Source organism: Haloglomus halophilum, assembly GCF_024298885.1.
Classification (GTDB): domain Archaea; phylum Halobacteriota; class Halobacteria; order Halobacteriales; family Haloarculaceae; genus Haloglomus; species Haloglomus halophilum.
The window spans coordinates 1-56,559 of the sequence record NZ_CP101167.1; the positions used below are offsets into that span (position 1 = coordinate 1).

At 55.6% G+C, this 56,559-nt stretch carries 56 protein-coding genes and 6 pseudogenes (1 of these 62 only partly in view); 22 read left to right on the forward strand and 40 right to left on the reverse strand.

Annotation, left to right across the window (positions count from 1 at the left end):
- The first annotated feature begins 227 nt into the window (after positions 1–227).
- Together NL114_RS20385 and NL114_RS20390 are read left to right on the forward strand one after the other, a co-directional pair.
- Positions 228–1,139: a ParA family protein gene (locus NL114_RS20385; RefSeq protein WP_165896079.1), complete on the forward strand. Its 912-nt coding sequence runs from the start codon at positions 228–230 to the stop codon at positions 1,137–1,139.
- Between the two features lie 14 nt (positions 1,140–1,153).
- Positions 1,154–1,594, forward strand: coding sequence for a DUF8160 family protein (locus NL114_RS20390; RefSeq protein ID WP_193569536.1), 441 nt, complete (start codon positions 1,154–1,156; stop codon positions 1,592–1,594).
- 330 nt (positions 1,595–1,924) lie between these two features.
- On the opposite strand, the pseudogene NL114_RS20395 reads toward NL114_RS20390, so the two are convergent.
- Positions 1,925–2,376, reverse strand: a pseudogene (locus tag NL114_RS20395) (transposase); the annotation flags it as partial.
- Positions 2,377–2,450: 74 nt separating this feature from the next.
- Here NL114_RS20395 and NL114_RS20400 point away from each other — a divergent pair.
- Positions 2,451–3,320: a universal stress protein gene (locus NL114_RS20400; RefSeq protein ID WP_049987553.1), complete on the forward strand. Its 870-nt coding sequence runs from the start codon at positions 2,451–2,453 to the stop codon at positions 3,318–3,320.
- A 238-nt stretch (positions 3,321–3,558) separates the two neighbouring features.
- Here NL114_RS20400 and NL114_RS20405 read toward each other — a convergent pair whose 3' ends face one another.
- Together NL114_RS20405 and NL114_RS20410 are read right to left on the reverse strand one after the other, a co-directional pair.
- Complete coding sequence (locus NL114_RS20405; RefSeq protein WP_081927538.1) at positions 3,559–4,155, reverse strand: YqaA family protein; 597 nt, start codon at positions 4,153–4,155, stop codon at positions 3,559–3,561.
- Between the two features lie 4 nt (positions 4,156–4,159).
- A complete protein-coding gene (locus tag NL114_RS20410) occupies positions 4,160–5,488 on the reverse strand; it encodes a hemolysin family protein (protein ID WP_231554321.1) in 1,329 nt (442 codons plus the stop codon).
- A gap of 221 nt (positions 5,489–5,709) precedes the next feature.
- Between NL114_RS20410 and NL114_RS20415 the strand changes: the two genes are divergently transcribed.
- A complete protein-coding gene (locus tag NL114_RS20415) occupies positions 5,710–6,774 on the forward strand; it encodes a CNNM domain-containing protein (protein WP_049987555.1) in 1,065 nt (354 codons plus the stop codon).
- 47 nt (positions 6,775–6,821) lie between these two features.
- On the opposite strand, the gene NL114_RS20420 is transcribed toward NL114_RS20415, so the two are convergent.
- Together NL114_RS20420 and NL114_RS21705 are read right to left on the reverse strand one after the other, a co-directional pair.
- On the reverse strand, positions 6,822–7,109 hold the full coding sequence (locus tag NL114_RS20420) for an amphi-Trp domain-containing protein (protein ID WP_049987556.1): 288 nt from the start codon (positions 7,107–7,109) through the stop codon (positions 6,822–6,824).
- A 66-nt stretch (positions 7,110–7,175) separates the two neighbouring features.
- Positions 7,176–7,310, reverse strand: a pseudogene (locus NL114_RS21705) (DUF7567 family protein); the annotation flags it as partial.
- A 99-nt stretch (positions 7,311–7,409) separates the two neighbouring features.
- Between NL114_RS21705 and NL114_RS20425 the strand changes: the two are divergent.
- Both NL114_RS20425 and NL114_RS20430 read left to right on the forward strand, forming a co-directional pair.
- A complete protein-coding gene (locus NL114_RS20425; protein ID WP_165896137.1) occupies positions 7,410–8,270 on the forward strand; it encodes a M48 family metallopeptidase in 861 nt (286 codons plus the stop codon).
- On the forward strand, positions 8,271–8,507 hold the full coding sequence (locus tag NL114_RS20430; RefSeq protein WP_049987701.1) for a DUF6199 family natural product biosynthesis protein: 237 nt from the start codon (positions 8,271–8,273) through the stop codon (positions 8,505–8,507). It abuts the gene before it with no gap.
- 805 nt (positions 8,508–9,312) lie between these two features.
- On the opposite strand, the gene NL114_RS20435 is transcribed toward NL114_RS20430, so the two are convergent.
- Positions 9,313–10,332 (reverse strand): hypothetical protein, encoded by a 1,020-nt coding sequence (locus NL114_RS20435; RefSeq protein ID WP_248898244.1) that lies wholly within the window; start codon positions 10,330–10,332, stop codon positions 9,313–9,315.
- 274 nt (positions 10,333–10,606) lie between these two features.
- On the opposite strand from NL114_RS20435, the gene NL114_RS20440 reads away from it, so the two are divergent.
- The gene (locus tag NL114_RS20440) at positions 10,607–11,233 is read left to right on the forward strand and encodes a DUF502 domain-containing protein (RefSeq protein ID WP_248898243.1); all 627 of its coding nucleotides are present in this window, start codon (positions 10,607–10,609) and stop codon (positions 11,231–11,233) included.
- 63 nt (positions 11,234–11,296) lie between these two features.
- On the opposite strand, the gene NL114_RS20445 is transcribed toward NL114_RS20440, so the two are convergent.
- Positions 11,297–11,599, reverse strand: a complete 303-nt coding sequence (locus tag NL114_RS20445; protein WP_165896083.1) for a DUF7521 family protein — start codon at positions 11,597–11,599, stop codon at positions 11,297–11,299.
- 2 nt (positions 11,600–11,601) lie between these two features.
- Complete coding sequence (locus NL114_RS20450) at positions 11,602–12,000, reverse strand: ArsR/SmtB family transcription factor (protein WP_254824810.1); 399 nt, start codon at positions 11,998–12,000, stop codon at positions 11,602–11,604.
- A gap of 496 nt (positions 12,001–12,496) precedes the next feature.
- On the opposite strand from NL114_RS20450, the gene NL114_RS21825 reads away from it, so the two are divergent.
- On the forward strand, positions 12,497–12,799 hold the full coding sequence (locus NL114_RS21825) for a DUF7577 domain-containing protein (protein ID WP_423751866.1): 303 nt from the start codon (positions 12,497–12,499) through the stop codon (positions 12,797–12,799).
- Between the two features lie 117 nt (positions 12,800–12,916).
- A complete protein-coding gene (locus NL114_RS20455; protein ID WP_254824811.1) occupies positions 12,917–14,101 on the forward strand; it encodes a tubulin/FtsZ family protein in 1,185 nt (394 codons plus the stop codon).
- A 430-nt stretch (positions 14,102–14,531) separates the two neighbouring features.
- Here NL114_RS20455 and NL114_RS21830 read toward each other — a convergent pair whose 3' ends face one another.
- A complete protein-coding gene (locus NL114_RS21830; protein ID WP_156105783.1) occupies positions 14,532–14,726 on the reverse strand; it encodes a hypothetical protein in 195 nt (64 codons plus the stop codon).
- A 1,135-nt stretch (positions 14,727–15,861) separates the two neighbouring features.
- Between NL114_RS21830 and NL114_RS20465 the strand changes: the two genes are divergently transcribed.
- Positions 15,862–17,268: a Cdc6/Cdc18 family protein gene (locus tag NL114_RS20465; RefSeq protein WP_049987880.1), complete on the forward strand. Its 1,407-nt coding sequence runs from the start codon at positions 15,862–15,864 to the stop codon at positions 17,266–17,268.
- A gap of 264 nt (positions 17,269–17,532) precedes the next feature.
- Here NL114_RS20465 and NL114_RS20470 read toward each other — a convergent pair whose 3' ends face one another.
- A complete protein-coding gene (locus NL114_RS20470; RefSeq protein WP_254824812.1) occupies positions 17,533–17,859 on the reverse strand; it encodes a DUF6788 family protein in 327 nt (108 codons plus the stop codon).
- Positions 17,860–17,997: 138 nt separating this feature from the next.
- Here NL114_RS20470 and NL114_RS20475 point away from each other — a divergent pair, with 138 nt between their 5' ends.
- Positions 17,998–18,921 carry a helix-turn-helix transcriptional regulator gene (locus tag NL114_RS20475; RefSeq protein WP_254824813.1) on the forward strand — a complete coding sequence of 308 codons (924 nt, stop codon included), beginning with the start codon at positions 17,998–18,000 and terminating at the stop codon, positions 18,919–18,921.
- A 37-nt stretch (positions 18,922–18,958) separates the two neighbouring features.
- Here NL114_RS20475 and NL114_RS20480 read toward each other — a convergent pair whose 3' ends face one another.
- From NL114_RS20480 to NL114_RS20490, 3 genes are all read right to left on the reverse strand, one after another.
- Positions 18,959–19,393, reverse strand: coding sequence for a PIN domain-containing protein (locus NL114_RS20480; protein WP_165896086.1), 435 nt, complete (start codon positions 19,391–19,393; stop codon positions 18,959–18,961).
- Complete coding sequence (locus tag NL114_RS20485) at positions 19,394–19,645, reverse strand: AbrB/MazE/SpoVT family DNA-binding domain-containing protein (protein WP_165896087.1); 252 nt, start codon at positions 19,643–19,645, stop codon at positions 19,394–19,396. It lies immediately after the preceding gene.
- 91 nt (positions 19,646–19,736) lie between these two features.
- Positions 19,737–20,558 (reverse strand): hypothetical protein, encoded by an 822-nt coding sequence (locus NL114_RS20490; RefSeq protein WP_165896088.1) that lies wholly within the window; start codon positions 20,556–20,558, stop codon positions 19,737–19,739.
- Between the two features lie 227 nt (positions 20,559–20,785).
- Between NL114_RS20490 and NL114_RS20495 the strand changes: the two genes are divergently transcribed.
- Entirely contained in the window at positions 20,786–21,457 is a 672-nt protein-coding gene (locus tag NL114_RS20495; protein ID WP_165896138.1) for a helix-turn-helix domain-containing protein, read from the forward strand.
- Entirely contained in the window at positions 21,454–22,149 is a 696-nt protein-coding gene (locus tag NL114_RS20500) for a nucleotidyltransferase domain-containing protein (protein WP_165896089.1), read from the forward strand. Before NL114_RS20495 ends, NL114_RS20500 begins: the two co-directional genes overlap by 4 nt.
- A 122-nt stretch (positions 22,150–22,271) precedes the next feature.
- Here NL114_RS20500 and NL114_RS20505 read toward each other — a convergent pair whose 3' ends face one another.
- The 10 genes from NL114_RS20505 to NL114_RS20550 form a co-directional block, all read right to left on the reverse strand.
- Positions 22,272–23,201 (reverse strand): ArdC-like ssDNA-binding domain-containing protein, encoded by a 930-nt coding sequence (locus NL114_RS20505; protein ID WP_254824814.1) that lies wholly within the window; start codon positions 23,199–23,201, stop codon positions 22,272–22,274.
- A gap of 411 nt (positions 23,202–23,612) precedes the next feature.
- Positions 23,613–23,960: a DUF8013 domain-containing protein gene (locus NL114_RS20510; RefSeq protein WP_254824815.1), complete on the reverse strand. Its 348-nt coding sequence runs from the start codon at positions 23,958–23,960 to the stop codon at positions 23,613–23,615.
- Between the two features lie 75 nt (positions 23,961–24,035).
- Positions 24,036–25,037: a DUF6610 family protein gene (locus tag NL114_RS20515; RefSeq protein WP_254824816.1), complete on the reverse strand. Its 1,002-nt coding sequence runs from the start codon at positions 25,035–25,037 to the stop codon at positions 24,036–24,038.
- A 156-nt stretch (positions 25,038–25,193) separates the two neighbouring features.
- Entirely contained in the window at positions 25,194–25,730 is a 537-nt protein-coding gene (locus NL114_RS20520) for a hypothetical protein (protein ID WP_254824817.1), read from the reverse strand.
- Between the two features lie 151 nt (positions 25,731–25,881).
- Entirely contained in the window at positions 25,882–26,568 is a 687-nt protein-coding gene (locus NL114_RS20525; RefSeq protein WP_254824818.1) for a DUF6166 domain-containing protein, read from the reverse strand.
- A 344-nt stretch (positions 26,569–26,912) separates the two neighbouring features.
- Positions 26,913–30,614: a hypothetical protein gene (locus tag NL114_RS20530; RefSeq protein ID WP_254824819.1), complete on the reverse strand. Its 3,702-nt coding sequence runs from the start codon at positions 30,612–30,614 to the stop codon at positions 26,913–26,915.
- Positions 30,615–30,909: 295 nt separating this feature from the next.
- Positions 30,910–31,134 carry a DUF8129 domain-containing protein gene (locus tag NL114_RS20535; protein WP_254824820.1) on the reverse strand — a complete coding sequence of 75 codons (225 nt, stop codon included), beginning with the start codon at positions 31,132–31,134 and terminating at the stop codon, positions 30,910–30,912.
- An 86-nt stretch (positions 31,135–31,220) separates the two neighbouring features.
- Positions 31,221–31,880 carry a helix-turn-helix domain-containing protein gene (locus tag NL114_RS20540; protein ID WP_254824821.1) on the reverse strand — a complete coding sequence of 220 codons (660 nt, stop codon included), beginning with the start codon at positions 31,878–31,880 and terminating at the stop codon, positions 31,221–31,223.
- Between the two features lie 40 nt (positions 31,881–31,920).
- Positions 31,921–32,199 carry a DUF7389 domain-containing protein gene (locus tag NL114_RS20545; RefSeq protein WP_254824822.1) on the reverse strand — a complete coding sequence of 93 codons (279 nt, stop codon included), beginning with the start codon at positions 32,197–32,199 and terminating at the stop codon, positions 31,921–31,923.
- 19 nt (positions 32,200–32,218) lie between these two features.
- A complete protein-coding gene (locus tag NL114_RS20550; RefSeq protein WP_096396466.1) occupies positions 32,219–32,623 on the reverse strand; it encodes a DUF6166 domain-containing protein in 405 nt (134 codons plus the stop codon).
- A gap of 122 nt (positions 32,624–32,745) precedes the next feature.
- On the opposite strand from NL114_RS20550, the gene NL114_RS20555 reads away from it, so the two are divergent.
- A complete protein-coding gene (locus tag NL114_RS20555; RefSeq protein WP_254824823.1) occupies positions 32,746–34,110 on the forward strand; it encodes a restriction endonuclease in 1,365 nt (454 codons plus the stop codon).
- Positions 34,111–34,123: 13 nt separating this feature from the next.
- Here the strand turns inward: NL114_RS20555 and NL114_RS20560 are convergent, their stop codons facing one another.
- The 7 genes and pseudogenes from NL114_RS20560 to NL114_RS20590 all read right to left on the reverse strand — a co-directional run bounded on the left by NL114_RS20560 (position 34,124) and on the right by NL114_RS20590 (position 41,314).
- A complete protein-coding gene (locus NL114_RS20560) occupies positions 34,124–34,669 on the reverse strand; it encodes a hypothetical protein (protein WP_247010806.1) in 546 nt (181 codons plus the stop codon).
- Between the two features lie 434 nt (positions 34,670–35,103).
- Positions 35,104–35,943: pseudogene (locus NL114_RS20565) on the reverse strand (IS5 family transposase).
- 279 nt (positions 35,944–36,222) lie between these two features.
- Complete coding sequence (locus NL114_RS20570; RefSeq protein WP_247010722.1) at positions 36,223–36,666, reverse strand: MaoC family dehydratase; 444 nt, start codon at positions 36,664–36,666, stop codon at positions 36,223–36,225.
- A 13-nt stretch (positions 36,667–36,679) separates the two neighbouring features.
- Complete coding sequence (locus NL114_RS20575; RefSeq protein ID WP_247010721.1) at positions 36,680–37,885, reverse strand: acyl-CoA dehydrogenase family protein; 1,206 nt, start codon at positions 37,883–37,885, stop codon at positions 36,680–36,682.
- Between the two features lie 30 nt (positions 37,886–37,915).
- Complete coding sequence (locus tag NL114_RS20580; RefSeq protein ID WP_254824824.1) at positions 37,916–39,565, reverse strand: long-chain-fatty-acid--CoA ligase; 1,650 nt, start codon at positions 39,563–39,565, stop codon at positions 37,916–37,918.
- Between the two features lie 145 nt (positions 39,566–39,710).
- A complete protein-coding gene (locus NL114_RS20585) occupies positions 39,711–40,883 on the reverse strand; it encodes a thiolase C-terminal domain-containing protein (protein WP_247010719.1) in 1,173 nt (390 codons plus the stop codon).
- Positions 40,880–41,314 (reverse strand): Zn-ribbon domain-containing OB-fold protein, encoded by a 435-nt coding sequence (locus NL114_RS20590; protein ID WP_247010718.1) that lies wholly within the window; start codon positions 41,312–41,314, stop codon positions 40,880–40,882. Before NL114_RS20590 ends, NL114_RS20585 begins: the two co-directional genes overlap by 4 nt.
- A gap of 546 nt (positions 41,315–41,860) precedes the next feature.
- Here NL114_RS20590 and NL114_RS20595 point away from each other — a divergent pair.
- Positions 41,861–43,834: a 3-hydroxyacyl-CoA dehydrogenase/enoyl-CoA hydratase family protein gene (locus NL114_RS20595; RefSeq protein WP_256463877.1), complete on the forward strand. Its 1,974-nt coding sequence runs from the start codon at positions 41,861–41,863 to the stop codon at positions 43,832–43,834.
- Positions 43,835–44,375: 541 nt separating this feature from the next.
- Here the strand turns inward: NL114_RS20595 and NL114_RS20600 are convergent.
- Positions 44,376–45,078: pseudogene (locus NL114_RS20600) on the reverse strand (transposase); the annotation flags it as partial.
- Between the two features lie 64 nt (positions 45,079–45,142).
- Between NL114_RS20600 and NL114_RS20605 the strand changes: the two are divergent.
- A complete protein-coding gene (locus NL114_RS20605; protein WP_247010716.1) occupies positions 45,143–46,441 on the forward strand; it encodes an IS4 family transposase in 1,299 nt (432 codons plus the stop codon).
- 199 nt (positions 46,442–46,640) lie between these two features.
- On the opposite strand, the gene NL114_RS20610 is transcribed toward NL114_RS20605, so the two are convergent.
- Positions 46,641–47,276 (reverse strand): IS6 family transposase, encoded by a 636-nt coding sequence (locus tag NL114_RS20610; RefSeq protein ID WP_247010715.1) that lies wholly within the window; start codon positions 47,274–47,276, stop codon positions 46,641–46,643.
- A gap of 163 nt (positions 47,277–47,439) precedes the next feature.
- On the opposite strand from NL114_RS20610, the gene NL114_RS20615 reads away from it, so the two are divergent.
- Entirely contained in the window at positions 47,440–48,189 is a 750-nt protein-coding gene (locus tag NL114_RS20615; RefSeq protein WP_247010803.1) for an IclR family transcriptional regulator, read from the forward strand.
- A 371-nt stretch (positions 48,190–48,560) separates the two neighbouring features.
- Here NL114_RS20615 and NL114_RS20620 read toward each other — a convergent pair.
- From NL114_RS20620 to NL114_RS20645, 6 genes and pseudogenes are all read right to left on the reverse strand, one after another.
- Positions 48,561–49,562: pseudogene (locus NL114_RS20620) on the reverse strand (IS630 family transposase).
- A pseudogene (locus NL114_RS20625) lies at positions 49,549–50,130 on the reverse strand (RNA-guided endonuclease TnpB family protein); the annotation flags it as partial. The pseudogenes NL114_RS20620 and NL114_RS20625, both read right to left, overlap by 14 nt.
- Positions 50,127–50,282, reverse strand: coding sequence for a DUF2080 family transposase-associated protein (locus NL114_RS20630; protein WP_247010802.1), 156 nt, complete (start codon positions 50,280–50,282; stop codon positions 50,127–50,129). The gene NL114_RS20630 and the pseudogene NL114_RS20625, both read right to left, overlap by 4 nt.
- 133 nt (positions 50,283–50,415) lie before the next feature.
- Positions 50,416–50,784 (reverse strand): DUF7568 family protein, encoded by a 369-nt coding sequence (locus NL114_RS20635; protein ID WP_247010801.1) that lies wholly within the window; start codon positions 50,782–50,784, stop codon positions 50,416–50,418.
- Between the two features lie 3 nt (positions 50,785–50,787).
- On the reverse strand, positions 50,788–51,279 hold the full coding sequence (locus tag NL114_RS20640) for a DUF7995 family protein (protein ID WP_254824840.1): 492 nt from the start codon (positions 51,277–51,279) through the stop codon (positions 50,788–50,790).
- Between the two features lie 105 nt (positions 51,280–51,384).
- A complete protein-coding gene (locus NL114_RS20645) occupies positions 51,385–51,801 on the reverse strand; it encodes a DUF8025 family protein (protein ID WP_254824825.1) in 417 nt (138 codons plus the stop codon).
- Positions 51,802–52,072: 271 nt separating this feature from the next.
- Here NL114_RS20645 and NL114_RS20650 point away from each other — a divergent pair, with 271 nt between their 5' ends.
- The 4 genes from NL114_RS20650 to NL114_RS20665 all read left to right on the forward strand — a co-directional run bounded on the left by NL114_RS20650 (position 52,073) and on the right by NL114_RS20665 (position 54,588).
- The gene (locus NL114_RS20650; RefSeq protein WP_254824826.1) at positions 52,073–52,750 is read left to right on the forward strand and encodes a helix-turn-helix domain-containing protein; all 678 of its coding nucleotides are present in this window, start codon (positions 52,073–52,075) and stop codon (positions 52,748–52,750) included.
- A 48-nt stretch (positions 52,751–52,798) separates the two neighbouring features.
- The gene (locus tag NL114_RS20655; RefSeq protein ID WP_254824827.1) at positions 52,799–53,206 is read left to right on the forward strand and encodes a (R)-mandelonitrile lyase; all 408 of its coding nucleotides are present in this window, start codon (positions 52,799–52,801) and stop codon (positions 53,204–53,206) included.
- Positions 53,207–53,268: 62 nt separating this feature from the next.
- Complete coding sequence (locus NL114_RS20660) at positions 53,269–53,652, forward strand: DUF2255 family protein (RefSeq protein WP_254824828.1); 384 nt, start codon at positions 53,269–53,271, stop codon at positions 53,650–53,652.
- Between the two features lie 171 nt (positions 53,653–53,823).
- Positions 53,824–54,588 carry an SDR family oxidoreductase gene (locus NL114_RS20665; RefSeq protein ID WP_254824829.1) on the forward strand — a complete coding sequence of 255 codons (765 nt, stop codon included), beginning with the start codon at positions 53,824–53,826 and terminating at the stop codon, positions 54,586–54,588.
- A 196-nt stretch (positions 54,589–54,784) separates the two neighbouring features.
- Here NL114_RS20665 and NL114_RS20670 read toward each other — a convergent pair whose 3' ends face one another.
- The gene (locus NL114_RS20670; protein WP_254824830.1) at positions 54,785–55,447 is read right to left on the reverse strand and encodes a DUF6735 family protein; all 663 of its coding nucleotides are present in this window, start codon (positions 55,445–55,447) and stop codon (positions 54,785–54,787) included.
- A gap of 182 nt (positions 55,448–55,629) precedes the next feature.
- Between NL114_RS20670 and NL114_RS20675 the strand changes: the two genes are divergently transcribed.
- Positions 55,630–55,947, forward strand: a complete 318-nt coding sequence (locus tag NL114_RS20675; protein WP_254824831.1) for a hypothetical protein — start codon at positions 55,630–55,632, stop codon at positions 55,945–55,947.
- A gap of 156 nt (positions 55,948–56,103) precedes the next feature.
- Here the strand turns inward: NL114_RS20675 and NL114_RS20680 are convergent, their stop codons facing one another.
- Positions 56,104–56,559, reverse strand: the 3' portion of a protein-coding gene (locus NL114_RS20680) for a hypothetical protein (protein WP_254824832.1). Its footprint extends 234 nt past the window's final position; 456 of the gene's 690 nt are visible here — the last part of the coding sequence; its start codon lies off the right edge, out of view — the gene reads right to left on this strand; it ends in the stop codon at positions 56,104–56,106.

Consider the following 56,559-nt stretch of genomic DNA (forward strand, 5'->3'; position numbering starts at 1 on the left):
CAGGAACACCAGACCCGCATCACAAGATTATTGAATCAATGAATCAGTGAAATCCCGACATTGTGAATCATTGAATCTGTGAGTCAATGATTCAAAGACAGTGCTCGAAAAAGAGATGATCATAACTCTCAGCCCCTCAAACACCGATATCCGACAGAATCGCATTGAAAGAGATACAACTGAGTGTCTGACATGGATTTATGAGTCATTGATTCAATGATCGAACTATGACCGAGTCACCTCGTGGATGGGGCGTCACACCATCGACTGGCATCTCCACGATCGCCTTCGGTAACCAGAAAGGCGGGACTGGAAAGACAACGGCAACGATCAACAGTGCCGCGGCGCTGGCCACTCGCGACCACGATGTTCTTGCAATCGATATGGACCCACAAGCCGACATGACGAAAGGGCTTGGTCTGGGTCCGGGCGACGACAACGATCCATCAAGCCCGAAGAACGAACTCCCCAACACGCTAGTCACCGATGACGAGAACCTGCTCGACGTACTCGTCGACAATCCGCGCACGCACGATACTAGTCTTTCAGAGATCGTGATCGAAGCCGACGAGTACGACCATCTGAACTTCGACTTGATTCCCAGTCACAAGGACATGGGCCTTGCTCGAGATTGGATGGACGATGCGAATGCCCGTCTCTCGCTGAAGCTCGCCCTCGAAGAGATGGTTGACGACGGATACAACTACGATTTCATCTTAATCGACTGCCCCCCTGACCTCTCAGTCCTGACGGACGCGGCGTTCATCGCGGCTCAGAACGTCTTCCTGGCTGCACAGACCCAAGCAACATCACGGGATGCACTTGACGACTTGTGGGACCAGCTGGAGTCCATCGAGGACAACCAGCAGATCGAGATCGCAATCGTCGGACTCCTGGCGAACATGTACCGGGACGACGGGCAGTCACAAAAGTTCCTCAGCTCCTTCGACGAGTCCTTCGCGTCGATGGCACCGATTTTCAAACTCCCGATGCGAGTGGCGGTTCAGCGCGCGTGGGACAACGGACGAGACATTTTCGAATGGGAAGACCCGAACGACCAACAAGTAGAGCGAGACCTCTTCCTGGAGGTTGCGGAGACGATGGAACGAGCGTTTGACAAAACGCAGGTGGAGGCGTAAGAATGCCCCGGGGAATGGACGAGCGGTTCGAGGATCCCTCAGACGAGGTGGATGAGGAGGACGCGGTCGCAGACGAGGAGACCACAGAGACGTCGGAGGAATCGGAAGAACAGGGTCGTGAAACTGCGGCAGCAACCGAGGATCGATCAGATCAGCAGAGAACCGCATCCACGACCGATACTGATTCGTCGACCAGTGAGGCAGGAGAGACAGATGACGAACCACTGAACATCCGCGAAGATTGGGATTCAGCCACGATATACGTTGAACCGGAGCAAAGCGAGGACATCGAGATCACGTTCACTCGCCTGAAAAAGCAGCTCAAACGCGAGGACATCACGCTGGAGAAAAACAAGCACTTCTACCGCGGTGTTTTCGAGGTAGCGTTTGGCGAGCACCAGGAGGAAACGAAGGAGAAGATTCGCGAACTCGCCAAGGAAGACGCCGATCAGTGAATCACTGATTCACAGAAACTGGAATGTTATGAGGATGGCCCCGGCTTCGAACGAGGATCTCAGAATCGACCTTCTCCTGTTCTTTTGAATGCCAAAATGAATCGTCATTCACTATACGATCGGGTCGTTGGTGGGAAGGTCCACAGTTTCGGAGGATACGTTATTTTCTTCCAGATTTTGGCTTGTCCTCCGTGACTGTCGCGGTAGCTGGGTCATTCCAGCATCGGACGCCTCCGGAATCTGCCACTCTTACAAAATTTCGTGGGAATCTGGTGGTTTCGGAGAGCGTCGCCACTCTTGCGCAAGCACTCCCGACGGGATCAAAGGCCCTCAGTCAGGCGGAATCAACGCTGACGCGATCAGTTCCACACACTCACCCGCGGTCAAGACGGGTGCGTAGTCCACCTCGCCGTCGACGCCCGCTTTCAGCAGGAAGTCGGTAAGCCTCCAGATGTTGTAGAGCACCACCGCGAACACGAAGTAGAACAAGCGGACGCGGTAGTCCTTCGAGGACGTCTTCGTCAAAAATCACCCTTGATGGACTTGTACTCGTTCTCGATCTGCCAGCGGCGACTATACCGCCGACAGAACGTCTCGGCCTCGTCGGGGCCAACTCGGAGATTCGTCGCGAACACGGTCGTCCCCTCGCCACTCGTCAATGGGACGTACAGGAACCGCATCGAATGTGATCCCACGTCAACATAGACGGAGGCCGGCTCAACAGCCACCTCCTGGTCGTCCTCGTCCATCCGCTCGATCACCTCGCGTTCGGAGCTGGTGATCCCTATGACGTCTCGGGGGGTCAGTTGATGCAAAACCATTAGCGATGTCCCATCATAGCCCTCGGTACTGGACTATGTACGAGGACATTCTCTTCCCGTACGATGGGAGCGACGGTGCATCAGCCATCCTTGAGCACGCCGCTGACATCGCAGACTGGGTAGACGCCACGGTTCACGTCCTCTTCGTCGCAGACACGACGCGCGACTCCGTGACTGTCGTTGAGGGACGAACCGTCGACGCACTCGCACAACAAGGCGAAACCACGGTCGAGGAAGCGGCGGATGCACTAACAGCCCGAGGTGTTGACTACGACACGGACGTCGTCCAGGGGAACCCAGCACCGACGATTGCCGAGTACGCAGAGCGATACGACTATGACCTGATCGTAATGCCAACGCACGGTCGCGAGGGACTCTCTCGCTACATCATCGGCAGTGTCACCGAGAAAGTCATCCGTCTGTCTTCGATCCCGGTCCTGACGGCACGGATGCAACCCGACGAACGACTGGCGTTTCCGTATGAGAATATCCTCATTCCAACGGACGGAAGCACTGGGGCGGTACATGCCGCTGAACACGGGCTCTCGCTCGCGGCGGCGGTTGATGCGACCGTTCACGCACTGTCGGTCGTGGACGATGCCTCACTCGGGTTAGACGTCCGCTCAGCAGCCTCTGAATCGGACGGTGAACAGGCCGCGACCGACGCTGTCGATGACCTGGTATCGGAAGCAGACTCGTATGGTGTCCGGAACACCGTCACGCACATCGAACACGGGGATCCTGCGGAGGAAATCCTCGAATGCATCGACTCGAATGACATTGACGCCGTCGTGATGGGGACCACTGGGCGACGTGGGACGGATCGAATCCTCCTCGGCAGCGTCGCGGAGAAGACAGCGCGGTCTGCACCGGTACCTGTCATTACGGTCGCTAGGGAATCGTAACCCACGGCCTTCAGTTGTATAGTCGTCACCGGGCATCGTCTCAGCGATCGTGATTTTTTGCGTCGCCAAAGCCACAGCTGAGCAATTGTATAGTATGCCCTGTTCGTTGGGGGTCACTCGATGGAAGGCTCCAGCTCGTTCTCACCCCGTCGGCTACCGATGAACCATATTCTCCCACCTGGTGTAGCCGTCAGTCGCTCACGTCTCCCAGTCGTGACGATTCGCGTAAAGATCCGTCTTAGATGATGGTGATAACTCCGCCAAAGAAGCCGATCGTGACGACAAGTCGGCCAAGACTACCGACGAACGTCGCGATTGCGAACTTCACATAATCTTCTTCGAGGATCGAAAACGCGTAGATCGACAGCGTATCCGGGAAGAAGGGTACACACAGCGCGAGCGCTAAGCCACCGTATCCGTACTGCCGAGCGAGCGTCATCGTCCGCCGTTCCGACCACTCGAGAATGTCGAACCGAGAGCGACGTAACCACCGAACGACGGGCCCCGCGTGTTTCACCTCCTGACCGAGGTGAAACGCAACGAGACTACCAACGGCCTTTCCCGTCGCGCTTACGCCCATGATGACACCCAACCGAGTCCAGAGGGGTAGCCCGAGATCGAGTGGTGCCGCAAGCACAACCTCGCTTGGGCCGGGAAGCGCGAATGCAATCAAAAACGAATAGACGAAAATAATCCCCAATCCCGGCCAGCCCGTCGCGCTATCAATGGCGGCGTGGCCGTACTCCAGCAGTACGGTTGTAACCTCACTCAATGAGATGTAGAGTGGGCGCGGATTCGCGGAAAATCGGTTCACAACGGTGAGTGACGGATACATCTGGTTACTCACCGGTCGAACGCTCGACGGACAGTTTTTCTCGGGATTCGGTTCCGCCACGCGATTGGGTGTCCACCTCTCCCGTTTGAATCCGAACTTGCGTTATGCGGGTCTGGTCAACTGATTCGACCCGTAGTCGAACCTCATCACAGTCGAACGTTTCTCCCTGCTCGACTAACCTGCCCGCCCGATTAAACAGGAGTCCCGCGATCGTCTCGAACTCTTCCCCATCCGGCAGTTCTAGTTCGAGCGTCTCGTTGACCTCGCCAATGTCGACGTCTCCACGCACGAGCGCCGTCGTGTCGTCGAGTTCCGTAATCGGGGCTTGTTCCCGGCCTTCGAGGATTTCACCGACAATCTCCTCCGTGAGGTCTTCGACCGTCACGAGTCCCTCCGTCGTCCCGAACTCGTCGATGACCACCGCCATCTGCGTTCGCGACGTCTGCATCTCTTCGAGCAGTTCGTCGACGGACTTACTCTCAGGCATATGCTGGGGCGGGTCCAGTAGTTCGAGGTCGCCAACGAGCGTCTCTCCGGGAGTGCCACGCTGCTGTGCCCGGGTCAGTTCGTGTATGTCTGCAGTTCCGACGATGTTGTCGAGCGTTTCTGCGTAGACAGGGAGTCGCCTGTGCCCGCTTTCGAGACACTTGGTGATCGCATCGTGGAGCGTCTCCGTCTTCTCGATTCCAGTGATGTCCAACCGTGGAGTCATGACCTCCTTGGCAATCGTGTTTCGGAAGCGGAAGATACGCTGAAACATCTCTCGTTCATCTTCGTCGATGACGCCCTCGCGCTCGCCCGTCCGAATCATCTCCTGGATCTCATCGCGAGTCACGTACGAGTCCTCGATTGCCGCTCGTCCGCCCGTCACGCGATTGACGAGCCGTGTGAGGTAATCGAACACGATGACGAGTGGGAACAAGATGTACTCGGCGAGTTTGAGCGGGCGTGCGATCCGGAGCGCCCACGATTCGGTGTTCTCGACAGCGTAGGATTTCGGGGCGCTTTCGCCAAAAAGCAGGACGATTGCCGTAATCCCGAACGTTGAGATGAGCACCGCAGGCCCCGGGTCGAAGTAGAAGCCGACGATGGCGGTCGATATCGAGGACATCGCGATGTTGACCAGATTGTTGCCCACGAGAATTGTCACAAGTAGTCGGTGGGGGTTCGACTTCAGATCGGCAACCGTGATGGCACCAGGGCTGCCTTTTTCGACCAGTGCATCAATGCGGTGCTTGGCAAGCGAGAACAACGCAATTTCCGAGGACGAAAAGAACGCAGAGAGGACGAGGAGCACGAAGAGAACCACACTTCCAATGAGCGTGATCGACATCTCGGAGTAGAGATTTCTGGAAGTGGCCTGGAGAGCATAGAATCCAATATCGAAGTGGGCTGTGTCGAGTGACGCTACCATATACCTACGTTGCTCATTGTTTAACAAGCTGGTATAGCCCTTCTGATGGATCAAACGTGAGAGGGTGCCATTAGTTTCAATCACCGAATTTCGCCGAGATTCCTGTGCTTATATACCACCTGATCCAGTAGCGTGGGGTAATGACCCCGCTTGAGCTGACGCTCCGCCTAGTTGCTGGCGTTCTCCTCATACTGACCAACGGCTTTTTCGTAGCGATCGAGTTCGCGTTGACACGAGCGCGTCAATTTAGTGAAGCGGAATTCGTCGACGGAAATCCGACTCTCGAACGGGCCTGGGAGATGACGAATAATCTGGAGATCTATCTGACCACGTGCCAGGTTGGTATTACGGCCTCCAGTATCGCAGTCGGGATCGTAGCCGAGCCGGCTCTCGCCGCGCTCTTCGAACCGTACTTTGCCAATACCGCACTGGCGTCCATCGGTGCAGGTGCGATCATCGCCTTTGCGATCATCAATCTCCTGCATCTCACCCACGGCGAGCAGACACCGACGTATCTCGGCGTTGAACGCTCCCGGATGGTGTGTCGGTACGGGGCCACACCTCTGTACTGGTTCAATTGGCTTATCTCTCCGCTCATTACATTCGGCGACTGGATCGCCAAGGCCACGCTCAAGCTGTTCGGCGTCGAGATGACCGGTGCGTGGCTCGAAACCGAAGAAGAGGTCCTCGAATCACGAGCCCAGCTCCGCAATCGCCTGCACTCGCTTCTCGAAGAGGGCGAACTTCCGGAGGAGCGCCGCGACGAAGTCCTTGGCGCACTCGACATCGACGAACTCTCGATCAGCGAGATTATGGTTCCAGCAGACGACATTATCTCCCTCTCAACCACCCGCTCAGTCGACGAGAACTTTGATTGCATCCGAAACACGCCACACACCCGATTTCCACTAGTTGGTGAGGAGCTGACCGACTTCCACGGAATCGTGTACGCACCGTCGATCATCGACCACTATGAGGATCTCGTAGACAGCGACATCTCCTTCAAAGAGATCGCGGCCCCTCCAATGACACTCGCGGCGGAAACGAACGTCAGCGATGCATTCGATCAGTTCCAGGCCGAGGACCAGGAACTCGCGCTCGTCCTCGAAGATGGTGACGTCGTGGGACTCCTCACCGCAACCGACGCTCTGGAAACGGTAATGGGCGAACTCGAAGACCCGCTCGACCAGCAGGTGTCGACCTGAACTGATATAACGGAGATGTGAAGGTCGTTAGAACCTCCTTGCCGTACCTACTCGATCTCGAGACTCCCAGAGTTGCCCTCGCCGCCCTTACTGTTCTCGTCCCATTCAAGTTCGAACTCGATGCTCAATTCTCCAGGGCCATCAGTCGGTCCTTCGCGTTCGGCTTTCACTTCGAATGTCGGCCGTGCTGGAGGATCCATCGTGACGGACTCTGCCCCCGATTTCAGGGTGATCGGACCTCCCTGTTCGAGCTTTTCGGCGACGCTCCGGAGGTACGACGCGATTTCGTCCCGGCTCTGGGCGCTTTCGGATTTGAACAGCACTTCTTCGGGCATACACCACGCTCTACATTTCCTGCTCGGATAAGTGGCCCTCTCATCTAGCAAAGGGAATCCGCCGCCCTAAGCCAGATGTGACACGTCTTCTAGCTCCTCGAAGTCGTCAAACTCGCCACACTCGACCGGCTCCCAGTCCTCTCTGGGTGCTGGACTCCACCAGTCGACCTCGTAGGCACCCGGTGCGCCGAGGAACTTCACTGACGTAGCAATAGATGATCTAATCGTTATGTAGTAACCGGGTTTATAAGACTGACTTCGTAACCAACCCGTATGAGACATTTCGGGCTCAAGATCCGGATGGCATTCGTCGGTGCTATCCTCGCAGCGTTCTATCTCGTCGCTGTTGCTGTCGCGATGGTGGTGTTCGGCCAGGGAATCCTCCCGATCGCCATCGTCGGCAGTCTCCTCCTCATCGGCATCCAGTACAAAATCGGGAAGTGGGCTGCCTTACGAAGCGTCGGTGCCGAGGACCTCTCCGAGACCCAGTACTCGCAGATTCACCAGTTCGTCGAGCAGGTCTGCCGCGACAAGAATATGAAGAAACCGTCGCTGAAGATCGCCAGCATGGGCGTACCGAACGCGTTTGCGGTTGGCCGTCGCGGCAACGGTACCGTCGTCATCTCTCGGGAACTCATCCAGCTGCTCGACCGCGACGAACTAGAGGGCGTCATCGCCCACGAAATCGCCCACATCGACAACCGCGACGTCATCACGATGCAACTCGGACAGGGCATCGCCTCGATCGTGGCGATCGTCGCGCAGTTCGCTGTCCTGTTCACGGGCGACAACGACCTCGCAGACTTCTTCCTCGCCATCGTCGTCGGCAACATCGTCCAGTTCGTTGTGATGATCTTCGTGCTCGCCATCTCTCGGTACCGCGAGTACGTCGCCGACGCCGACGCGAGACGTGCCATCGGCTCCGGCGACCCGCTCGCCCGTGCCCTTGAGAAAATCGATCAGGGTAACCAGCAAGCCCGCGAGTCAGCCCGGAATGCCCAGCGAAGTCGTGGCCGCGCCCGCGGTGACCGGCGCCGCGACGCGAACATCGACCAGCAGGTGAGCGCACTCTGTATCTCCAGTCCCGACCGTGGCTTCCTCCAGCGGATCGTCTCGACGCACCCGCCAATGGAGAAGCGCATCGAACGGCTTCGCTCGTAGATGCCCGGGATACGCGAACTCCTTGCGGTCGTCCTCGGCGCCGCGCTCGGCGTCGCGTTCCTCGCCGCGCCGCGAACCATGCTCCGGATGTCCGTGTTCGTCGGCCCGACCCGTCGACGCCGCGGGGACTACGGCACTGACGAAGCGATTTCTGCCCGGTGGACGTGGGTCGCCCGTGGGCTTGGTGTCGTCTCTCTCGCAATAGCTGCGTTCATCACCTACCAGACGTACGCCTAACCGTCGAACTGCTGGGCGATGTTGGGTCGGTTGTTCTTGGCGGCATACAGTGCATCTTCGTTTCTAAAGCTCTGTTGGGAGTGGAACATCCAGAGTGTCCGTGGACAGAGCCCGCGCTGATGTCCGAGGAGGAGCCATCTCTCCTCTATAAAGAACACGGCTAATCTCTTGTTTTTCGCCTTCTGAAGGCGACCTCCATATCTAAAGCCAACAGAGCTCACAGTCAATCAAAATGGCGACTACTGAAGAACAGACGAATTCCCTCCCAGTAGACGAGCAGTTGACCAAAGTGCTTGTCCACTGTGGTGGTGTTGGTGGTGGTACGGCTCTACTCATCTATACGCAGTCATGGTACGCGGAGAGCCTCCAGGAGAGTCTCCCTTTCTTACTGCTCGGATTGCTCTTCTGGCTAATCACTATTGGTGCGTTCTCTTGGACAATGTGGGAATTTATCATTCCAACATTCGTGGCTTCAGATCGCTAAGGAGAGAACTCGCCCAACTAACTGCAACGGACTCGGACGTGGAAACATGGAACCAAAGATGAACACACGTGTTCGCGCTGTGGAACAGCCTTTCCGATCACAACACGACACACAGAGATTGTTCGGCGAGATCTCGTCGATACGCCCCAGCCGCCGTGTCTCGAACGGCTCTGTGCAGACCCCTGGGAAGTATATATCGAGGAGTTTCTGGGCAGGGATTTCGATGGTGGACGCAATGAGTCCGAACTCACTCAATCAAAGTGAGTTGTGTCCTTCCGCCCTGATTCACACAGCTATCGATCGAGTGGGAGGGCGACGAAATTAGCGCCGACGCCAGGCGATGTATCCACCCACCGCAGCAATACCGACCACAATCGCAGCTATCGACTGATAGACTGTGGACGCGGGACTCCGCCGCGAGTTCCACTCCTCCATCCAGTCCTCTTCGAGTGATTCGGCCCGGTCTTGGACGTCGTCGAACTCGAAGTCGTCGAGGCCGAGTGCTGCGGTTTGGTTTGCAGCGACAGCCGACTCGTTATGGACCCTCCAGAAGTGTTGTGCCGTCTCATTTCCGCGTTCGGGAACTGACGACACGTTCATCGCGATGGTCTCGCTCGTGCTGGCCACCTCGCCGAGCGGCTCGGCAATACTGCTGTATCCGAGATGATCCGAGAGATCGTCTTTCGCGTCGAGCGTCGCTGCGTACTGATCATAGAGCCGTTGGGGGTCGACGTCAGTTCCGTTCTCCCGCTGTTCGAGCAGTTCGATGAGAGCTGTCGCATTCGACCGGTACGCGGTCGAAGCGTTCTCGAAAGAGCGAAGTTCCGGGTGCAGTTCGCGTGCGGTTTCGTTGAATTCGGGGATCTGGGGTGCTGCCTCGACTGACGCGTTATAGACCGTCGTCCCGTTTTCACGGACCGCTTTCATCCGCTCCATGTACACGAGCGTCTCGTTGATTGCAGTGGCCGTCGATGAGACGTTGGTTGCTGCCGTGCTGGTGTTCTGTGACGTCGTGCGGAGTTGATTGATGTCTTCCGCTCCGAGGTCTTGAACGGCCCGTCGTTGTGCGAGTGCTGTAAGAACCGCTTCAGCAGTTGATTCCGAGGTGACACGCTCACCATTCGTATAGATGTCAATGCCACTGGCCCAGGAGAAGACGTTCTTGTGTTCGTAGACGCTGTACTGTTGTCCGTCAACGGTGATGTCCGCAATATGGGTCGTGTCTTGGTCCAGCAGTACCGGCTGGGGATCTGACGCTCCCTGCGCAAGGGCGCCCATTGGCGTTGCGCCCACCAAGAACATTATGACCACGAGGCTAGTAACAAGTTTTCTTCCGTTCATCGTCCACGTGTGACCTTACGTTGTGCTGATAAGGAAGGAGATGGAGCGTTACAAATGACGAAACTGTAGGAAGTCTCCGAGAAGCTGGTCGCTATGTGGTACCTAGCTTTCGGGGAATGAAACTATGAACGAGGAATTATGACTCATCTCTGCTTTCGATCCGGTAGCAGGGCCAATTCACTCCAAGAAATCGATGTGGATATTTTGCCGTCTCACGTTATGACTCTTATCTCTACCAAACGCGATGACTGCTGGGGGTGGCTGGATTAATTATATGCCTGGCCGATTCACAACGTGGCGAGGAGATGCAGCGAGTGGTCTCGTTGTTCTTGCTCCGCTTCTCGTCATAGCGTATGTTGTCATATGGATATACAGTGTGCTTGCTAGTTTCCCGGTATTGAATGCTGTGCAGCCACCAATCGTTCGCGTCGCAATCGTTCTCGCCGGGTTCGCTGGGCTCGTCTTGGTCACCGGCTCATTAATGCGGACGACGACTGGAACAATCGTTGAAGCCACACTGGATACGCTCGTGAATCGTATCCCTGGATTGCGAATCGTCTATAACGCCTCGAAAATGGGAATCGAGACGGTTGTTGACGGCACTGACCACCTACGCACGCCAGTGCGAGTTGAAACGTGGCCCGGGATGTATATGACTGGATTCAAGACTGGAAATCGTGCGTCGGATGGACGTGATGTAGTGTTCATTCCGACGGCACCGAACATCACAACAGGGTTTGTCGTTGAACTTGAGACGGAGGACGTAACAGAACTCGATGAATCCGTTGAGGATGCCCTCATCCGCATTATTAGTTGCGGGTTTGGAGAAGCCCCACAACCGGATGCTCTAAATGAAGAAGACCGACCACCGAACTCACCGTCACCTACGACAACTGATTAATCCAACGGATTATGATCAACCAAGTCCGGAATATAGCGTCCAACAGGCTTTCGTCGTAAACAGTCAGTACCGAGATAGGGCATAGAAAATAACGACAAGTCCTGCAGTAATAACCAGGCTATCAAGCGTTTGAAGCGCAAGCGATTCACGGGCACCAAGATTGTAGTCTTGCCGAACACCGAGTTGATAGATGATGTCGAGGAGGCCACCGAGAGTGATGAGTGCGAAACCTCCTGCTGCGAGGCGGAGGCTGTGTTGTTGAATGCGAAGATAGGCTCGATAGCTGAGCACGGTCAAGCTTCCTCCGGCGATGAACAGGAGTGAATTGGCTACGAGGAAACTCCAGAACTCCGGCGGCTCAGCCATGATTATCCACCACTGAGATCAGACGACGAACTATCACGGTGACGAGAGTCTGCGTTCGTATCGTTTGAGACCTCTGTCGCTCCCTTTTCGAGGTCGTTCCAGAAATCCGTGAACTTGTCAGAGTAGTCTTTCTTGAGCTGGATATCGATATCGAACTGTCCTTCGTCAACCTGGAACCGTGCCTCCTTGAGACTCGTTCTGAATCGTTTGTAGTGATGGCCCTCATCGTCGAGTTCCATCTGTTCGTCCAGCATATCGTATTCCTGGAGCGCGTGAATCCGTCGATAAATCGTTGGCTCCGAGATCCCACAGTGTTCGGCGAGTTCGGTGGCTGACAGGGGTTTGAGGCTGGCTAACGCAAGAATTTGCCGAGCAACCTCGCTCCCGAGGACGTCGAACACGTTCTCTGGCTCCCATTCTTTGCTCACAGTCCATGCCACCTCTGCGTTGCTTCCCCGCGTATGTACGATTGAGGGATTGGCTTCACGGTCCGAAGACGTCCCGCAACCGTTCGTATTCAGTTTTTGCTACGGTTGTCGTATCAATCTTTCCTAATAGTGTCGGGTTCCGTAGTGGAAAGGGGCAGGGGTGGGGAAGGGAGCTACAGACGAGGGGTGGGCACGACGAATCGAAGGGTACCTCTAATCTGTTTTCAACCGGCTTTTGAGGTATCGTGATCTCCGTTCACCGTGGGTTTCCGGATATCATAGATACCCAATCAGAGATTTGAGTTCGTTCCTTGTTAATGGGACTCTGGGATTCGCTATCCGAAACCGTGCTTAACGGAGATACCATTGGCGAACGATTGCACGAATAGTGCCCGTGCAGGATGTCATATTGAAGCTTTCACTTCTAGACGAAATGCTGACTGAACTCGTTCGTTCTGTTCGCCAATGGATGTCCGCAATCACGGTCTCGGATGAAACCAAAATCGCCCTTGTTGCGATCGGTGTACTGCTCGTCTTCGGGTATTTCTTCGTACTCCCCCGTCTACGACGTCGCCGCCATTCCCATCCTGCTATCGCGGTCAAAGCACGGAAGGTGCAACAGGATACCTCAAAAGCAGATGACTGGGTTGTTGTCTGCCAAAACTGTGGCGCACGGAATCCCGTCGGATATCGATACTGCCACAATTGTATCAACCGGTTACCTTCGACGGTTCGGAGATCCTGGGACGATGATCGAATGTCTGACCAGTGAATCGCCGCGGGGGTCACGTCCCGGGGCATTCGCTCCGACCAGATGTACACCGCTTCACTACCCGAAACCGGGAAACTGGCTTTACAAACTGTTACCGGGTAGGTAGGGTGGTCCCATATGAAACTCGGCGTCGTCGGTCTCGGCCAAGCGGGTGGGAAAATCGTTGATGCCCTCCTTGAGTACGATCAGCGAACGAACAGCCACATCGTCCATGATGCACTCGCGGTCAACACAGCAACGGCTGATCTCAACGCACTCGAGCACGTTCCAGCGGACGCACGGGTACTCATCGGGCAGTCACAGGTCGGCGGGCAGGGTGTCGGTGGCGATAATGAGCTTGGTGCCACAATCACCACCGAAGATATCACCGAGATCCAGCACGTCATCGACACGATTCCTGTCCATGAAATCGATGCGTTTCTCCTCGTCGCTGCCCTCGGTGGAGGGACGGGAAGTGGTGCCCTTCCCGTCGTCGGCCGGCACCTCAAGCAGCTGTATACTGAGCCGGTTTATGGGCTCGGCATTCTCCCGAGCACCAATGAAGGCGGGCTCTATTCACTCAATGCCGCTCGCTCCTCACAGACTGCTGTCCGGGAACTGGACAACCTCCTTGTCTTCGATAACGACGCCCATCGACAGGCAAACGAGTCACTGACGGGCGGATACACAGCGATCAATCGAGAGCTCGCGACTCGCCTTGGCGTCCTCTTCGGAGTGGGTGACATTGACATGGGAACCGCGAATCCAGAAAGTGTCGTCGATGCAAGCGAAATCATAAACACTCTCAAGGGCGGTGGTGTCTCCACACTCGGATATGCCTCCCAGCCACTCGACGAGGAGAACGGTGCTGAGTCGGCAGGCCTCCTCTCCCGATTTACGAGTGGGTCTTCCCCGGATTCAGCTGGGGGAACGAATCGGATAACAAGTCTCGTTCGCCGTGCAACCCTTGGCCGTCTCACCCTCCCAGTCGAACCCGCCAACGTCTCGATCGACCGCGGCCTCGTTATCGTCGCCGGTCCCAGTGACAGTCTCACCCGTAAAGGAATCGAACGTGGGCGAACATGGGTAGAAGAGCAAACCGGGTGTCTTTCGATACGTGGCGGTGATTACCCACTTCCAGAGTCGAACACGGTCGCAGTCGTTGTTCTGTTTTCTGGTATATCAGGTGCTGATCGACTTCGAGAATTGCGATCAGTCGGAAGTGAAGCACAGACCACGAATTCGGAGAGGGCTGGGTCCTCGGATCGCCATCTCGAATCGATTCTTGGAGATGATGCGGACGAACTCGACTCGCTTTTTTAATACGACATTCTCCCCCAATTTCGGAATGCGCGTCCTCCTCCTTGAGGGCGTTCATGAGTACGCATCTCCGAAAAAATAATCAGCTATTGCTTTACTCGACTCGAAGAGTCCATCAATATGGAAGTAACGTGCTTCACCTGAAGGTTGACCAGTTAGAGGAGCGTTGGGATATACTCCACAAGCGATTCCAAGAGACGATTGACCGAAAATCGAACACCCGTGTTTCAGCTGTTTTCTGTACCTCACTCGAGTAATGGTCCCCGTCGTGTTCGAATCTCGTCGCCGGGCTACTCCCCGGAACCATCAAAACGTAGCCGCGGTCAGCCTTCGCGATGCCGTCATCCTAATCGTTTCCTCAACAGTCACGTCCCGAGCCTTGTCCTCCTCAACGAGTGTCTCGGGAGGATCGTTTTCTTGAGACGACAACGACCTACTGAACAGAAAGCAAGAACTGGGCAGAGCCTCCGGAACGTCCCAGAAGTTCGGGGCAGAGCAGGATATCCGCTGACACCGAGAAAGCTAAACACAGAATACTCAGGACCTTGCCGTCCATCCCGGACAAGATATCGAGTACGTGATCGTCGACGACGAGAAATCCTCGCGGGACCGCGTTGTCCTCGCTCACAAAGAGATCGACACCTCGATGCATCTCCTTACGATACGCAGCTGGTCCGAGCTGTCGAGAGTATACTGTCTCGCTTTGACTGGAACTAGAACGACATCCGGCGTGAGCTCAGTGGAACACATGTAGTCGGTATCACGGACTGAACCTGACGAACCCCCTCCCCCCTTTTTCGAGTTGTAAGTCGCGGGGAACAGGCTATCCAAGACGTAGTGTAGCGAGAGTTGAGGTAACTAAAGTTGGTGTAGAGGTGGTAAGACGCGATAATACGCGGGATGAGAACCACAAGCGAGATGGAGTCGTTATCTACATCCCGAGACATCAATCGTCTAGCTCAGCTAGACGATATATTCTATTCGTCTCTAGTACGGTTATGGTAAGATAGGGTGTGACATAAACTTTCGCATATCTAGTTGTGAGTTGGAAGATTAGACACTCAACCTATCTATCGTGCATATTCGCCACTATCGGCTGCTTTGCAGTCCCTCTTGCTGTTCACCCCCTCCCCGAGGCTACGAGTTTACAACTCGAAAAAGGGGGGAGGGGGTGAAACATTTGAGATCACCAAAGCGGCTTCACCAGCAATCATATCCGAAACCTGGTATTCCTCTCACTCGTGAACGGATTCTACGAGCGTCGTTCGTTCGCAATCATTCTGGCGCTTACTACTCGAAAACGGGGAGTGTGAGAAAGACCGTATCACCCTGAGCATCATTCACAAAATCCGGATTATGTGGATTTTGCTCCGAGACCCACCTCGACTCACTTCTCCTTACAACATGAGGGTGGGAGCATCGAACCAGGTGTGTTACCGCCCCCAACATCTTACAACTCGAAAATGGGGGGTCCGGGTCATCGAGGAAGTTCGACGATAGCGAGCTTCGTCGAACCGTTACAACTCGACAACGGAGGGTGATAGATTCCGAAGACGGTATCTGACTCATCCAGAGGATACGGGTCTGTAGTCGTTAGATAGCCTGTTTTCGCCCGGTTACAACTCCACAAGGGTCCATATTTTTATACCCAGAGTTCGAGGGGGTTCATAATGGGACGAGAGGGACGTAGAGCAGGATCGAATAATCCGGAAGGTGAGGAGGGTGGTGAATCTTCTGCTGCTGATCCTGAAAACCCCGAATCGATGGATGAGGAGGTGGAGTCTCCTGGCACGTCACAAGCGACCTTCGGAAACGGATCAGATCCCGCCGATTCGTCTCAAGAAGCAACTAACGGCGACGGTGGCGGTATCTCAATTCGTGATCGGCTCCAAACCGAGTCGTCCGGTGGGGTATTCGCGAACAAAGACCTCGTCCGGTCAGATACCATCATCGACGAGGATCGTATCGTCGGTCGTGACGACCAGCTAGGCCGTGTCGTCGACAATCTAAAACCGATCCTCCAGAATGAGGGGATCCCCGATATGCTTCTGAGTGGTCCCTCTGGAACGGGGAAATCGCTCATCATTCATGCAGTCTGTAAACAGATCGTCGAACTGTGTGAATCCCAAGGCAAGACCTTCGGGGTCATTTCAATCAACTGCGAGGGGCCGAAGACCGCAGATCGGGCTGTCTATCGGTTAGTCAAAGCTGCTGCCGACGACCTTGGCGTTGATCCTGGTGTTCCCCAAACCGGTGTCTCAACGGATCAGAAGCTGGAGCGACTGTACGAACTGATGCGAGAGTATTACGACGGTGTCATCTTCATTCTCGATGAAATCGATATGCTCGAGGGACCGTATCAGGAGGCAGAGTACAATTCTCTCATCTACCAGCTTTCACGGGCTCGCAAACTCGCTGACTTTGATGGTCCCATCTCGCTCACGACGATCACGAACTACGCCGACTTTATGAAGGACCTCAACAGCCGCGCACAGAGTTCTTACAACCCTGACGATATCTTCTTCGACGATTACGATGCGAACCAACTCCGTAGTATTCTCCGCAACCGGCGGGACGCCTTCAAGCCAGACTCACTTGCAGATGACGTTGTTCCGCTTGTTGCTGCGTTCGGCTCCCAAACGCACGGGGATGCGCGGAAAGCGATTGATCTCCTCAGATGGGCTGGCGAATTAGCTGAGCGGCGTGGAGCTGACACAGTTACCGAGACTGATGTCCGTGAAGCCCAGGAGAAATACACCGAAAACCGCAAGCTCCGCCATATCAGCGGCATTTCAACTCAAAAGAAACTCTCTATCTACGCCGTGGCGGCGACGGCCAACTACGCAAGAGAACATCCTGAGTGGATCCCAGCTGGACCTGCGTTCAAGACGTACCAATTCATTGCTGATACGATGGACGCAGACCAGTACAGTCGCGAGACGTTCGTAAATCACGTCACAGAACAGAGTACGTACGGTGTGTTGGACTTCGAGCGTCGGGGCAAGGGGCGAGGCAGAGGAGTGCATATGTATTTCTCCCTCTCCGAGGATCCGGAAACGATCATGGAGACGATCCGTGAGGATTCCCGGTTCGAAGATCTAGCTCACGAAGAGGCGACTATCAGCGCGGTTGTCCGCGAACGGCTGAAGCAGTTCCGGAGTAAGAACTAATCCCGCCTGTATTCACCCCACACTTACTACTCGAAAATGGGGGGTGTCCTTCGTCGGGATGTCTCGTTACTACTCGAAAACGGGGGGTGGGTGAGTCAAGAGATTTGACGTGCCGGTCGATGTACTGTGGTATCTCCTTGCCCTCTCCCATTTACAACTCGAAAACGGGGGTGTGTTCTACGATTTTCTTGTCGCCGATACCATCGATGATACGGAGACCGTGGGGAAACGACGGCAACGTAGGGTGGGAGCCCCGAGTTGAGTTCACTCGTCGGGATTCACCGGTCCTTTGTACTTCGATGTCACTGAATCTCCTTCCCGCCACTGCCAGTAGTAGTAGCGGTTGTCGTTGATTTCCTTGATCGTGATCGTCGCCTTCGCTGGCACGTCGTCCGGGAGGTCATCGGGGCGCTCCTCGACGTCGGCGGCGGCCGCCTCTTCCTCCTCGAGACGAGCTTCACGCTCCTTGTATTCGGCCAACGCCTCGGCGTAGCTGGCAACGTCCCGAAGATGCTCCGATGAGGCTTCGTTGAGCGTGTTGACGATCTCCGTTGGGAGGTTCGCCGGTGGGGTCGGGGGTTCGTAGGACATCGGCTGCTCTCGTGTTAACCAACACTATCCGCGACTCCATAGTTTTGTTGGTTAAGACGATGGAGACGGTTCTCACGATGGCTGTCTGTAACACTACTCGAAACTTGTTTATAAAGAAGTTTCCTACTATGTTACACCGTGCTCCGGCGCATCGAGCTTGAGGTCCTCGCCACGGTCGACCGCGGCGACACGATCTCCGAACTCGCGACGAAGCTCGACCACAGCGAGAGCTATCTCTCTCGTGCCGTCGGGGACCTCGTCGAAAAGGGACTCGTCTACACGGAACGCGATGGCCGGCGAAAACGAGTCGTCCCGTCGGATGCTCGTGCCGTTGAACGCTACCAGGACCTCGTCCGCCAGCACTCCCACATCGACTTCCCCGAGCTACTGACCGGCAAAGCACTCGAAGTGCTGTACTACCTTGACCAGCCGCGAACTGTCTCCGAGATCGCCGACCGGAGCGACAACTACCGCAACACGATCAACCGCGTCCTCAAGCGGTTTCGTGATCGTGGGCTCGTCGGGACCGTCGAGGGCCACTACGAGTTCAACGCCGACTTCGACCGCCTCCACGCGGTCGCACGTGAACTCGCACACCATCTGCATCGCTCCCGCCTCGAAGCCGTCGCCCCGAAGGGCACGATTCTCTGGGAGGACTACGACGAATTCCTCGCCCAGACCGAGACGGAAATCGACGCGGAGGCGTTCCACGAAACCGGCCTCGCTCGATTCGCCGCCTTCGACCTCCAGTTCCTGCTCACCGGCCACCGCTACTACGTCTACTCCGAAGACCTCGACGTAGTCTCGCCGGCGGAGCTCTGCTGTCACACGCTGTTAATCGACGATGGCAGCCGCCACCGCTCGTACTGTCTCCTCCTGCTCAGCCACGTCGACGTCGACGAGGAGAATCTCCGAGAGCAGGCAGCGAAATACGACATTGAAAACGAAATCGACGCCTTGCTCCGCTACCTTGAGACGCACGGTGAGGTCGCAGATGACCAGCTTCCGGAGTGGGACGAGTTCCAGGAGCTGGCGGCTGACTACGAGGTACGACTATCCTGAGACCGAACATCGTCAGCAGCAGTGCCGTCTGCCAGCGTCAGTTCGGATCGTAGGGGTTCGTTGCTGTATCGAGTCGATAGACATCCTCGACAGCGTCAAAATCGTCGTCAAAGGCATACAGGTAGCCGAGCCCCTCGGTTTGCATATACGCCACAATGCAGGCATCGACGAAGGAGAGGGGTTCGTGTTGACGAAAGAGTGCCTTCCCGGTCGCGAGGGCATCGGTGGTGAGGGAGTCGATGTGGAAGCGGGCGTTTTCTTCGATGCGATCGAGGAGATCGACGGCTGCGTCGTGGCCGGCGTGGGTCGTGAGGCCGTTGAGCGTTTCCGCGAGCACGTAGTCGAGGACGACTGCCTCCGGTAGCGCTCCATCGTCGATGCCTCGGAGCACTGGGAGCGCAACGTCGTGGGATCCATCCCGCCGGTATGCGGCGGCAAAGAGGACTGTCGTATCGATGAGTGCCCGCGGCATTTACTCGACGTCGACGCCCCAGGCGTCGTGCTCGCTCGTCACATCGGCCGCCTCCTCACCAGCGTAGCCGTCGAAGTCGGCGAACGTGCCGGTTTGCTGTTGGATGACGTGGACCCGAATGCTCCCGTCGTCCTCGAGACGCCAACGGAGGTGATCGCCATCGTCGATATCAAGTTCACGCCGAATCCGGGCGGGGATGTTTGCCTGGTTTCCAGACACCTTGCTTTCGGCGTCGATTCTGTCGCTACTCATACCTCACGGTAGGTGACCGGCCGTGAAAAGTCTAGTGTGCCGCCACACTACTCAGTCGCATAAGAGCGATTCCGACGAGAAAGATGGCGATTTACCCTGAGGTCGTTGGGAGCCGACCATCCGGACGTGGAACACGACCCTGTTTGATCTCGTGATCGACGCGACGCAGATGCTTACAGCCGCCTTCGGGTGAGCGCTGCTGCCAGTCGGGACAGGAACACGACTCGTCGACGACGTCAACTTCGTACCGGTTTCCGGACGCGGACTGTACTTCGTAGCGGCCACCTTTCGAGAGGAGCGAGACGTCCATCGCTTCAGCGACGGCACGCGCCGTGCGGGGCTCGAGATCGTCCTGCGACTGTGTGTTCTCGTCGACGACCAGTCGGTCGCGAACGTCGCCCGTTCGACCCCCGTCCGGAGCGACGGCTTCCGCAGGGCCACTGAGCCGCTCGTGGAGCACTTCCTCCACCGGATGGCCTTCCGGCCACAGGTAGTGGATCTCACGGCGCTCGCGATGATCGTAGGAGCCACAGGCGGCAGCGCTCCCAGTCCAGACACGCCACGCCCCGAGTGCTGCCATCACGTCGACGATGACTCGCGGAACAGCCTCGTACTCGTCGGGGTAGAACATCCGGAAGCGAGTACACTCCGCCTGCGGCGGAACCGTCTCCCACCACTCGACGTCGTCATCCCAGCTCTCGTACATCGCTTTGTCCTCCCCGTATCCGACAGTCACGCCGTCAATCTGCGGTATCTCCACCGATGTTTCGTCAGCCTCGTCTTCGAGTAGCCGAAGGACGGCGTACCGAAGATACTCGTGATTCGGATTGTCTGATGATTGGGCGACCTGCTCGTGGTGCTCTGCGACCCGCTCTGCATCGTCGAGAACGGTCGTTAGATATCGGTCGGTCATGGTTCGTGGAGACGGGACTGCGCCTCCGCCCCTCGGCGGGCGCTGATAGACTTAACCAACAAATAGCGATCAGTCGTATCCTCTGTTGGTTAACCCTTCTCTGCTCGAATGCTGAGCCGGATCGGACTACCGGAGCCAAGAATTGTATATCTGTATAGAGATAACTCCATAGGAAATACGAGGGACAAGACTAATACCGCTAGATGCGATACCGATAACTAACGATGATGGAGTACGTCGACGAGACCGCGGCGAAGATCATGGTCGCGGCCCGGCCGGGTGACTCGATCCGGCGAATCGCCCAGAAGATCGACGGCTCCTACTCGTGGGTCTACGACTGGATCGAGCGGTTAGAGGACGCAGGCTTCATCCGGCGTGAAGACGGCGTCTACATCGAGAAGTACGTTGTCAGGGATCGCTACTACGACCTCGTCGCGGCCATTTCTCGCGCTGTCCCCCCCTCGATCGACGACGGCTACGTCATTCCACACTTCGCCGGGATGCCCTTTGCGTACACGAAAATCGATGGCGTCTACGTCTGGACCCACGGCGGCTATCAGATCGCTCGCGGCCACGACGATTATCCGATCTTCATCCAGGTCGCCGACCGGGATATCGAACGGTGGACGGCGTTCTTTGATGAGTTCGGGATTCCGAGCCGGATCGAAGAGCGGCCGGACGCGACCGACTACGATGCGACTGTCTCGTACGTGTTGTTCCCGACGAGTGGGGAGATCACTCGCGAGTGGGTTGACGGCAATCCGGTTATTCCGTTGGATGAGGCAATCGAGCACATGTTGGAGTACCGGGTGAACTACGAACCGGCGTTGGAGATGATCGCCGACGAGTACGACCGCGATATCGACGCGTCCCACGAGGATCCGCGTTTGAACGCATGAGTCTCGGTGAACGCGAAGACGAGCTGCTGGACACCCTGGAGGCTGTCATTGACGCTGACCTGCCGTACGTGCTCGTCGGTGGGTGGGCGATCGCGGCGTTCAATCAACGCTTCACCACGGACGTCGACGTCGTCATTCCGGCACAAGCGGTTGACGACTACACCGACCTTCTCACCGACCGCGGCTACGAGAAAACGGCCGATGTCGAGCGAAGCGAGCTCTACGAGGGCCGTACTATCCGGTTTACGAAAGATATCGGGAATCCGGTTCGGTTCGACGCGATGGTCGACGCACTTGGCTGTCGCCAGACGGAAGCTGAATGGTCGTATCGCTATCTGGCCCAGCACTCTGTCACCCAAGAACTGCGAACCGGCCGCCCGGTAACAGCCAGGATTCCGGAACGGGAACTGCTGTTCGCGGTGAAACTTCACAGTGGGCGCAAGGCAGACTCCCGGGATCTGGTAGTGCTGGCTGCTGGCGCGGATTTCGACCGGATCGCGACTCATCTGCATCGCGGAGAGTCCGAGAAGCTCGCTGGTCGCATCGAGACTGTCCTCAACCGCCTCACGTCGGAGGATTTCGCAGATGCATTCAAAGGAGTCTTCGAACAGCAAACGGTTCCCGAACAGGATATCGATGCCGTCGTTGAGTTCCTTCGTGACCAGCAGCGCCGAATCGATTCTGAACGATAATATCGACCGTCAGTCGTATGTCTCGGGACCGATCGAAACACACGGGGTCGGACGCCGGCCGAATTAACCAACAGTGTGGACAAAGCATCCCCGGCGTTGGTTAACAGCCGGAGAAGGCGTGTTCAGCCTTCGGAGATCGTCCCGATGATCTCCTGAGCGGTCGAACTGATTCGACCGAGACGCTCCTGAATGCTCTCCGCATCGTCGTCCTGCCACGCGGCAAGATAGAACGCTGACCCGCTCGTATCCAGGTTGAAATACCGCCCGACGATGTACGCAACGGCTTCCGCTTCGACCTCGCGTTTTGCGCGCTCGGGCTCGTCGTCGCCATCGAAATGAAGCAGCGCGTGGGCGTACTCGTGAACCAATGTCACCGCGAGATCGGCCTGATTTGAGCGGGCTTTCGCTTCGACGACTGGCTGGCCCTCGTGGAGAGTCCGGTGTTTGCAGACGCCTTCCGCGTCGCCATGCTCCCACTCAGCAGCGTCGACGACACGGACGTCTATATCGAGCGTAGCTGCCGCATCAAGGAGTGCTGGCACCAGGTCGTCAGCGTTACCAGTGGCCTCGGTTTCCAGCTCGGGGAGCGGTTCGCCCTCGGTTTGAGACACATCGAAGACTGCCGTTGGTTTGAATCCAACCAGTCCTTCGGACCACTCCTCGGCCGGTGTCTCGTCATAGTCACAGTCGCTTTGCTCGTGGTAGCTCGGTGAGTTCTCGCACTCAGGGCACTGCTTCGTGATGATCGGTGCCCAGATCCAGATCGCCTGTTCGCCCTCTTGGACGTGCCGGTCGAACTCCGACCGCCACGTATTGTAGCCCGCTACGCGGGTTGCCTCGGGACACTGGAGCTTGATCAAGAGGGTGTTGCGATGGGAGTAGTCGTGGAACCGGGACTGGACATCGAGCCACTCCTGGAACTGTTGGCTGGCTTTTGCCTCGTCGACGTCTGCGACGAGCTCGTCGATCCAGTCTTCGATGGTACTGTGCATCTCGTCGTGTCGGGTGTCGGTCTCCTCGAACGAGATACCCGACTCACTGGCTGTCATCATGGATTGCATCACATCGAGTACGACGACGTCTCCGAGAAGTCAGGACGCGCCGCGCCCCTCGGGGGCGCACGATAAACATCGGCGCGACTTCGGGGGGTTTAGATTGGGGCTGCTATCGGAGGCTAGGATTAACAACCAGTGCGACACAAGCACAGGGAGGATGGGTCTCGTCGAAACGCTCCGCGGGGTCGTTGGGACTCGTATGTCCACGATCTCCACCCTGTATGAGTGCCGACACTGCGGAACGACCCTTTCCGAAGACGCTGAAACGTGTCCGACCTGTGGTGGAGAAGACGTTGCATGCTACCGGTTCTAAGTACACGTCCTCCTATCTGGACAAGTTGCGGTCAGCCCCGTTTCTGTTCGAGATAGTGCCCGGTCAAACACCCCGTAGTGTGAATGGGGGACCGGTTATCGAAGCGCTGCCTTTTCGTCAGCGAACCCGATCGTGACGAGATATTCGAGGAACGTATCGAACTGGTTGACATCGCTGGGTGTGTCCGTCGCGAGGTGTCGCACCCACTCGATGGCCCACTGGAACGCGGGATCGGTCCCGCCCTTGCCATGTATATACCACCAGCGAGCGGCCTTCAGGACGACGAGCGGATTCGTCGGTGGTTGCTCGCTTGCGAGTCCACGAGTGATCGACCGGATTTCCTCGGGTACTTCAGCGGGGTCGACCTCGCCTGATTGGGTGTTCGATACGTCGACTGGAATGTCGTCGATCGAGAAGTTGTTCGGACGCTGTTGTTGACTCACGGAAAATCACCTTCTCGGAGGACTCTTTGGATCGAGCCCTCGCCCCCTCCGGGGCGCGAAAAACCACTCGTAGCGTCACGCCGGTGGAATGTACACGCTCTGCTCGCCGGCGATCTCCTCCAGGTTGTTCCGATGGCGATGTGAGAAGTAGCACTCGTAGCTGCAGTAGCCACAGAGCACGCCGGTATCATACTCAGCGATGAAGGGACCGCACCGAGTCGTCCAGACGTTCGCTTCGCATTCGGTACACACAGCACTATCGAGATCGGTTGGTGACGGGCCCTCGTACTCGATTTCGAGGATGTCGTTATGTGGTGTCGAGTCGGGCCACACACCGTGAGACTGCCAGAAGGCCTTGATCCGGGCAAGACTGTGTCGGACTGTCTTCCGAACTGTGACGTGGGAGGCGTCACGTCCGCTATCATCCCACCCGTCAGCTGTCCAGAACTCCCCGAACTGTGCGCCGCGATGGAGTCCGTTCCAATCGAGGCCGACGATGTCGGTCGGTGGCTCGCCTGTGAGTGTCGGTCGGGTCAGCTGCTGGATGACGTCCCACTGTTTCGGTGGACTGCCACCGAGGATATGCACACGGCGGCCACGCCAGTCGGTCGGCTCGGAGAACTCATGCGCCAATCGGTCGGCATACCCCCGCGAGTAGCCGACCACGAGGTCGTTCGGGATCGTGTCGATCACCTCGCGGCACTTTGGGACGATGACGAGTTCTGCGTCGGGATAACTCGCCTGAATCTTGCGGGCAGCGGCCACGTACTTGTCGACGTCGTCTCTCTCGTACGCATCTCCGATCACGCCAACCGTGGGTTCGTATTCGAAAAATCGGGCGACGTACCGATCCAGATCGGGATTCCGAAAGTCGTTATCCAACATTCCAACGGGGATGTTCAGGTCCTGATACTGGGCCTGCTGATATCCGCAGTCCTCTCGGAACCCAGGTAGGTAGCCGAGCCTGTAGGCATCCAGAGCGAACGGCGCTCGATGAAGGAACGCCACGCTGTCGGCTTGTCTGGCAGCGGAAATCTCGCGTTCAGTGCTGCTGCTGGGGCTGATATCGAGCGACATGAATGTGCCCTGCGAGGGCGAATCCGGCCGCCCTGCACCCTCTCAGAGGGGCAATAAACGGAGTCGCAGTCCACCATTAACCAACATTAAACCCCAGACCGCACTTTGTTGGTTAATTATCTGGACGGCTCCGATACCTGCCAAGGATTTTCCAACTCACTCGTTGGGCTGACGCCGCCGGCGTACCTGCTCTGGATTCGGCACCCAGGGATGAACATCCCAGCAATGGAGGGCGTGCTCTCGTGCCGTATCGAACAGCGCCTCACATGACCCACATTCGTAGATCGTCTCGGGCCAGCGTTCTGTGACGAACATCGCCGTCACCGTTGATCTGATTGGGTCTGGTGCAACCGACCGCCGGACGTAGTCATAGCCGATCACCGTCTGTTGACGAAGCGCCGACTGCGCCAGCCGCTCGGGCCGGTCTGCTGGGAGATACACCCAGCGGACGAACCCATCTTCTGAGTCTTTCGCCGACGGTTGGAAGATGAACCACCGATCGTGCTCGTCGCGGAAGAGATACCGCTCTCTTCCCCGATTTTGGAGATAGAGCGGATCGCCGCGACCCGGAATCACCCGTAGACCGATGGACGGGGAGATCGGGGCGAGGAGTCGCTCTTCCAGCGTGAGCGAGCTGGACTCTCCGCATGGTGTCTCGGCCTCGAAATCGTCGAGCGTCGCTTCACCGGTCATAATTCACGGGGACTCCTCTCGTCTGTGTCTTCCCCCGCTGTTCGCTCGTGCCGGTCATTGTGTCGCTCGAGTTCTCGGACGATGCACTCCAACGCCTTGGCGGCGCGTTCGATGAGTTGATACGTGGCCCGCGAGAGTCGGATTCTCTCCATCAGGTCTCCTCCTCTGGCTTGACGAGGTCGTTACTCTCAGCGACGAGTGCCTGAACGGCTGAAGCAGGGTCGTTCTCGACCGGAAGTGTTCGATGGTCAAGCGGGGCGGGATACGCTCGGTCCCCCTGCGCACAAAGTATGATCAACCACTCTTCGCTCCCTTCGGCGAGGACGACGTAGTGGTCGATATCCCGACGTTGGAAGACTGTCCGATCTGTCCGGCTCACCGCACTCCAGTTCGCCGGCAGTGACGATGACGGCGTCCCACCATCTGGCGTGAGTGCTCGGGACTCTTCGAATTCGGCGAGTTCCGCCTCGATATCCTCTCCGGTGAGGTGCCAGCAGTCGGCCGGGCCATCACACACCAACTGACTGACCACGTCGTCGCGGAACTGGATGTAGTGTTTCTCGGCGACGGTTTCGTCGTCGGTATAATCGAGGAGGAGCGCACAGGCGAGCTGTGCCGGTCTGCTTCCCGTATAGCCCCAGTCGAATCCCGCCGGGCTACGCCGCACGAGACCGAGACTTCGATTTGGGGAGAGGCGTTCGTGTGCGGTGAGGTTCAGGACCACTGGCGTTCCATCGACACGCATTCCGACGTACTCAACGCAGTCTGCACTCGCCTGCCATCGCTCACTCGCATCCTGTACGACTGCTCGTGGGTCGGTAGTCGAGTTCATCTCCATCGGTTGCATGCGGGCGTTCGGATTGCCCGCGCCCCTGCTGGGGGTCGAAAAACCACCACCGGCTATTAGCCCCTCAGCGTCGCTTCAAAGTTAGAACTCAGACTATTATAGTTCAGACTATAGCAATTCGGCCTTGTTGGAAGGCCTCAATTAATAGATCTCACGACGGTGCTGAATAGAGAGCATGAGTGCATCACGATGGTGTTCCGGGAGGAAAGCCAAACTCGGGATCTACTCCAACTCTGAAAAAATTGGCGTGCAGCATACATGGCGAAATACAGCATCGTGGATGTCCCTCATCGGTTATCGAGCTGGATTAGCATCACAGAAAGTACCCGGAATGGTTATAGAAATCGCTCAACCTCACGAATTTTCTGGGATATCCATCGGCGAACGTTTTGGTCCGAAGATTTCGAACGCAATCGCTGTAGTTTATCTCGACGATTTCGGAATATGTCATTCCCCCACCTTCCACCTTGTTCTATGGCGTTCAAATCCTCAACAACGTCATCGATATCCCCATAACGAATGAGTATTTCGTGAGCTAAATTCCACCATCCGTCGTGTTCCATTGGTGGTATACAACGTGCTAGTTGTGGACCACGTTCTTCCGGGTTCACATCAACCCAATCCCATAAGACAGATTCAGGAACTAACAGAATAGCAGGATCATCTGAATCTATTCCAGTTCCCGCTAACCAAGCTTCTATTCTAACTCGGCTGGAGTCGGTGTCGAATCCATCCACAACCAGCTCCCAGGCCTTCTCCGGATCTTCTTCCAATAATGGTCGTAAGACGATGTCGAGGATCTCTCGGATTCCGGCGATGCTTCCCTTCGTTCCCAATGAACCAATGATTGGACCAGCGATATCATATCCGTTAGTTATATCTTGTTTAATTGTTATTTCTGCTAATTGTTCCCACTCGATCCAGTGCCCGCCCACGGCCACCTCAAATTCCTTATTGACGAGACTGGGGTGAGTGAGTGCCTGTATAATTAAATCTTCATTGATACTCGGAGCATCATCCCGCCTATAGAAGTCTTCCGCCAAATTGACCAATATCGCAACTGCTTCACCTGAATCTTTATCGATCAAGTAAGACCCGATCTCTAAGAACATTTCCTCAGATAATTCTCCACTTCGCGCAATAGTCTCGATCTGGCTGATCTTACGGAGTGGAATATCACCATTTTGGACAGTATCTAAAATCAGTTCAGCTGCTTCGTCCGATGGGTCTGCTCTGCGAACTAAGAAGGGGAAGAAGTTGATGAGATGTTGATCATCTATCATCCGATCAAAAACGTTCTTGGGGGCTTCCTCACAGGAATCTACCACTTCGTATAGGTAGCTTCCAAATAGCCTACACGAGGCATCTGGCTCGACCGAATGTAAACCGGATAGGAGGATTTCAATAAGTTCGAGATCGTTGTCTCGCTTTGCCAGTTCCCGACCAAGATCTCCTGCATTTTCAGAAGAGGCTTCGTGCATCCATTCTAACTCATCGGTGATGAGGGCCGGATTTTCCGTGATCTCCTCGGCAAGAGAGGCAATCCTCCTCTCGGTTATTTCTTCACGCTCTTCAGAACGATCTACCAAGTTATAGCCTGCTACGTATCGTTTAAGCTTCGTGTGGAAATCGCGGTTTGTGATCTCCTTTTCGAACTCCTCCCAAGATTCGCGGAGCTCCATCGGATATTCATCTGCGTCATAATGGACAATTCCACTTGTGGCGGAGATCACATCGTTCGCGTCCACGTCCTTGTGGTCCAGCAAATTACGAAACGTATCCTGAATAATGGGGGTGAGGTCCTCGCTCTCAGCCAGCTTCCGGCAATTGTTCAAGAGAATATCTAGTGCCTTCTCAAAGTGCTTTTCTTGGAACCGTCCGAGGTTCCTTTCTACTAGCTTCCATACTTCTCTAAAATATTCGATTCTCTGTTCATTATTTTCGGGCACCCACAAGTCTGGTGCTGGCTTGGCACCTTGTCGGTGGGGTATTCCACCACCCCTACTGCCTCTAATTGACAATATTTGCTCGGCTGCCTCTAATCCCACCCTGTGTTTTTCGGAGTCCCTCGAAGTTAGCAAATCCTCCAAAAGTGGGTATCGATCCATTGGAGCAACCTCGGTTGGAGCGTATGGACCATAGTGTGGCGAAAATAAATCCGCGAACAATCCTGTGGAGTTGTTTACAAATTTGTCATCATTCTCAGCCTCGGCCAACTTCTTGAGGAGTAGAGCTGCACCAAAGAAGTGCGTCTCCCAAACCGCAATCCGACGCAGGCTTTCCAGGATAGGTCTCCGTCCCCCAATATTCTCCAATTCTTCACGCTCCATCGGTCCCAAGAACCTCTCTAGTATCTCTAAAGCTTCTCCCGGAGTTACTTCGGCAAGACCTCGGAAGACTGGCCCAATGTTCGCTTTGAATCCAGAGCTCCCAAACCACTCTGTTCTGAGGAGTGTTATTGTGGACCACTCCACCGCTTGGTCTATGGTGTTGGCATAGGGAATTCTCTCAGCAAAGCTCCACAACAGCCTCGGCGGACAACTCTCATGGAATATTGAATCAAGAATCGAAGCATCCCTTTCAAGCGCAGATCTCATCAGGTAGGTTGCCAATGGAATCGTTCGCAGCGAGAGTACGTCGTCACCGCTTAGCACACCCCGGTTCTTCTCATACTGAACAACTTCAGAAATGACCTCATCGGAGTAATCAGATTTCAGATTAAACGCTCGGACAATCCACTCTCGATGGCTCTCGTTATCTGACCAATTAATCCGGTCAAAGAATGCAAAGGGCGTCAAGATCCGCTTTACAGCTCTGAGCTCAGGCGCATCTTGCTCGTCCCCCACCAGTAGACGGTCAAAGATCGTCGAATCAGAGACTTCAACGACGCTCTCTTCCGTATCATCTCTGGTGTACCGCTCCGCTAAAAGCAATGCCATCTCAGGGTACCCGTCCGCAATTGTTGCGAAGCGGTCTACGGTGTGGCTTGGTACCTCTGAATACTCATTTCCTAAAATCTCCCTCAAATCATCCTTTTGCAACCGATCAATCGTCAAAGTAAGATCAGAAGCGACCTTGCTTCGGTCAGTCGAGATTGTGATCAACGCCAATCGATCGTAGGAACCGTACCTATTGTTGAAGGCCCGGTGCTGTTCTCTTGAACAGTTATCGAGGATAATGATTGCTTGCCGACTCTCATCCATCTCCAGGGTCGTCGCTAACTCGCATCCTTCAAAATCATCTGCGTCTTCGTAGATAACTCGATTCGAAAATTGTTCGTGATTTACACACTCGTATACTAAGCGGGTTTTCCCCAACCCAGAGGTTCCTCGGACTCTGCAAACTGGGCACTTGTCAATGTCTTCAAACTCATCCGTTCTTTTGAGAAGGGATCTTAGCTTCTCCTTGGCTTCTCTTCGATCATCGGTTTCAACAAAGGTTTCTGGAACTCGATTAGATCTCCGTTCAGACCAAGTCCCAATATCAATACCGCCCCCCTCAATAGAAGTGTATTTGAAAATGAGGCCGGGGAACTGATTGGCAAATTCGACCAATTGGTTGGTGGCGAAAAGCTGTACATTCCCCTTGTCATAGCCCTTCTCACTGAGCTGGTTTTCAATCGCCGAGATGCGTTCATCCCTCTCTTCAGAGGTCAGTTGAGAGAACGTGACGAATACATAATTCCCACCAGAAGACACGACATCCTTCACATATGATTTAATGTGGCCATCACTATTCAATAATTCATTTTGACAATCTGACGTTGATGGCTTGCTGCCAGTTTTTATTTGGTATCCGGTTCTTCCCTCCGGAATTAGATTTGATTTGTCAGCAGTGGTCACTTCTACCTCAAATTCATTTTCTGCCTCAGCGTCAATTCCACCATCTGATGTGTAGATATTTAGATTCACGTGGGTCTCCGATTGAATTCCCGCATCGGGCGCAGAAGCCCAGATTAGATCACGAAAGAATTTGACTGCCTGCTTCGGTTCAAATGATGAAATATCTTCATCCACCAGCTCGACCCCTTGTCTCATTGTAGATAGAAAAAAGGATTTTAAGGTATAACATTACCGCCGCGTCACTCTTCCTTTAGACCGATTCTTGTTAGATAGCGTAGAACTCGGGTTTGGGTTCTACATATTCAGCTCGGTAATCGGTTTACTGAGTGTCGAAATCACCGTAGACCTGATTGTTGGTAGCCAAGCGGCTCGATCATCTACGAGTCATCGTTATCTGGGTTATTTACCGCGTGGAAATCTGATACGCTATCATATCCCCTCCGAGATATGGGCGATCTCGGGCATATCGCTCATTTGACCCCGCGGTCAACTATTGCACGTCCTGTGCGCGGATTTCGCTGGCCCGATCTTTGAGCTGGCGAAGAATCTGGACGCGCTGCTGGTTCGCGTTCTCGTAGGCGACGCAGGCTCGGAGCGTCTCCATGTCGTGAATCGTCGCGATACCAGCATTGATGAGTCGGGTGTTTGGCGGTTCAAGACGCTGTTCCGGTGTGAGACCGTCTGATTCGACGGATGAATTCAACGAATCGCTCATTTTTGTTCGCCTCCGCTCTCTCAAGGCGACAACAAACAGCGGCTAGGCCACTCCCAGTCGAAGAAATTCCTTGTCAGAACCCCAAGTCAGTTTGGACGGTAGTTCGCGTCAGTGTCGACGCTGTCGTACATGCGGCCGAGCATGTCGAGCGCTGACTGGAAGTGCGCGTAGTGCTCGTTTGCGAACGCCACAGTTTCTTCGAGTGGGATGACGGGCCGTCCGTCGACCATCTCGGCCTCGATCTGTGGCCGCGGCTTGAGTACCACCTGTATCGAACCATCGAGGTCGGCAGCGGGCAGGCGTTCTTCCGCAGTCGGGATTTCGAACCGATCGAAGAACGCCGTCCAGGCATCGAGGTCGGGCTCGTGGACGGCGATGAACAGCGGATAGTCCTCTGGGTCGCGAGCGACCTGGTAGCCACCGCGGGTCCAGACGTAGACCGCATCGATGCCAGTGTATGCATACTCCATCCCCGCGAACTGCGGGAGGACATAGGCTTCTGAGATCGACGGTGGCGAGATGTCTGCTGACGCCGTCAGGAACTCGAGACCGGCGTCTCGGAGCGTCTGATCGATGAGATGAAGCCCATCGTTGCCCGCGACGTATCCCGCCTCCTCGAAGCGATTCACGACGCGACGGATCGTCTCCCTGTTCTCGTCGATCTTCCGCGCGACGCCTGAGATGGAATCGCCCGGGTCAAGCGCGAGGATGACCTTGAGTTCCTTCTCACCGCACACTTCGTACATCCTTTGATTACACAATTCTGTGCAATAGTCAAAAGAAGTACTATTCGTGTGGGTCGGCTGGCTGGATCTGGCGAGTGTCCTCAGCGAGGTTGTGGATATACTCGCGGAGGGTTTCCATATCCTCGCGGGCGTCTTCGAGCGTCTTACCCTTCACTTTGGCCGTGATCTTGTCTTGATCGCGGGTGCCAGTACCGCGAGTAAGTTTGACGGTGAGTGAGACGCCGACATCGCTTCGCTCGACGTACTCGGTTGGTGCCTGACGCTCACGGTTCTGCGGCGATTCTGCGTCCGTACGTGGCTGCTGGGTGTGTTCTGACATTGATTGCTCTCTGTGGTCGTTAGTTGACGGACGGTGCGACTGGATCGTCGACTATCTCACGAAGGGCTGCATCTATCTCGCGTCCGGTGAGTCGCCAGCAGCCGTCAGGGCCTGTACACTCTAGCTGGCTCACCACTTCGGTCTTGAACGCCTTGTACTCCGCAAGCGCTACCTCCTCATCGTCGGTGTAATCGAGCAGGAGGGCGAGTGCGAGTTGGGCCGGCCCGCTGCCACCATATCCCCATTCGAAGCCCGAAGGACTGTGATTCGCCAGCTTGAGACTCCGCTCTGGCGTGAGCTGTTCTTGGTCCGATTGCTTCTCGACGATGGCGCGGCCTCGACGACGGTAACCGACGTAGATGACGTCGGGATCTGCCGAAGTCCGTGACTGTACGTGTGAGCGTGGGTCGCTGATTCCACTCATAGGTTGGTTCGCGGGAGGCTCGTTCGATCACCCCCGCACCCCTCTCGGGGGTTCAAAAACAGGACGTAGCTGCGTTCGGCAACGTATTTGACAGTTGCAACGTACTGTCCAGGTATATCGGAATGGCTGTACTGGACGATATCTCGGGGTTCGAGTTCGAGGACGTAATGGAGGACGTGTTCCGGAACCTCGGCTACGAGAACGTCCGCCAGGCCGACCGCACGGCTGACGAGGGTCGCGACGTCATCATGGAGGAGGTCGTCGACGGCACGCGGCGCGCGATCATCGTCGAGTGCAAGCACACGGGGACGGTCGGGCGACCGGTCGTCCAGAAGCTCCACTCCGCCATCGCGACCTTCGACTTCGACGGCCCGAAACGCGGGATGGTCGTCACGACCGGCCGGTTCACGAATCCCGCCCAGGAGTACGCGCATCGACTCCAGCAGAATGACGATCCCCATCCAATAGAGCTGCTCGATGGCGAGGACCTCCGGGAGATCGCCGACGAGATCGGCCTTGACCTCTACAACGGGCGCATCGAGATTCTCTGCGACGAGACGCTCCGCCCGTACGACCCGGCCGCCGACGTCGACGCGACCGTCGCGGAGGCGTTCCGCGACATTGAGAACATCGAGGCCGCCGACCTCCCAGACCCGCACTCATCGGTGACGTTCCGCCCGGTGGTCGCGGTCACCGCGGACACGAACGCCGTCTTCGAGACGTCGGTGGGCGTCGTCCACCGGATCAACGACCGGACCCGATTCGTTGCCCACGCCGAACGCGGGCAGCCGCAGGTCGTCGACGAAGACGTCGCGACGCTGGTCACCGAAAACCTCCACGCGACGATCGACCTCGACTCGGAACAGTTCGGAGCGGTGTTCGACGACGTCGAGGAGCACCGGTTCGGGCAGACTCAGACGGAGTACAAGGAGTGGGCCGTCGAGCGCCTCCAGCAACACCACACGACGACGGTGACCTACACCGGCGACAACAACGTCACGTACAACAAGACCTGTGAGCCGAACCGCTCGGACATCTCCGTCCAGTCGATCGAACCAGTGTACCTCCCCGAGGTTCGACAGACGACGGAACTTCAGGAGTACACCTACCCCTACGAGTACTACGCGGCAGGCCCGTCACGAGTGACCGCCGAGGACGGCATCCATCGGTGCGTCCACTGTGACACGAGCGGCGGCGACGAGGCGTACACGTACTGTCCGAACTGCGGGGCCATCGCCTGCTCCAGCCACAGCAAGACCGAACGGCTCGAAGGCGAGCCGATCTGTACGGGCTGTGCGGTGACCGAACGGTTCGCGCTAAAGACGAAGTACTTCTACGACCAGGAGAATCTCGAGGCGTTCCGCGAGGAGTACGCCGACATGCCGCTCCACGAGAAGGCGATGGAGAACAAGTGGCTGGCCGGGGGAAGCGTTGTCGCGACGCTGCTGCTCGTGGTCGGACTACTCATCATCGGCGGCATCATCTGAGCGGGCTACGCGTTCACGCCGGCTCAGCGACCAGCTCTTCGAGCGCGTGCTCAAGCGGGCCGTGGAACTGCCAGCTGGCCCGCTCGAAGGCTTCCTCGGTCGGACCATCCCACCGGGGGAAGGCGGAGTGACCACTCACCTTGACGGTCCACTCGGAGGGGCCCTCGAACGGGTTCCGGGTCGGGAGTTCGACGACGTAGAGGTACTCTTCGTCGCCGTGAATGCCGTCGGCTGGGCTCTCGACGCCGTGTCCGAGCAGGAACATCGGCTGGTCGAGGTGCTCCATATTGTCCGGCTCGAGGAGATCCGAGGGTTGGTCAGCGTGGATCGTTCGGTCTGGGTCACCATCCAGATACAGGTCGATCGTCGAGAGCTTGTCGAGGAACACGAATGTCGCCGCTGTGTACCCCGGTCCGCGCTCGGCGCGAGTCGCATCGAGAAGTTCCTTTAGCTGGGAGAGATCCCGCAGAACGCTACCTGGGTAACCGTCTGAATGCCGGTACACCTGTGCGACGCGCTCGGCGTCGCCATCCGTTTCACGGGGGCCGCTCCGACGTATTCGAGTTCTACGATGTCTCCATTGCGTCGCTAAGCATACCTCAGAGATTTCTGTACCATCGAACTCCTCGTTCGCCACTTGGACAAGCGGCAATCAGCAATCGGTGGTGGAGGTGGTCTCGGATAGCCGATTCGGATCGGGGGCACACCAGCGACCGAGAGATGGCTCTCCAACATGAGAGCGGACGAGGGGCAGGGGTGGAATGTCAGACTCCAACACTACAGGGCGTGAACATGGGTGCGATGTCTGTCCCTGCCCACGTGGAGCTCTGTGTACACGCCAATAAACGCCCGACAACTCGTCAATAATTGGCGTTTCAGAGTTACTCCTCAAGCCGTCGGCCGCTGGTCCGAACCTGGTGAGGCGATGTACAGCGCGCAGTACGTCGAGACTCGATGAATATACTCAATTAGGCCCTGATTAGACGCCTGAATTCATGTGTTTGAGCGGTCGAGCGCGAGTTCCACGTTTCTGACTGCGCACTTGAGAACGAGTTCTCGGAACTGGCCGAACCACGTTCTCGCTCGAACGATCTCGCCGTATTTGCGCCGAAGCGCGAAAAACGTCGCCTCGATGTTCGAGCGTTGGTGGTCGATCGTATCATCAAGCAAGACATTGTTGGCGACGCCGTGCCAGCCGAACTCGCGGTACTTGACTACCGGTTTGACGCCCTATGACCGGAGTTTGTGGCGAAGCAGCTCCCAGTCGTAGCCTTTGTCGGCGGTGAGAATGCTCAGTTTCTCTAGGTTTCGCGTGAGCAGTTGCCACGCGATCTGTGAGTCGTGCGGTTGTTTCATCGAGCAATGTATATCTAGAATCGTACCAGTTTTACAGTCGATCAACGCGGTAGTTTTCACCGCCTTGAACGTGTAATTCGTGCGTTTCGCATAGTGCTGGCTCGCCGCGATGCGATCCATGCCGGTTGCGTCGATCGCCTGAATCTCGCCGGTGTCGTGCAGCTCCGCCGACAGCCGGAGGAAGTCACGCCAGAGCGGCATTTTGAGCTGTTGTATCCGGACACACACTGTGGTAAAATCAGGTGGCTGAGCCATCTCTAACTCCATGATTCGAGCGACTCGCGGCATTTCGTGTAGGACCTCGAGAAGCCGTCGGTACGGTAAATTGAGATACGTCTTGAGGCCGTGAATCGACACGATCACCCAGTCGGCGTAGCCGCCAGTACCCTTCTGAACGGGCGGGTTAGGAGTCCCGACGACGGCTTTTTGGGCCAGCGTTACGACGTGCATAGTGAAGCGGGCTAGCTTCGTTGGCACAACCGAATCTAACCCGCTTCACTTCCTAGTAAATTAGACATGTAGCGGAACCTTCTAGGAACACGATACTAATGGAGGTGCCGCTGAGCTACGCGTCTTTGAGCGTCTAAACAAGGCCCGATGATTGTGGACTCTATGGAAGAGATCAACCACCTCTTCGTTCACTCAACCGCCGACACTAACGTGTAAAGCTGAGTATAGAACCGCTAAACCGTATTTTGATGAGTGTCTAATCAAGCCCGTCCTTCAGAAGAGAACGGTGGACCAACCATGCTATTCCTATTGCCGTTCTACTAGAACATTATTGGTTACCCGAAGAACAACGGAGTCGTGTTGATTAACGACCTTACGCATAATCGTCACGAGTCCTCGGGAAGGATTGGATTTTGATGGGCGCTTCTCAAGGATTTCAAGCGTCGTGGAAAGTGTATCTCCGGGACGAACAGGATTCGGGAACTCTGCTTCGTCAAAACCGACGCTCCCTAGCAGGTGGCTTTCTCGAAAGAAACTATCGACGACTTGTTTCTGGGAGAGTGCAAAAGTTTGCAGTCCACTTGCGATTACGCCATTAAATGGCGTTTCCGCTGCGGTCTCTTCGTCAATATGGAACGGAAGCGGATCGTATTTCTGCCCGAACTCAAGGATTTCTTGCTTGGTAACTTCGACATCATCGGTTTTATGAGTTTCGCCGACGACGAAATCTTCGTAATATCTATTATACATATCAATTTTTCGTCTAGAGGAGACCGTTTTGCTTAGCGATCGTGTTGAGTTGGATCTCGTCAGTTCCTTCTACGATCCGAAGCACTCTAGCGAGATGGAGATGATCAACAAATGGATTGTCCTCTGATAGGCCGTTTGCACCGTGAATCTGGACCGCGTTATCCGCAATTTCCCAGAAAGCGTTAGTCGCGAACCAATGGAAGATTGAGACATCCTCAACGATGTCGTTACCCTGATCCAGATTCCATGCGGTTCGTAGCCCCCCAGCGTCTGCCATATACGTTTTCGCACGTCCTCGTGCATACATGCTTGACACCTGCTGGAACGACCCGATGGACTCTCCGAACGCTTCACGTTCTCGTGCATACTCCCGGCTCTTTTCAAGCAGATACTGGGAGTAGCCAACAGCTTCTGCTCCGAGTTCGAGTCGACCCATCGTCAATAGTTCCATTGCATCTCGAAATGCGCCATGCTTGGGGCCAAGAACGCGTGATTCAGGTACGGCAACGTCGTCCAGAAGGATTTCGGCTTGCCAACCCTCTAAGCCAATAGCGTTGTTGACCGAGCCGACTTCGAACTCGTCTCGTTCGACGATGAAACACGTGATACCATCGTATCGCCGATCGACCTCCGCCAGCGGCTTTGTCCGTGCCAGCACGAGGGCGAAATCGCAGAATGCCGCGTTCGTAATCCACTGCTTTCGACCGTTGATTATCCATTCGTCACCGTTCTTTTCAGCTTCGGTTGACATCGAGGGTGAGTCAGAGCCGACATCGGGTTCAGTTTGACCGAATGCAGTCGATTTCTTACCACGCACGACTGGCTTGAAGTACCGTTCGACCTGTTCACCCTCAGCAAGACCCAATAACGCATTTGGCCCCTCCGGCCCCTTGAGGACATACTCAGAGAGCCCTCGTCCCTTCGAAGCGACGTGGCGCTTCGCTGCGTACCACGTTATTTTTGAGACCCCTTGGCCACCCACCTCTTCGGGCATATGCATAGCATAAAACCCAGCCTCACCACTCTTTTGACGAATACTCTGGATTGCTTCGAGTATCTCATCAGTGGGTTGACCGTTTGCTCGTCGACCTAGGGTGGGATTGTTAAGTTTCGATTCAAGGTCACTTGTTAAGGGTGCTACTTCCCGCTCAATAAACTCATCAAGGCTGTTCAATACGAGCTGCGTCTCTTCGTCAACTTCGAAATTAATGCCTGTCATATCCCTGTTTGAATCTAGTCTAAGATGCTTTCAATCGAAGTACCGACCTTCGTACTGATTACGGATTACTTTCTTGTTGTTTTTCCCCACACTTGTTTTTGGAATCTCGTTAGTGAACTCAATTTCATCGGGGAGTTGCCAGTCCGCGAACCGCTGGGAAAGAATTTCATCGAGTTCTTCACGATCGAATTCGTCTTCGACCTCAACAAGTGCGAATGGGCGCTCTTCCCATTCCGGGTGTTCAAGGCCAACAACGCACGCGTCTCTGACATCCGGATGTTCGATGAGGAGGTTTTCCATGTCGACAGACGAAATCCATTCCCCACCGCTTTTAATAACATCCTTGATACGGTCAGTGATCTTTAGATATCCTTCCTTATCGATAACCCCAGCGTCTCCGCTTTTCCAGAACCCATCGTCAGTGAACGAATGTTCGGTTCGGTCGTCGTCATGGTAACTGCTTACCACCCATGGGCCACGGATGAGAATTTCTCCGGCGGATTCACCGTCGTGTGATAGTTCCTCCCCTGTGGTAGGATCGACTATTTTCATCTCGATACCCGGGACAGTCAGTCCCTGCTTGCGCCGCATATCGAGCTTTTCTTCCTCAGAGAGGTCTTCTTCAAGCGACGGCTTGATGTAGTTCATCGTTACCAGCGGGGTCGTCTCAGTTGCGCCATATGCATGGACGATCTCTGCCCCCGTGAGTTCTTTGTATCCCCGTATCATGTCCAGCGGCGGCTCTGTGGCCCCAGACATCATCTGTAGATCGTTCCAGTTCGGGATATCGTCGAGATCCCGAATGTAATCAAGCATCGGCATAAAAATAGCTGGTGCCCCGTTTGTTACGGTCGCATCCTCGTCACGGATGAGATCAACCAGCGGTTCGGGATTTTCCGCCCGATATCGGCCTGGGAACGCAAGCTTTGCGCCAGCGTACGTCGCAGCGTAGGCCAGTCCCCATCCTTGTCCATGGAACATCGGAGTGATTTGAGCGACTGAGTCCTCATGTGAGATACCGATGGAATTCGCCAACTGCATCGTGTGTAGGTAGATGCTCCGGTGGGAATAGTACACCCCTTTGGGACGCCCCGTCGTTCCAGTCGTGTAGCAGGCACTGTATGCCGATGTTTCGTCGATGTATGGCCAATCGTACTCCGGCTCCGCCTCAGTTAATATGTCTTCATAGGAGTACGTCGGCTCGAGATCGGTTTCGACCTCGTCGAGCTCGTTATCAGTCATGACGACGAATCCCTCTATGGAACTGACCTCGTGGGCGACACCTTCAGCGACTTCCAGAAGGGATTCGTCGACCACTAAGAACCGCGGTTCCGAGTGATTTAACACATACTGTAGTTGATCTGAATGCAGTCGGAGATTGAGCTGAAGGAAAACGGCACCGGTTCCGGGAATGCCGAAATAGCATTCATAGTGACGGTGGTCATTCCACGCAAGCACACCTACGCGATCTCCGGCCTCAACACCCAACTCTTCGAGGGCATTGGCCAAGCGCTGCATTCGTTCGTACGCCTCTCCGTAGGTGTACCGGAACTGGTCTTCACCTGTTCCTGAGACGATTTCCCGATCAGGAACGTTTCGTGCTGCCGCCTCGATGAATCTTGTCGTGTTGAGCGGATACTCGTCTCCACTAGTCGATGGGAATCCATCTATGACCTCCATGGATTCTTGTTATGTGCTTTCATATATATAGGTTCGGGGTGACAACCTATTCTGTTGTTGCCGATTGGGAAACAATTTTTAGAGGTGTCTAACGACAGATCTTTAGATAGGAATGTGAAACCGAATATCTAGTAAAAACAAAAAATCAGCGGTTACTGAGGATCGTTACTGTCGATACGCCGCCTTCACCTACAAGTGCGCCACCCGAGTTCTGGGCTAATCCAATAGACGGATTTTCAACCTGCCGGGCTCCCGCCTCGCCACGGAGTTGCCAGACGAGTTCACAAATCTGGGCCACCCCCGTTGCTCCCACCGGATGACCGCGTGACTTGAGTCCACCACTTGGATTAACCGGAGTACGACCATCGAGCATAACGTCACCACTCCGGACGAGTGAAGCACCTTCCCCTCGATCCGCTAACCCTAGTCCTTCGTAATGCATTAGCTCGCCGATGGTAGCCGCATCATGAACTTCGACAACATCCAGATCATCCGGGCCGATACCAGCCTCACTGTAGGCCTTTTGGGCCACGCGTTCGTCAAGTTCTTCACGCCAGAATTCGACCTCCTCAAGGTAATTGCCGCTCAACATTTCGGCAGCATCGACGTAGATTGGTTCTTCAACCAACTCTTCGGCGATTTCGCCGCGTGCGATGACTGCTGCTGCTGCTCCATCTGACATTGGACAGGCATCAAGCAGCCGGATAGGATCGGAGATTGGGCGGGATTCAAGGATGTCGTCGCGGTCAACGTTGAGCTGAAGATGTGCCCGTGGATTTTTAAGCCCATTGTCATGGTTTTTGACCGCGATGTCGGCCAATTCCTCGCGTACATTACCGAACTGATTCATGTAGGCATTAGCGCGCATCCCGTAGAGGCCCATGAACGTCATCCCCATTGCACCCTCAACTTCTGCGTCCGCCGCACCAGCCATATCTTTGAGAGTAACCTCCGTCGGGACACCAGTCATTTTCTCAACACCCATAGCGAGCACGATATCGGATTCGCCTGATTGAACTCTCTTATAGGCCTCTTGGAATGCACAGGTTGAGCTGGCACACGCGTTCTCAACTCGGATGACCGGGATACCTGTTACCCCTACTTCTCGGAGTATTGCTTGGCCAATAACGCTGGTTTGATCCTGGGCAGTAGTAGCGACATTACCGATATACGCTTCCTCGATATCATCTGGTTCAACGCTCGAAGACAAGAGCGCTTCACGAACGGCTCTGCTCCCAAACTCAGTTACGCGCTGTCCCTCCAGTTCGCCGAAGTCGGACTGGCCGACGTTGATGACAGCTACTTCGTTTTCAGTCATTGTTCTTCCTCCATGGGGCGGAACATATGGCCAAACAACGGTTCACCGGTCTCCGGATCTGTCTTGATTTTTTCAAGTACCAGTTCCACTTGGTCGCCAACTTCGAGTGATCTTTCTTTCCACTCGGTGAAGCGAGAGTAAACCTGTACGTTTTCCAGGTTCACAAAGCCGAATGCGTACGGTGGTTCGATTCCATCTTGACCAGTATGTGCAACGGTGTAGGTCTCGAGGTGTCCTGTTCGTGCAAGTTCGACATCAGAGACGTTGTCCGAAAGACAATTGCGGCAAAACGGCCGAGATGGAAAGACAACGTACTCGCACTCGGAACATTCGGTCCCTATCAGCACTGGATTATCATCGGCGGCAATACGAATCGACCCGTCAACGACGAGTCCCGACGACTCATTATAGTCGGGGTGCACCTGTCGCATACGCTCCCAAATTGATGCTGTGTATATAAGTGTTTGGCCGGTAGTCCGGTGGTGTAGTATCCATTGGTGGAACGCGCAGTCGCCCTGTTTCTGCTCGTTTTGGGACGCTATGCTGCTCTTTTCGAGAGACCGTGCTGAAGAGACGGGCCAGTCGGTGTCACCGACTGGCCCGTCACATCCTCGCAGGTGAAGTTCCCGAATTGTTGGGTGAAAATTACCTGAGGACGCCCATTGCGGAACAATTCCTTCATAGCTTCGTATCCCATCGTAAATCGAATGGTTAGCGGCAATGACACCAGCGCGTCGAGTCCCTTCTCTGCCTCTGTTTTATGCTCTCTAGGAACCACCGGAGATCTCACTTTCCACTACCTCACCAGACAGCACCAGGTAGTACTTCGAACGAGATTAAATCACCAGAACGCGATTTTCCTATGGTATTGTGAGTGGCCTCGGAAGAGCAATAGAACCACCAATGACCGATGAAGCATCAAAGACTGGGGAAAATTATAACAAGGACGATGGAGACGTCTTAAGCACGGTGAAAAAATGAGTGCGCCACTAACCGAAAGTGTAGAGACTGTGACAGTCGTCGGAGGCGGAACAATGGGTCATGGTATCGCTCAAACCTTTGCGATGTCTGGATACGACGTTACGATTATCGACATCAACGAGGACGTCTTGAAAACCGCTCTCGAAAAAATCGAAGGAAGTCTCGAGAAACTCACTAAGGATCCGGATGCCGTATTAGCACGGATCAAGACGACGACGTCAGAGGAAGATGCCTACGGTGATGCCGATCTTGTCGTCGAAGCAGTACCTGAGAACATCGACTTGAAACAGGATGTTTTTAGTACGATCGATGACCACGCACCGGAAAGAACGATTCTAGCGACCAATACTAGTACTCTCCCGATCACCGAAATTGCGTCCGCGACGGATCGGCCGAGCAAGGTTGTCGGCCTGCATTTTTCCAATCCAGTTCAGCTTATGGACATCGTCGAGGTTATCCGGGGTGAGGAAACGGCCGACGATATATTTGAGGCGGCTGAAACGATCAGCGAGGCGATTGGCAAGACCCCAGTTCTCGTTGAGAAGGATATCCCCGGATTCCTTATCAATCGGATCAATCTCCGATTCTGGCTTGAGGCAGTTCGTCAGGTTGACCAAGAGGGGCGAGACAGGAAAACAATAGACGCCGCGATCCGGCGGATCGGCCTTCCAATGGGACCGTTCGAGGTTCTCGACTTCAGTGGTATAGATGTCGCTACCATGGCTGCCCACTCGATGCAAGAACGAGGAGTCGACCTGCACATCCCCGATCTGCTCGAAAAAAAAGAGGAGGCCGAGAATTACGGTATGAAGACCGGTGAGGGCTTCTACACATATCCTGAACCAGGGGAGTATTCACGTGTTGAGATTCCACAGGAGCGTCGCCATGACTTCGATCCGAAACATCTAGTCGCGCCTGCTGTAAACGAAGCGGCTTGGATGCTGGCGAACAACGTGACCACGAAGTCAGAGATCGACAAGGCGATGCAAATCGGAATGAACTGGCCGCGAGGCCTCCTCGAGATGGCTGACGAGTACGGGATTGACCGACTTGTCGAGACGTTGGAAGAGTTGCATTCCCGGTCGGGTTGGGATGAGTATGAACCCAACCCATCTCTTCATGAATCGGTGGCGAACGGGGAACTCGGGCAGAAGACAGGAATCGGCTTCTACGAGTGGGAATACGAGCAGGCGGAGTTCGAGACGGTTAGATATGAGCGACGTGAATACACTGCATGGATTACGCTCAACAGACCAGATCGACTCAACGCGCTTGACAAGTCGAGCTGGAACGGTCTGAAGGCCGCTCTCGAGAAGGCAGCGAATGACGACAAAGTTCGAGCGACAGTCCTCCAGGGAGCAGGACGAGCATTCTGTGCTGGCGACGACATCGCGGAGATCCAAAGCCTTGAGTCGACAGAGGATGCCAGAGAAATGTTCGAAGAGGTCGTAGGCCCGACGGTACAAACGATTCGCGATCATCCGAAACCGGTAATTGCAGCTGTTGAGGGAGCTGCTAACGGCGGGGGGTGTGAGCTCGTTCTACTTTGCGATCTTGCAGTCGCCTCTACGAACAGTAGCTTCGCGCTTCCAGAAGGACAGATCGGGGCGCTCCCACCAATTGGACTCACATACGGTCGGATGAGTCTCGGAAAGAAAGAGATCATGGAAATATCGCTGACAGGCGATCAATTCACCGCTACTGAAGCGGAATCGATGGGAATCGTCAATTACGCAGTTGATGAAACGCAGGTAGAAGATATCGTTCGTGAACTCGCTCATTCGACGACTGCATCGGGACCGAAGTCTGTTAGGGAAATGAAAGACCTATGGACAGAGATGGAAGACGATCTGCTAGAAACGTGGTTCGACGAGGCGATGGACCGGCTCGTCAAACGGACGCAGTCGGAAGAAGCTGAGAAGGGACTCTCGGCGTTTCTCGAAAAACGCGAAGCGGACTGGAAGCGATAGAAAGGTCCCGACGGAACTGTACGAATATTGATTGGCGGATACTAACGAATTCGGTTTCGGCAAATCGTTGGATAGCGTCTGCTTCTACCGTTAGAACTAGGGAGATGAAGCGGGAAACCGCCGCTGATTATGTCAAAGATCCCTGCTTCACAAAGAATGTTTGGAAAGTTCCGCGAACTCACCTTGATGTGTACGGTTCACACATCAGGCAGGCGGTGGCATAGTGAAATTAAGCTACGTCCGGCGATTCACTACAGCCATTTTAACTTATACCACTAGGCTGGGTTGGATACCACGTCAGGTCGTATCCCCTTCGTTTTACTAAATGATTGATCACGCATCGCCTAGTGGCAGCGAATAGGCTCACTACAACAACGGCCGGATCCAAAATTGTTGATATCGTCAACACTGGCTATAGTCGGATGATGGCCCTATAGACTAACAATAGTAGCTTTGTTATTCTATGGCCCTAGATGGGGGATTCCTAAAGCCTCCAATTGTCGATATTATCAACGTCTACGAACGTGTCATAGAATTCATCTCATAGCTTCACACAGCCCGGTTCGTTTCCTTGTTCGGAGGTGGTGATTGCAACAACGAGTCGGAGACACAGCGCAAGGAACACCTCTGTTCGTGCGTGGACGCGGCCTCGAGCACGCACATGCCCGAGGCCAGAGTCTTTGGCTATGTCGTTGGTTCGTTCGACCCCTGTCCGGTTGTCGTACGTCTCGTCCAAGATGGATTGTTTCAGCTGAACATCCTCGCTGTGTTCCTCGGTTCGGTCTTCGACCCTGTGTTCGATGTCTTTCAAGTCGTCAATGTTTCGCGGATTGTAGGGAGCAATCGGCACGACCCTGCGTTCAGCAGGTGGTCGTGCCAATCGAGGATGTCGTAGCTGCTGCCTCAAGCATCCTGACTGGCGTATTGATGGCGAGCGCGCCACGTGTGATGTGCATCGCCGTCTCTTAGTCTGCTTGTTTAGCCTGTTTGAACTCCGCTGCTATCGGAATCCTTGCACCGGTTGAGACGATTGTACACCCGAAGCTGTAGTAGTACTCTTTGGCGGTTGGATCGTAGTTTCATGAGACAGCGTCGTTGTACTGGATCATCTCGATGTGCGGCGAATTGGTGGAGTACGTCGAGTCGGGCAGACCCCGAATGCCGGCCTGCTCGACGAGCCTGTCGAAGAAGTCGTCGATAGCGTATTTGGGATTAGTGAGAAAGCCATCCGTGTTCGGTTTAGCTGAGAAACCAAGAGACTGCGCTCTACTGACGAAGTTATCGGCGTAGACCGCGTGGGGAGAGGTTGTGCTGAAGGAACTCTCCCCGGACCTCATACGACGGCGGCTCACTTCCCTGTTTCCAGCCGAACGTATCGAAGACATCGCGCGCGAGCGCGATGTCGTCCAACGCCACCGGACAATCGACATCACGATGCTCGTTTGGACGCTCATCATGGGCTTCGCCGTCGATGGCGAAGCCCGTACCATCGCCGGATTTCAACGGGCGTACTCCGCAGCAACCAACCAGACCGTTGCCCGCTCCAGCTTCTACGACCGGTTCACGCCGGCACTCGCAGCACTGTTGAGCGACCTCCTCGAGCACGCTCTCGAGGAGGTCGCGGTTCCTCACACGATCGCGCCACAGTTCGAGCTGTTTCGAGAAGTGCTGATCGCCGATGCAACCGTCTTCAGGTTGCATCGGCTCCTCAACGAGTTTCCGGCGACTCACGCGGATCAATCCGGCGCGAAACTCCACCTCGTGCAGAACGCGACCAAGCAGACGATCGAGCAGTTCCAGCTCACCGATGAACGCACCCACGAGAGCAGCCAACTCCGCACCGGGAGTTGGCTGCGAGGGCGGCTGTTACTGTTCGATCTGGGCTTCTACAGTTTCCGCCGGTTCGCGTTGATCGAAGAGAACGGCGGCTTCTTCCTGACTCGGCTGAAGTCGAACGCAAACCCATTGATCGTCGGAGAGCGGCGGAAATGGCGCGGGCGCGCCATTTCCTTGCCAGAGCGTCGTCTTCGGGACGTTCTAGGAGATCTCAGTCGGGAGATTATCGACGTAACCGTGGAGATCGAGTTCAAACGGCGGGCATACGCTGGGAAGCAGTCAACCGATTCGGTGGAGTTTCGCGTCGTCGGTGTCCGCAACGAGGACACCGACGACTACCACCTGTACGTGACGAATCTACCCGATGAGTTCACTCCAAGGCAGGTCGCAGCGCTGTACGGGTTGCGGTGGGAAGTGGAGTTGCTGTTCCGGGAACTGAAGTCGCTGTATGGGCTGGAGAAGTTCCAGACGAGTGATCCAGCAATCGTTCACCTGCTGGTGGTGGCGGCTCTGCTGACGCTGACGGTCAGCAGAGCCTTACTCGGCGTGTTTCAAGAGCTATTCCCGGAGACGGTGTTTCCCCGCGAACGCTGGGCGAAGACCTTCCGGTCTGTCGCCCAGATCATTCTCGAAGATTTGGCCCAGTCGTTCGGACATCCACCGCCGAATCTGCCGGAGTTGATGTTCCGTGACGCTCGCCAGCCAGAGAAATCACGCCTCTTACTCGGCGAACGAGTGGCTGAAGCCTTCATGAGGCGATCCAGTGCTTAACCGAACACCGATGCGGGTACATCATAAGACCGGTGGGACGGAGCATTGGTCGACAGCTGTCATATCACCAGACACTGCTACTTGCTCCGAGAATATCCTGTGCTGACCCCGACTAGGTAAGGATATATCACTTGCGGAGGGTTTCAACGGAGCCGTATATGTGTATGTGACTAGTATAAGTCCGTCTGCTGGGTAGTGTTCAGATAAGCTGATTCCATGCGAAGCTGAACGATCTGAGCCAGTCGTCGGCAGTTTCTGCTTTGGCGCTGCTGAAACAGTTTGAGAAGCAGAGAGTTCGACGTTTTATCTCTCTAAAGACACGTTCGACAGCATTCCGATTTCCATGTTTCTCGTATCTGAAATCGAAGCCGTGACGCTGGCACGCGTCTTGTAACGAGTGCGAGCCATCGACGAGAAACACGGCGTCGGAGACGTCGTGTTTCTCGGAGAGGTCCGTCAGAAATGAATGCGCGAGAACCTTCGTTGTCGTCGGTTCAAGCTTTGTATGTAGCAATTCGTTTGTTTCTGGCTCGACGGCAGCATACAGCCAATATTGCTCATCATTCAGTCGGATCACAGTCTCGTCAACCGCAATGTGATCCGGGCACCGACCGGAGTCGGGCTGTAGATCGGCCTTGTGAACCCAATTATGAATGGTGGACCGAGCGCGTTCGACACCGAATACTTCAAGAATAGATACAGTATTTGAAAGCGATAGACCAGCAAGATGGAGCTGAATACTGAGCTTCATCAGCAGTCGCGGTGTCGCTTCTCGTTCAACAAACTCTAAGTCGATCTCGTCTAAACACCCGTTGAGGCGGTCGTTTTCGGGCATAGATCACTCAGAAAACGAACGCCTCATCCTTCATCCTTATCTGAACACCGCCGTCTGCTGTTACTAGATATTTATACCCCATCTAACGTTTGAACTCAAGTATCTCAACACTATCTTGTCGACATTACCAACAATTAAATACTCACCATTGATAGACTCACACATGACTCCCTCAAACTCGATAAAGTCGGTCCGAACCGCATTCGATATAATCCAATTACTCTCGGCGTCCGGCAATCTAACAGCTACGAAGATTGCTGATGAGTTAGAGATGAACCGAAGTACTGTCCACGATTACTTACGGACCCTCACAGAGGAAGGTTATGTCATCAACACGAATGGGGAATATTGTCTGAGTCACCAATTTTTGAATCTGGGAGGAAATCTGCGAAAAAGAAATGAGTTGTTTCGAACGGCTAGGCCGGTACTTAGAGATCTCGCTACCTCAAAAGGTGCACCAGTAGTATTGACCATCGAAGAACGTGGATACGGTGTTGTCCTTTATACGGTAAGCGGAGAGAATATGCAGAATGCACTAACCCACGAGGGAACACATTTTCTTCTTCATTCAGCTGCACCTGGAAAAGCGATTCTCGCCCATTCCCCGGAAGAAAAAGTAGAGAATATTATTGAATCGCGGGGGCTTGTAGCGGTGACTGACCAGACTATTACTGATGAAGATGAGTTACAAAGCGAACTGACAGACATAAGAAACCAAGAATATGCAGTTGATCACGAGGAGATTGGTATCGGATTACAAGGAATAGGAACAGCAATCACGGACTCAGAGAGTGGAGAAGTTACGGGCGCAATATCGATGTATGTCCCTGCTAAGAATTCACACCAGAAGGATATTATTGACTCTTTGTTAGAGGCCGCAAATGTTATTGAAGTCGAACTCCATTATCAGTAGTTCACATCGTCCCTGATGGCTGACACGATCTCCCAAGGAAGAGAGGCGAGATCCTCCCAGAGACTTGGACGATGGACGCGGAGACGGTGGTCTCACAGTAGTGAGAGCACAGCCCTCACATGCGAGAGTCGAAGGGGTCGCTCTCCAGAGAGCCACAGCTGGGTGCGGAGTGACCGAGCCCCCGTCCAGTAGGCTATACATCACAGGAACCCCGACACCATTGGTCGATACTTCCCACTTCCGACGAAGCATCTCGTCGAGAGCGTGGTTGATCCACCTCCGGAATACCTCAAAGCAGACGGGTAATGCTCGCCCGCTCCAGCGGGCAATCAGCCACAGATTCCGCAACAGGAAATTCACTATAGTAGCGATTAGAAATAGTTGCTTACTTTTGGAATGGAGAGTTGGTCAAGAGCTGTATCAATCGCAGTCGTCAGCTCGTCGAGTGAGTCAAAGAAGCGGTTGCTAAGCGACGCTTGAAGCTGTCTCCAGCACTCCTCGACAAGATTCAGCTCCGGCGAATACGACGGTAACGTCACGAAGGCGAGATCGTCACGGGCCGCCAGGTCCGTGACGGGCTGACGCCTGGAAGTATGGCGCACAATCCAGCACCACGAGCAAGTCATCTTCGAATTCTTGGCATAACGCTAAAATGAAATGTTTCGCGTGTTCGGCCGTGACGTACTCGGTGAACCGAGAGAAAAAGCGATCACCGTCCTCGGTGATCGCGCCCAGCAGACACGTCCAATCACGTTGGCCTGAAAGCTCGACCGAGGGCCGCGTGCCCTGCGGAAACCACGCGGCCCGCGGCTCAACTTGCACAGATTTCTTGGTTTGGTCGATACAGACTACGGTGGCGTCCATTTCCCGCCGCTTTTTTTGAGCTTCTCGTGAAACGCTTCTTGCTCGTTGTCGTCGGCTTCGGCGGCTGAACGGCGTGGTTTCTGGTAGCTCAATCCCGCTTCTTTCAGCAACCGCCGACAACTCGGGATTGAATACTCGACACCGTACGTTTCTTCGAGATACTCTTGGGCAAGCGCCGGCGTCCACGCCGGCGCGTCGATCCCGACCTCTTCAGGTGGTTCGTGAACGGTTTCTTCGAATTTTTCTTGCTGTGATTCTGAGAGTTTTCTCTTTCTCCCAGTTCGCTTATCGTCAGAAACGGCTCGCTCAAGCGACTCGTCAGTGTCGAGTCGCGTGAGCCAGCTGTAGATCGTCCGCCGCTGAACATCGTACCACTCGGATAGCTCGGTCTGAGTTACACCGTTCTTGTACGCGATTGCGGCTAAGAGCCGTTGTGTCGGCTTTTTTCCGTCCACATTGTCAAGAGCGTCTTGCAGTTCCTCGACAGAGATCTCGTCGAGATGTTCCACTATCTCTTACAACAGTCTCCGAGCAAAAAGTTCTAACGGTTACTATAGTTACGTTGACGTGCAGCTCGGCGTTGCCGTTTCGGAACAGGGCTTCCGCCGTCCCAATCGTCCATGCATCGCTTTCAAGTGCGGTCTTGAGAATGTCGAGATGAGCGTCGTCACCATCGAGGACGCCCTTGACGTGCTTGTAGGGCTTCGCGCTGATCCGGAACGCCACGTCGCCGTCGTCGGTAAGGAACAAGTTGTACCCCTCCTCGTAGTTCGCCCGGAGCGGGTACGTTCCATCTTTGGTGTGGCTGGGTTTGTTGTAGTCGTCATACTCGTAGTAGTTCTCCATCGCACCGAGTGCTTTGGCGACGACGCGCTGTATCGTGTTTTTCACGAGGCTGGCGTCCTCGGCCACGCGATCGGGGATGGCGCCCCAATCCACACCTTTCTTAGCGAGTCGGATAGATTGGTTGTATACCGACCTCGCTTCGAGGGTGGCGTCGTACAGCAGGATCTCATTGTCGCTCTGGATGTCGAGCTGGAAGTCCAGCGTCTTGATGAGAGCCTGTGAATCAGTCATTCTTCGTCTTGTTTGGTTGGTTCTGAGGTACGGACGACTTTCACGTCAGCCCCACGCCAGCGTTTGGGGACGGTGACGTGGGCGCTGTTCCCGAACTCCTTGACTTGGCCGTCGAGAACTTCCTCGCCGTCGATTTGAAATCGATTCGCCATATCGATGTATATCTTTTGGATATACTTAATTGGCTCGGTGGCTGACCCTCCATATATGTGAGAAGCAGACAAACCACGCACACCCGTTCCTTAGCGGAATGTACGGCCTTCACTCTCGGAGTCAAGCCCTGAGTTACGGCGTACTCCGCCCGTAGATGATGCGTGAGGGGGCTTCGTACCCACAGTCCGGGCAGTCGTACCACCGCTGGACTTTCGCTCCGTCTGCCGCTTTCTCGCCGACACGAACGTCCTCGTTCGGACACTCCGGACAGCTGAGGTCCGGAGCGGGACGCTCCCGGAGCTCGTCACGGAACGCCGTCGCGTCTTTCGTCTCGTACCCCCGCGACCACACTGGGTAGCCGTCGACGAGGATTGCTCCACGCCATTTGTACCGATACGAATCTGGCGCTCGATGCAGGACGGCTCGCGCACCGGTCTCGGTGTTCCGATACGCGAGCGTCGGCGAGCGGCACTCGCGTCGCCAGTTGGTGATGCGGGGCATTGTTCAGAAGTGGACGTCAGCGGGCACGATCCAGAGCTCTTCACTCTCCTCGAGGAGTCGATCCAACTGTCCACGGTGGCGAATGCCGGTTCCGTGTTCGGTGTACAGGAAGATCGTTGGGCCGTCGTACGCACCGACCTGGTGGAAGGCGTGCCGCGCGAGGTCCTCGTCGCGCATGATCTCCTCGTCGGAGAACTCGTCGATGGCTTCCTTCACCCGCTCGAGATTACGCTCGAATTCCGCCTTCGTCGCCTCCCAGCCACGCTCGAGGAGATCCCGGCCGTCGTCGGAGTCGACGGGGGCTGCAGTCGGGAGCTCTCCCCACCGCGCTTTGCCCGCAACGGACGTATCCTCCTCATCGAAACAGACGTAGTAGTCGAAGACGGCGCCGGCGTGTGGGTCCGCGCCGACCAAGCGGTCGAACACCGTCTTTCCGGTGGCCAGTGCGTCGTCGTGCGTCGATGCCTCTACGAGGGCGTAAATCACCATGTGCATCTCGAACACCTCGAAACGCCGACGCACCGGGTGTCGTTGCTCGCTCCAGATGCGCCGGCACCCATCGCCGGCGCTCGAAAAACTCTCCCCCGTGACGCCGGATTCTCAGGACTCGTCCGCTCGTTCGACAGTGATGGTCAGATCGCCCGATTCGTAGTCGGCCTCGAAATCGACGGCGAACGCGTCCGAGTTGTGGGCTGCGTGGTAGGCGCGGTGGAGTTCGAGCGAGCCAGTCGCCTTGAAGTGGAAGAATGCGGCCGCCGTGTAGGGCTTGCTCTGTGTTTCGACCTGCGACTCGACGGATGCGGGAAGCGCGATCTGGGGCGTCTCCGTATCGATACTCGCAGCGAACTCCTTCGCTTCCTCGACGGTTGTTTGCGAATGTGCCGGTGTCTCGCCGGTGATCACGTTCACCGGAGTTTCTGTCTCGTCGGTGAATAGGACGTCTTCGAAGGTGTGTGTTCCGAGGATCGCTTCGGGATCCAACTCGCAGTCGTGAAACGGATCGTCGTCTGAGGTCATCGAATCACGAGCCTATGACGGGGCTCACCCATTCCGGCCCCTGAAAAACAGCATCTTCCACGAAACAGATTTAATTAGGAGCTTTGTTGAACTCCCAGGACCTGATAGGTGTCGCGTGCTGAATGTTGAGGGTGTAGGTGGCAGGCGAGGCATTGTTTGTTTCAAACCGTCAGTGCCGAAACAGCCCTTCGGTAGGTTTGCCCAGTTACTGGAGTTTGGCCGACCAACGGCGTCCGGACGCTTAACTGTGAGAAAGGAGTAGAATCACTCCATGACCATCACGACGGAATTTCGACTCCGTTCGTCCGCCCTTCCGCTCGTCAGCATCCCGGCGACGCTCCCCCCAGACGAACTCGTGTGCTCTCACGCACTCTGTCTCGAACCTGACGCGCGAGTGTTTCACGTGGAGATCGACGCCGAACACGAGCTCTCCAAAGCCCAGCTCGCCGCGCTCGACGAAGTCGTTTCAGTAAAGCCGCTCGGAGAACGGGGTGACAAAACCGTCTTTAAGCTCACCGTTGAATTGGATGAGTCGATCGCCCCGGCCTTCGACCCAGAACGCTTCGATGGCGCGAAGATGAAATCAACGATCATCACGTCCGAGGGCTGGCGCGAAACGAAGGAGTTCAAAGACTACGAGACGTTCCATGACTTCCACACCACGTTCGAAAACCACGGAATCTCGGTCGATCTCATCTCCATTACGTCGAACCAATCCGCGTCCAACGACTCCAGAGAAGATGGACTCACTGACCGGCAACGGGAGGCCCTAGAGCTCGCCGTGTCTCGTGGCTACTACGAGAGTCCACGCCAGGTGACGGCCGAAGAACTCGCCGAAGAACTCGACATCTCACAGCCCTCGCTGTCGAGTCTCCTCCGACGCGGCGAGCGCCAACTCCTCACCTCTTCGCTCGATATACAAGGCGAATTAAACACCCTTTCCAGATAGCCCCGAAACGAAGTCACACCCCGCCCAACTGAAGGGCGGGTACAATCCATGGATATCACCAGCGGCTGTTCGCAACCCTCAGTCGAAGGCCCTGACGAGTACTTCACAGGGAACGCCCGAATCGACCCTCTATTTGATCCGCAGGACGAGGCTCGCGCGGCGGCGGCCAGCGTGACGTTCGAACCAGGCGCTCGCACGGCGTGGCACACCCATCCCCTCGGCCAGCGGCTGGTCGTAACGAGCGGCTGTGGGCTCGTGCAACGAGACGGCGGAGATATCGAGCAGATTCGCGCGGGTGACGTGGTCTGGTTCCCGCCGGGCGAAAAACACTGGCATGGCGCGACGCCAGAGAAGGCGATGACCCACATCGCCATCCAAGAGGAGCAAAATGGGGAGGCCGTCAGGTGGCTGGAACACGTCACCGACGAAGAGTACCCCACAGACTCGGAGAGCTAATCCATCACCTCGACAGTCGGACCACCATCCGAGTATTCCCTCGATGCCGAGGAACAACACCAATGTCTGCATGGACAGACGACGAACTGAACGCAATCGCTGACTCCGACGACTTCCACATCGCTCCCGTTCGGGAGGACGGCGAGACGTACGGCACGCCGACGTGGATCTGGTCCGTCCGGGTTGAGGACGACCTCTACGTGCGTGCCTACAACGGCCAGGACTCCAGTTGGTACCAAGCAGCAGTCCGTGAGAACGCGGGCCGAATCGAAGCTGCCGGCATGACGAAGGAGGTCGTTTTCGAGCAGGTCGATGGACCGATTCTCGACCGCATTGACGAGGCCTACCGCGAGAAGTACGAGTATAGTCAATACCTCAAACCGATGGTCAGTGAACGAGCCCGCGCTGCCACCGTCAGGGTCATCCCACGCGGAACTGGCGACTGATCATCGACCCCCTCGAAGAACCGGTGGCGGCGGTAGCGCTCTGTGTTGGAGACTCGGAGGTCGGGTACCTGGTGGCCTCGGCGAGCCTGGGCCGAGTCCCCCGGACTGATACATAAACACCCTTTCCAGATAGCACCGAATCTACCCCGCCGCGTCCCCTCCGTTCACTTGATGACAGCAGAGTTTGGCTCCGAGCTAGACGGGCAGGTCGCAATAGTTACCGGCGCATCCTCGGGAATCGGCGAAGCAACGGCCAAGTCCCTCGCGTCGCGGGGTTCGAGTGTCGTCCTCGCTGCTCGGCGGAAGGACGAAATCGACGAGCTCGCGGCCCAGATCGAAGACGAACATGGCGACGCGCTTGCTGTGCCGACCGACATCACCGATGACGAGGACATCGACAACTTAGTCGAGCGGACGACCGACGAATTCGGTCGCATCGACATCCTCGTGAACAATGCGGGGCTCATGCCGCTCGCACACATCGGGACTGCGGACAGGGAGACACTCCAAACGACCATCGACGTCAACCTCACTGGCCTCATCACGCTCACACACGCCGTCATCCCCACGATGCTGGAACAAGGGAGCGGCCACGTGGTCAACCTCTCGTCGGTTGTCGGACGGTTCCTGCAAGCGAACAGTTCTCACTACAATGCGGCAAAAGCAGGCGTGAAGATGTTCGGTGACTCGCTCCGTCTGGACGTCGCCGAAGAGGGAATCCGTGTGGCGACAATCGAACCGGGGGCGGTCAGTACAGAACTCCTCGAACACATCCCTGACGAGGAGATCAAGGCAGGAGTACAGGAACACGTCGGATCGATGGAGGCGCTCCAACCCGACGATATCGCGCGGACGATTACGTTCGTCGTGACGCAGCCGGAGCACGTGGACATCAACGAAGTCTTGATCCGGCCGACGGATCAGGTCCAACCGTAGTCACGCTCGTCCAAGGTCGAACACTCTTCCTGGATAGCATCAAGCCGAGGGAACACGACAGCTAGCCGTGGAAATTACTCGAACTGAGGGATTCCGGATTCCCGCTGAGTGTAGCAATAGTCCACGGGAAGTATCCTGACTGTATTCAGCACACCCCCAGAATACTATCAGCGGCTGAGGGTTTCAACAGAACCAATTAGAAGTGATTCAGGCTCGCCTTCTCGAAGGGTGATTCACCGCTCGGGATGCGCAACTCCTGCCGCTTCCCGACCCACTTGCCGAGCTTCTGCTTGAGGTACTGGCGAGCCGTCGACTGGGTAAACACACCCTTGTCGACCATATCGCCGACGACGTCTTTCAGTGCCCGGAACAGCCCCTTCAGATGGCCGTCGCCGACCGGCTCGCCGTCGTACCAGCGCACCGTCGCGAGCGCCCCGTTCCCGACCGTCTCGCCGTGGTCGATTGTCTCCGAATCGTACTGCAGGCCGAGCCACAGCGTCCGGTAGGCGGTCACCTCGAAGGTCGGCGACACCACGTAAAACGCCTCGTGGTGGAGGTAGTCGAGATGGTCCGCGACGATCTCGTCGAGGGTGAGCCCGGTGGCGCGGGGCTTCGGCTCGACGACTGTCGACGGTCGGTTCTCGTCGGCGAGGTAGCCGTCGACCGCATCTGCCTCGAGGCCATCGGCAAGCTCTGCGAGGAGCTGTTTCGCCCACTTGGAGTCGGTGTCGTCACCACCGAACGGCGACTCAGCCGAGATTCGGTGCTTGAGCTTCAGGTTCGCTGCGCCCCAATGGCTGTAGTGGAGCGTGTACTGTCCGTCCGTGCGTTCGTACGCAACGAGTGCGCGGTGTCCCATCGAGCAATCACCTCACGGGGCGACCGCGACTGGATCGCCCCGCACCCCTCCCGGGGGACGAACAACGCTACCAGTAGTTGCTATCGAGGCTTCTTTATTCGGGATGAGTAGTGAAATCGGGGCGGCTAAATCGGTAAGTAGAATTGCTTAGTTATTTGAACGAAGTCAGTGTAAATGCGTGTATGGATATTGACGCCGGCGAGTTCAAGAAGAACATAGAGAAGGCGTTAGAGGAGCAGTCAGGGCTCCGGATGAACGAGCAGAATGAGATCCCGTTGGAGCAATTGTTCACAGAGGAGTTCATGCAGCTGTACACAGAATTCGACTCTTTCGAAGCGTTGCTTGAGGCAAGTCAATGGGATGTTGAGGACGAGGACGATTTCGAGGCCATCCCGGAGGATGAGTTCGATACCTATGTCGACGAGCACACGGATTTCCCATCGTGGGAAGTTTTGTCTCAGACTGCGGCTCAGCGGTTCCTTGAACGTCAATTCAACTGAAGTGGGTTACTGACTGACCTGCCGCCCGAGCTTGGTGATCTCCGCCTCACTGTACCCGCCGTCACTCGAATTGATGTAGGCTTGTGTCTCGACGTATCCTTTCTCTCGGAGCAACCAGAGGTTATGATCCACGACGTCTGACGACCGGCCCACTGCCTAAATCAACTCGTCACGATCAACCCGTGGATAGGTAGGATCCGATCGGTATGACTGGAGTAACACGTCCAGGATTTCATCCTGAACCGCGTCATCCAACAAGAGTTCCTCACCCAACTCTTTTGCTCGCCACAGCGTCGTCGGTGTAATCGTCAGTGACCGCTTCCCTGGCCGCCGCTTGAAGAACCCATCATCCTTTGAGAACCGCCACACCTTATCGATCACGTCCTCATCAACGTCCTCGAATTCATCGTTGAGATAGCTGCGTAGCCGTTCACCTTGTGGACTCGGCCAGAACGTAAACGGCTGCTCTGTAAACCTACGATATGACTCACGGATCAATTCATTCTGGACCCGCCGCTCGGTCGCCGATAACCCCTCTGTCGCACCTACGTCATGCTCCGTCGATGCCCCATCTCCATCCCCATTCACCACATCGTCACTGGTATCGGACCG

Excerpts from the sequence above, each read along its gene's own strand:
- NL114_RS20505 (WP_254824814.1), bottom strand. The coding sequence starts at position 23,201 with ATGATGACAGCCAGTGAGTCGGGTATCTCGTTCGAGGAGACCGACACC.
- NL114_RS20665 (WP_254824829.1), top strand. The coding sequence starts at position 53,824 with ATGACAGCAGAGTTTGGCTCCGAGCTAGACGGGCAGGTCGCAATAGTT.
- NL114_RS20585 (WP_247010719.1), bottom strand. The coding sequence starts at position 40,883 with ATGACTGAAAACGAAGTAGCTGTCATCAACGTCGGCCAGTCCGACTTC.
- NL114_RS20545 (WP_254824822.1), bottom strand. The coding sequence starts at position 32,199 with ATGTCAGAACACACCCAGCAGCCACGTACGGACGCAGAATCGCCGCAG.
- NL114_RS20610 (WP_247010715.1), bottom strand. The coding sequence starts at position 47,276 with ATGCCCGAAAACGACCGCCTCAACGGGTGTTTAGACGAGATCGACTTA.
- NL114_RS20530 (WP_254824819.1), bottom strand. The coding sequence starts at position 30,614 with ATGAGACAAGGGGTCGAGCTGGTGGATGAAGATATTTCATCATTTGAA.
- NL114_RS20645 (WP_254824825.1), bottom strand. The coding sequence starts at position 51,801 with ATGACCTCAGACGACGATCCGTTTCACGACTGCGAGTTGGATCCCGAA.
- NL114_RS20650 (WP_254824826.1), top strand. The coding sequence starts at position 52,073 with ATGACCATCACGACGGAATTTCGACTCCGTTCGTCCGCCCTTCCGCTC.
- NL114_RS20570 (WP_247010722.1), bottom strand. The coding sequence starts at position 36,666 with ATGTATAATAGATATTACGAAGATTTCGTCGTCGGCGAAACTCATAAA.
- NL114_RS20580 (WP_254824824.1), bottom strand. The coding sequence starts at position 39,565 with ATGGAGGTCATAGATGGATTCCCATCGACTAGTGGAGACGAGTATCCG.
- NL114_RS20410 (WP_231554321.1), bottom strand. The coding sequence starts at position 5,488 with ATGTCGATCACGCTCATTGGAAGTGTGGTTCTCTTCGTGCTCCTCGTC.
- NL114_RS20630 (WP_247010802.1), bottom strand. The coding sequence starts at position 50,282 with ATGGCGAATCGATTTCAAATCGACGGCGAGGAAGTTCTCGACGGCCAA.
- NL114_RS20485 (WP_165896087.1), bottom strand. The coding sequence starts at position 19,645 with ATGAGTAGCGACAGAATCGACGCCGAAAGCAAGGTGTCTGGAAACCAG.
- NL114_RS20535 (WP_254824820.1), bottom strand. The coding sequence starts at position 31,134 with ATGAGCGATTCGTTGAATTCATCCGTCGAATCAGACGGTCTCACACCG.
- NL114_RS20440 (WP_248898243.1), top strand. The coding sequence starts at position 10,607 with ATGCCTGGCCGATTCACAACGTGGCGAGGAGATGCAGCGAGTGGTCTC.
- NL114_RS20525 (WP_254824818.1), bottom strand. The coding sequence starts at position 26,568 with ATGGAGATGAACTCGACTACCGACCCACGAGCAGTCGTACAGGATGCG.
- NL114_RS20515 (WP_254824816.1), bottom strand. The coding sequence starts at position 25,037 with ATGTCGCTCGATATCAGCCCCAGCAGCAGCACTGAACGCGAGATTTCC.
- NL114_RS20445 (WP_165896083.1), bottom strand. The coding sequence starts at position 11,599 with ATGGCTGAGCCGCCGGAGTTCTGGAGTTTCCTCGTAGCCAATTCACTC.
- NL114_RS20655 (WP_254824827.1), top strand. The coding sequence starts at position 52,799 with ATGGATATCACCAGCGGCTGTTCGCAACCCTCAGTCGAAGGCCCTGAC.
- NL114_RS20465 (WP_049987880.1), top strand. The coding sequence starts at position 15,862 with ATGGATGAGGAGGTGGAGTCTCCTGGCACGTCACAAGCGACCTTCGGA.
- NL114_RS20385 (WP_165896079.1), top strand. The coding sequence starts at position 228 with ATGACCGAGTCACCTCGTGGATGGGGCGTCACACCATCGACTGGCATC.
- NL114_RS20675 (WP_254824831.1), top strand. The coding sequence starts at position 55,630 with ATGGATATTGACGCCGGCGAGTTCAAGAAGAACATAGAGAAGGCGTTA.
- NL114_RS20555 (WP_254824823.1), top strand. The coding sequence starts at position 32,746 with ATGGCTGTACTGGACGATATCTCGGGGTTCGAGTTCGAGGACGTAATG.
- NL114_RS20400 (WP_049987553.1), top strand. The coding sequence starts at position 2,451 with ATGTACGAGGACATTCTCTTCCCGTACGATGGGAGCGACGGTGCATCA.
- NL114_RS20425 (WP_165896137.1), top strand. The coding sequence starts at position 7,410 with ATGGCATTCGTCGGTGCTATCCTCGCAGCGTTCTATCTCGTCGCTGTT.
- NL114_RS20575 (WP_247010721.1), bottom strand. The coding sequence starts at position 37,885 with ATGACAGGCATTAATTTCGAAGTTGACGAAGAGACGCAGCTCGTATTG.
- NL114_RS20595 (WP_256463877.1), top strand. The coding sequence starts at position 41,861 with ATGAGTGCGCCACTAACCGAAAGTGTAGAGACTGTGACAGTCGTCGGA.
- NL114_RS20435 (WP_248898244.1), bottom strand. The coding sequence starts at position 10,332 with ATGAACGGAAGAAAACTTGTTACTAGCCTCGTGGTCATAATGTTCTTG.
- NL114_RS20615 (WP_247010803.1), top strand. The coding sequence starts at position 47,440 with ATGACTCCCTCAAACTCGATAAAGTCGGTCCGAACCGCATTCGATATA.
- NL114_RS20490 (WP_165896088.1), bottom strand. The coding sequence starts at position 20,558 with ATGACCGACCGATATCTAACGACCGTTCTCGACGATGCAGAGCGGGTC.
- NL114_RS20540 (WP_254824821.1), bottom strand. The coding sequence starts at position 31,880 with ATGTACGAAGTGTGCGGTGAGAAGGAACTCAAGGTCATCCTCGCGCTT.
- NL114_RS20480 (WP_165896086.1), bottom strand. The coding sequence starts at position 19,393 with ATGCCGCGGGCACTCATCGATACGACAGTCCTCTTTGCCGCCGCATAC.
- NL114_RS20500 (WP_165896089.1), top strand. The coding sequence starts at position 21,454 with ATGAGTCTCGGTGAACGCGAAGACGAGCTGCTGGACACCCTGGAGGCT.
- NL114_RS20415 (WP_049987555.1), top strand. The coding sequence starts at position 5,710 with ATGACCCCGCTTGAGCTGACGCTCCGCCTAGTTGCTGGCGTTCTCCTC.
- NL114_RS20470 (WP_254824812.1), bottom strand. The coding sequence starts at position 17,859 with ATGTCCTACGAACCCCCGACCCCACCGGCGAACCTCCCAACGGAGATC.
- NL114_RS20590 (WP_247010718.1), bottom strand. The coding sequence starts at position 41,314 with ATGCGACAGGTGCACCCCGACTATAATGAGTCGTCGGGACTCGTCGTT.
- NL114_RS21825 (WP_423751866.1), top strand. The coding sequence starts at position 12,497 with ATGTCCGCAATCACGGTCTCGGATGAAACCAAAATCGCCCTTGTTGCG.
- NL114_RS20640 (WP_254824840.1), bottom strand. The coding sequence starts at position 51,279 with ATGCACATGGTGATTTACGCCCTCGTAGAGGCATCGACGCACGACGAC.
- NL114_RS20635 (WP_247010801.1), bottom strand. The coding sequence starts at position 50,784 with ATGCCCCGCATCACCAACTGGCGACGCGAGTGCCGCTCGCCGACGCTC.
- NL114_RS20495 (WP_165896138.1), top strand. The coding sequence starts at position 20,786 with ATGGAGTACGTCGACGAGACCGCGGCGAAGATCATGGTCGCGGCCCGG.
- NL114_RS20455 (WP_254824811.1), top strand. The coding sequence starts at position 12,917 with ATGAAACTCGGCGTCGTCGGTCTCGGCCAAGCGGGTGGGAAAATCGTT.
- NL114_RS20520 (WP_254824817.1), bottom strand. The coding sequence starts at position 25,730 with ATGACCGGTGAAGCGACGCTCGACGATTTCGAGGCCGAGACACCATGC.
- NL114_RS20430 (WP_049987701.1), top strand. The coding sequence starts at position 8,271 with ATGCCCGGGATACGCGAACTCCTTGCGGTCGTCCTCGGCGCCGCGCTC.
- NL114_RS20670 (WP_254824830.1), bottom strand. The coding sequence starts at position 55,447 with ATGGGACACCGCGCACTCGTTGCGTACGAACGCACGGACGGACAGTAC.
- NL114_RS20405 (WP_081927538.1), bottom strand. The coding sequence starts at position 4,155 with ATGTATCCGTCACTCACCGTTGTGAACCGATTTTCCGCGAATCCGCGC.
- NL114_RS20550 (WP_096396466.1), bottom strand. The coding sequence starts at position 32,623 with ATGAGTGGAATCAGCGACCCACGCTCACACGTACAGTCACGGACTTCG.
- NL114_RS20420 (WP_049987556.1), bottom strand. The coding sequence starts at position 7,109 with ATGCCCGAAGAAGTGCTGTTCAAATCCGAAAGCGCCCAGAGCCGGGAC.
- NL114_RS20660 (WP_254824828.1), top strand. The coding sequence starts at position 53,269 with ATGTCTGCATGGACAGACGACGAACTGAACGCAATCGCTGACTCCGAC.
- NL114_RS20390 (WP_193569536.1), top strand. The coding sequence starts at position 1,154 with ATGGACGAGCGGTTCGAGGATCCCTCAGACGAGGTGGATGAGGAGGAC.